This window comes from Actinomadura meyerae (genome assembly GCF_900188445.1).
Classification (GTDB): Bacteria; Actinomycetota; Actinomycetes; order Streptosporangiales; family Streptosporangiaceae; genus Spirillospora; species Spirillospora meyerae.
Genome location: NZ_FZOR01000017.1, coordinates 55,509 through 112,843, shown reverse-complemented (window position 1 = coordinate 112,843; position 57,335 = coordinate 55,509). Strand labels below are relative to the sequence as shown.

49 protein-coding genes (1 of these 49 only partly in view) are annotated in these 57,335 nt (G+C 73.6%); 21 read left to right on the top strand and 28 right to left on the bottom strand.

From position 1 onward, the window contains the following. Nucleotides 1-153 precede the first annotated feature (153 nt). The 3 genes from CHF16_RS19060 to CHF16_RS19050 are packed head-to-tail and all read right to left on the bottom strand — an operon-like array spanning nt 154 to nt 3,271. Nucleotides 154-981 carry a carbohydrate ABC transporter permease gene (locus CHF16_RS19060; protein WP_245868799.1) on the bottom strand — a complete coding sequence of 276 codons (828 nt, stop codon included), beginning with the start codon at nt 979-981 and terminating at the stop codon, nt 154-156. An 8-nt stretch (nt 982-989) separates the two neighbouring features. Then, entirely contained in the window at nt 990-1,982 is a 993-nt protein-coding gene (locus CHF16_RS19055; RefSeq protein ID WP_089327419.1) for a carbohydrate ABC transporter permease, read from the bottom strand. Next, nucleotides 1,979-3,271: an ABC transporter substrate-binding protein gene (locus CHF16_RS19050; protein ID WP_089327418.1), complete on the bottom strand. Its 1,293-nt coding sequence runs from the start codon at nt 3,269-3,271 to the stop codon at nt 1,979-1,981. The genes CHF16_RS19055 and CHF16_RS19050 overlap by 4 nt, the downstream gene beginning before the upstream one ends. 270 nt (nt 3,272-3,541) lie before the next feature. On the opposite strand from CHF16_RS19050, the gene CHF16_RS19045 reads away from it, so the two are divergent. From CHF16_RS19045 to CHF16_RS19035, 3 genes are read left to right on the top strand one after another with little or no spacing between them, the layout of a single operon-like run. Next, entirely contained in the window at nt 3,542-4,588 is a 1,047-nt protein-coding gene (locus CHF16_RS19045; protein WP_089327461.1) for a LacI family DNA-binding transcriptional regulator, read from the top strand. After that, nucleotides 4,585-6,927 carry a beta-xylosidase/alpha-l-arabinosidase gene (locus CHF16_RS19040; protein ID WP_089327417.1) on the top strand — a complete coding sequence of 781 codons (2,343 nt, stop codon included), beginning with the start codon at nt 4,585-4,587 and terminating at the stop codon, nt 6,925-6,927. The genes CHF16_RS19045 and CHF16_RS19040 overlap by 4 nt, the downstream gene beginning before the upstream one ends. Further along, a complete protein-coding gene (locus CHF16_RS19035) occupies nt 6,924-8,459 on the top strand; it encodes a glycoside hydrolase family 43 protein (RefSeq protein ID WP_089327416.1) in 1,536 nt (511 codons plus the stop codon). The genes CHF16_RS19040 and CHF16_RS19035 overlap by 4 nt, the downstream gene beginning before the upstream one ends. A 15-nt stretch (nt 8,460-8,474) precedes the next feature. On the opposite strand, the gene CHF16_RS19030 is transcribed toward CHF16_RS19035, so the two are convergent. Next, nucleotides 8,475-9,680: an ROK family transcriptional regulator gene (locus tag CHF16_RS19030; protein WP_089327415.1), complete on the bottom strand. Its 1,206-nt coding sequence runs from the start codon at nt 9,678-9,680 to the stop codon at nt 8,475-8,477. 89 nt (nt 9,681-9,769) lie between these two features. On the opposite strand from CHF16_RS19030, the gene xylB reads away from it, so the two are divergent. Together xylB and xylA are read left to right on the top strand one after the other, a co-directional pair. Continuing rightward, nucleotides 9,770-11,152, top strand: coding sequence for a xylulokinase (gene xylB / locus CHF16_RS19025; protein WP_089327414.1), 1,383 nt, complete (start codon nt 9,770-9,772; stop codon nt 11,150-11,152). 11 nt (nt 11,153-11,163) lie between these two features. Then, nucleotides 11,164-12,324, top strand: coding sequence for a xylose isomerase (xylA, locus tag CHF16_RS19020; protein ID WP_089327413.1), 1,161 nt, complete (start codon nt 11,164-11,166; stop codon nt 12,322-12,324). Nucleotides 12,325-12,391: 67 nt separating this feature from the next. Here the strand turns inward: xylA and CHF16_RS19015 are convergent, their stop codons facing one another. From CHF16_RS19015 to CHF16_RS19000, 4 genes are read right to left on the bottom strand one after another with little or no spacing between them, the layout of a single operon-like run. Continuing rightward, a complete protein-coding gene (locus CHF16_RS19015; RefSeq protein WP_089327412.1) occupies nt 12,392-13,594 on the bottom strand; it encodes an ABC transporter permease in 1,203 nt (400 codons plus the stop codon). After that, nucleotides 13,591-14,280 carry an ABC transporter ATP-binding protein gene (locus CHF16_RS19010; protein WP_089327411.1) on the bottom strand — a complete coding sequence of 230 codons (690 nt, stop codon included), beginning with the start codon at nt 14,278-14,280 and terminating at the stop codon, nt 13,591-13,593. Before CHF16_RS19010 ends, CHF16_RS19015 begins: the two co-directional genes overlap by 4 nt. Further along, the gene (locus tag CHF16_RS19005; protein WP_089327410.1) at nt 14,277-15,320 is read right to left on the bottom strand and encodes an efflux RND transporter periplasmic adaptor subunit; all 1,044 of its coding nucleotides are present in this window, start codon (nt 15,318-15,320) and stop codon (nt 14,277-14,279) included. The genes CHF16_RS19010 and CHF16_RS19005 overlap by 4 nt, the downstream gene beginning before the upstream one ends. Next, complete coding sequence (locus tag CHF16_RS19000; RefSeq protein ID WP_143228052.1) at nt 15,320-15,865, bottom strand: hypothetical protein; 546 nt, start codon at nt 15,863-15,865, stop codon at nt 15,320-15,322. Before CHF16_RS19000 ends, CHF16_RS19005 begins: the two co-directional genes overlap by 1 nt. Before the next feature lie 167 nt (nt 15,866-16,032). Between CHF16_RS19000 and CHF16_RS18995 the strand changes: the two genes are divergently transcribed. Genes CHF16_RS18995 through CHF16_RS18985 form a run of 3 tightly spaced genes read left to right on the top strand, consistent with a single transcriptional unit; the run spans nt 16,033 to nt 18,492 of the window. Beyond that, a complete protein-coding gene (locus CHF16_RS18995) occupies nt 16,033-16,689 on the top strand; it encodes a response regulator transcription factor (protein ID WP_179271592.1) in 657 nt (218 codons plus the stop codon). Next, the gene (locus tag CHF16_RS18990; RefSeq protein ID WP_089327407.1) at nt 16,686-17,972 is read left to right on the top strand and encodes a sensor histidine kinase; all 1,287 of its coding nucleotides are present in this window, start codon (nt 16,686-16,688) and stop codon (nt 17,970-17,972) included. Before CHF16_RS18995 ends, CHF16_RS18990 begins: the two co-directional genes overlap by 4 nt. 10 nt (nt 17,973-17,982) lie before the next feature. Beyond that, nucleotides 17,983-18,492: a mycothiol transferase gene (locus CHF16_RS18985; RefSeq protein WP_089327406.1), complete on the top strand. Its 510-nt coding sequence runs from the start codon at nt 17,983-17,985 to the stop codon at nt 18,490-18,492. A gap of 42 nt (nt 18,493-18,534) precedes the next feature. Here CHF16_RS18985 and CHF16_RS18980 read toward each other — a convergent pair whose 3' ends face one another. The 6 genes from CHF16_RS18980 to CHF16_RS18955 all read right to left on the bottom strand — a co-directional run bounded on the left by CHF16_RS18980 (nt 18,535) and on the right by CHF16_RS18955 (nt 26,215). Then, a complete protein-coding gene (locus CHF16_RS18980) occupies nt 18,535-20,256 on the bottom strand; it encodes a sensor histidine kinase (protein WP_089327405.1) in 1,722 nt (573 codons plus the stop codon). Nucleotides 20,257-20,304: 48 nt separating this feature from the next. Next, a complete protein-coding gene (locus CHF16_RS18975) occupies nt 20,305-21,588 on the bottom strand; it encodes a glycosyltransferase family 4 protein (protein WP_089327404.1) in 1,284 nt (427 codons plus the stop codon). A 102-nt stretch (nt 21,589-21,690) separates the two neighbouring features. Continuing rightward, a complete protein-coding gene (locus CHF16_RS18970) occupies nt 21,691-22,824 on the bottom strand; it encodes a L,D-transpeptidase (RefSeq protein WP_245868794.1) in 1,134 nt (377 codons plus the stop codon). Between the two features lie 261 nt (nt 22,825-23,085). Beyond that, the gene (locus tag CHF16_RS18965) at nt 23,086-24,255 is read right to left on the bottom strand and encodes a L,D-transpeptidase (protein WP_089327403.1); all 1,170 of its coding nucleotides are present in this window, start codon (nt 24,253-24,255) and stop codon (nt 23,086-23,088) included. A 127-nt stretch (nt 24,256-24,382) separates the two neighbouring features. Continuing rightward, nucleotides 24,383-25,108 (bottom strand): VC0807 family protein, encoded by a 726-nt coding sequence (locus CHF16_RS18960; RefSeq protein WP_245868792.1) that lies wholly within the window; start codon nt 25,106-25,108, stop codon nt 24,383-24,385. Between the two features lie 183 nt (nt 25,109-25,291). Continuing rightward, nucleotides 25,292-26,215, bottom strand: a complete 924-nt coding sequence (locus CHF16_RS18955) for a LysR family transcriptional regulator (protein WP_089327402.1) — start codon at nt 26,213-26,215, stop codon at nt 25,292-25,294. A 144-nt stretch (nt 26,216-26,359) separates the two neighbouring features. Between CHF16_RS18955 and CHF16_RS18950 the strand changes: the two genes are divergently transcribed. Both CHF16_RS18950 and CHF16_RS18945 read left to right on the top strand, forming a co-directional pair. After that, nucleotides 26,360-27,697: a pyridoxal phosphate-dependent aminotransferase gene (locus CHF16_RS18950; protein WP_089327401.1), complete on the top strand. Its 1,338-nt coding sequence runs from the start codon at nt 26,360-26,362 to the stop codon at nt 27,695-27,697. Nucleotides 27,698-28,032: 335 nt separating this feature from the next. Continuing rightward, nucleotides 28,033-28,605: a hypothetical protein gene (locus CHF16_RS18945; RefSeq protein WP_089327400.1), complete on the top strand. Its 573-nt coding sequence runs from the start codon at nt 28,033-28,035 to the stop codon at nt 28,603-28,605. 70 nt (nt 28,606-28,675) lie between these two features. Here CHF16_RS18945 and CHF16_RS18940 read toward each other — a convergent pair whose 3' ends face one another. After that, a complete protein-coding gene (locus CHF16_RS18940) occupies nt 28,676-30,268 on the bottom strand; it encodes a Na+/H+ antiporter (protein WP_179271591.1) in 1,593 nt (530 codons plus the stop codon). Between the two features lie 222 nt (nt 30,269-30,490). Here CHF16_RS18940 and CHF16_RS18935 point away from each other — a divergent pair, with 222 nt between their 5' ends. Further along, a complete protein-coding gene (locus CHF16_RS18935) occupies nt 30,491-31,048 on the top strand; it encodes a CGNR zinc finger domain-containing protein (RefSeq protein ID WP_089327398.1) in 558 nt (185 codons plus the stop codon). A gap of 142 nt (nt 31,049-31,190) precedes the next feature. Here CHF16_RS18935 and folP read toward each other — a convergent pair whose 3' ends face one another. After that, a complete protein-coding gene (folP, locus tag CHF16_RS18930; protein WP_089327397.1) occupies nt 31,191-32,039 on the bottom strand; it encodes a dihydropteroate synthase in 849 nt (282 codons plus the stop codon). Nucleotides 32,040-32,217: 178 nt separating this feature from the next. Here folP and CHF16_RS18925 point away from each other — a divergent pair, with 178 nt between their 5' ends. From CHF16_RS18925 to CHF16_RS18905, 5 genes are all read left to right on the top strand, one after another. Beyond that, on the top strand, nt 32,218-33,252 hold the full coding sequence (locus tag CHF16_RS18925; protein WP_089327458.1) for a GDP-mannose 4,6-dehydratase: 1,035 nt from the start codon (nt 32,218-32,220) through the stop codon (nt 33,250-33,252). Nucleotides 33,253-33,337: 85 nt separating this feature from the next. Continuing rightward, on the top strand, nt 33,338-33,601 hold the full coding sequence (locus CHF16_RS18920; protein ID WP_089327396.1) for a ubiquitin carboxyl-terminal hydrolase 14: 264 nt from the start codon (nt 33,338-33,340) through the stop codon (nt 33,599-33,601). Further along, nucleotides 33,601-35,175 (top strand): MFS transporter, encoded by a 1,575-nt coding sequence (locus CHF16_RS18915; protein WP_089327395.1) that lies wholly within the window; start codon nt 33,601-33,603, stop codon nt 35,173-35,175. The genes CHF16_RS18920 and CHF16_RS18915 overlap by 1 nt, the downstream gene beginning before the upstream one ends. Nucleotides 35,176-35,263: 88 nt before the next feature. After that, nucleotides 35,264-36,139: a LysR family transcriptional regulator gene (locus CHF16_RS18910; protein WP_089327394.1), complete on the top strand. Its 876-nt coding sequence runs from the start codon at nt 35,264-35,266 to the stop codon at nt 36,137-36,139. A gap of 68 nt (nt 36,140-36,207) precedes the next feature. Beyond that, nucleotides 36,208-37,800, top strand: a complete 1,593-nt coding sequence (locus CHF16_RS18905) for a Na+/H+ antiporter (protein ID WP_245868789.1) — start codon at nt 36,208-36,210, stop codon at nt 37,798-37,800. 63 nt (nt 37,801-37,863) lie between these two features. On the opposite strand, the gene CHF16_RS18900 is transcribed toward CHF16_RS18905, so the two are convergent. Then, nucleotides 37,864-38,778, bottom strand: a complete 915-nt coding sequence (locus CHF16_RS18900) for an Lrp/AsnC family transcriptional regulator (RefSeq protein ID WP_089327392.1) — start codon at nt 38,776-38,778, stop codon at nt 37,864-37,866. An 814-nt stretch (nt 38,779-39,592) separates the two neighbouring features. Here CHF16_RS18900 and CHF16_RS18895 point away from each other — a divergent pair. The 4 genes from CHF16_RS18895 (at nt 39,593) to CHF16_RS18880 (ending at nt 44,417) form a co-directional block, all read left to right on the top strand. Then, nucleotides 39,593-41,029 carry a GuaB1 family IMP dehydrogenase-related protein gene (locus CHF16_RS18895; RefSeq protein WP_281259371.1) on the top strand — a complete coding sequence of 479 codons (1,437 nt, stop codon included), beginning with the start codon at nt 39,593-39,595 and terminating at the stop codon, nt 41,027-41,029. Between the two features lie 191 nt (nt 41,030-41,220). Next, the gene (locus CHF16_RS18890) at nt 41,221-42,711 is read left to right on the top strand and encodes an LCP family protein (protein WP_089327390.1); all 1,491 of its coding nucleotides are present in this window, start codon (nt 41,221-41,223) and stop codon (nt 42,709-42,711) included. Between the two features lie 63 nt (nt 42,712-42,774). Further along, entirely contained in the window at nt 42,775-43,833 is a 1,059-nt protein-coding gene (locus CHF16_RS18885) for an enolase C-terminal domain-like protein (RefSeq protein WP_089327389.1), read from the top strand. After that, on the top strand, nt 43,830-44,417 hold the full coding sequence (locus CHF16_RS18880; RefSeq protein WP_089327388.1) for a P-loop nucleotide/nucleoside kinase family protein: 588 nt from the start codon (nt 43,830-43,832) through the stop codon (nt 44,415-44,417). Before CHF16_RS18885 ends, CHF16_RS18880 begins: the two co-directional genes overlap by 4 nt. A gap of 10 nt (nt 44,418-44,427) precedes the next feature. Here the strand turns inward: CHF16_RS18880 and CHF16_RS18875 are convergent, their stop codons facing one another. Both CHF16_RS18875 and CHF16_RS18870 read right to left on the bottom strand, forming a co-directional pair. Beyond that, on the bottom strand, nt 44,428-45,564 hold the full coding sequence (locus CHF16_RS18875) for an RDD family protein (protein ID WP_089327387.1): 1,137 nt from the start codon (nt 45,562-45,564) through the stop codon (nt 44,428-44,430). An 832-nt stretch (nt 45,565-46,396) separates the two neighbouring features. Continuing rightward, a complete protein-coding gene (locus tag CHF16_RS18870; RefSeq protein WP_089327386.1) occupies nt 46,397-49,408 on the bottom strand; it encodes a hypothetical protein in 3,012 nt (1,003 codons plus the stop codon). Between the two features lie 216 nt (nt 49,409-49,624). Between CHF16_RS18870 and CHF16_RS18865 the strand changes: the two genes are divergently transcribed. After that, nucleotides 49,625-49,807 (top strand): hypothetical protein, encoded by a 183-nt coding sequence (locus CHF16_RS18865; protein WP_089327385.1) that lies wholly within the window; start codon nt 49,625-49,627, stop codon nt 49,805-49,807. Nucleotides 49,808-49,860: 53 nt separating this feature from the next. Here the strand turns inward: CHF16_RS18865 and CHF16_RS18860 are convergent, their stop codons facing one another. From CHF16_RS18860 to CHF16_RS18825, 9 genes are all read right to left on the bottom strand, one after another. After that, nucleotides 49,861-50,547, bottom strand: coding sequence for a hypothetical protein (locus CHF16_RS18860; protein ID WP_089327384.1), 687 nt, complete (start codon nt 50,545-50,547; stop codon nt 49,861-49,863). Further along, complete coding sequence (locus CHF16_RS18855; RefSeq protein ID WP_089327383.1) at nt 50,541-50,753, bottom strand: hypothetical protein; 213 nt, start codon at nt 50,751-50,753, stop codon at nt 50,541-50,543. Before CHF16_RS18855 ends, CHF16_RS18860 begins: the two co-directional genes overlap by 7 nt. A gap of 128 nt (nt 50,754-50,881) precedes the next feature. After that, nucleotides 50,882-51,388 carry a DUF6292 family protein gene (locus CHF16_RS18850; RefSeq protein ID WP_143228050.1) on the bottom strand — a complete coding sequence of 169 codons (507 nt, stop codon included), beginning with the start codon at nt 51,386-51,388 and terminating at the stop codon, nt 50,882-50,884. Between the two features lie 70 nt (nt 51,389-51,458). Next, nucleotides 51,459-52,256, bottom strand: a complete 798-nt coding sequence (locus CHF16_RS18845) for a DUF6197 family protein (protein ID WP_089327381.1) — start codon at nt 52,254-52,256, stop codon at nt 51,459-51,461. Between the two features lie 70 nt (nt 52,257-52,326). Continuing rightward, the gene (locus CHF16_RS39545; protein ID WP_143228049.1) at nt 52,327-53,259 is read right to left on the bottom strand and encodes a hypothetical protein; all 933 of its coding nucleotides are present in this window, start codon (nt 53,257-53,259) and stop codon (nt 52,327-52,329) included. A 114-nt stretch (nt 53,260-53,373) separates the two neighbouring features. Then, nucleotides 53,374-53,796, bottom strand: a complete 423-nt coding sequence (locus CHF16_RS18840; protein ID WP_143228048.1) for a hypothetical protein — start codon at nt 53,794-53,796, stop codon at nt 53,374-53,376. Between the two features lie 538 nt (nt 53,797-54,334). Continuing rightward, nucleotides 54,335-54,787: a hypothetical protein gene (locus CHF16_RS18835; protein WP_089327379.1), complete on the bottom strand. Its 453-nt coding sequence runs from the start codon at nt 54,785-54,787 to the stop codon at nt 54,335-54,337. Further along, nucleotides 54,774-55,232, bottom strand: coding sequence for a Panacea domain-containing protein (locus CHF16_RS18830; RefSeq protein ID WP_089327378.1), 459 nt, complete (start codon nt 55,230-55,232; stop codon nt 54,774-54,776). Before CHF16_RS18830 ends, CHF16_RS18835 begins: the two co-directional genes overlap by 14 nt. A 1,639-nt stretch (nt 55,233-56,871) precedes the next feature. Further along, nucleotides 56,872-57,335 carry the 3' portion of a methyltransferase domain-containing protein gene (locus CHF16_RS18825; protein WP_089327377.1) on the bottom strand. It continues 691 nt past the right edge of the window, so only the last 464 of its 1,155 coding nucleotides appear in the window; the start codon falls outside the window, past its right edge — the gene reads right to left on this strand; the stop codon is at nt 56,872-56,874.

Below are 57,335 nucleotides of genomic sequence, written 5' to 3'. Positions count from 1 at the left end.
CCCGTCCACGGGCCGAGGAGAGTCCTGTCCAGGCGGACGCTAGACCCGGGCGGGCGGGCTCCGGAACGGTCCTTTCACCCTTTCATCGAAGGGGCGCGACGGCAGGACCATACGGCCCGGACGGCGCCGTCCGGGCCGTGTCGCGGCGGGGGCTCAGCCCTTGGTGGCGCCGGCGGTGAGCCCTCCGATCAGCTGCCGTTCCGCGAGGGCGTAGAAGGCGATCGCGGGGACCATCGCCAGCACGATGTAGGCGATGACGAGCGCGTAGTTCGTCGAGTACTGCCCCTGGAACTGCTGGATGCCGACGGGGATGGTCTGCCATTTCGGGTCGGCGAGCACCAGCAGCGGCAGGAAGAAGTTGTTCCAGCTCGTCACGATCGCGAGGACGGACACGGTGCCGAGGGCGGGCCGCGCCATCGGCAGCAGGATGCGCCAGAAGAACCCGAGCCGGGAGCAGCCGTCCATGATGGCGGCCTCCTCCAGCTCTCCCGGGATCGTCCGGAAGAACGACCGGAGGATAATGATCGTGATGGGCAGCGCGAACGCGGCCTGCGGCAGGATGATGCCGAGCGGGTTGTCCAGCAGCCCGAACGAGCGCAGCAGGACGAACAGCGGCAGCACCGCCACCGCGGGCGGGAACATCAGCCCCGCGGCGAACAGCGTGAAGAAGAGCTCCCGGCCCCGGAAGGCGTAGCGGGCGAACGCGAACGCCGCCAGCGCCGACACCGCGACGGTGATGACCGTGGTGGCGACGGCGATCAGCACGCTGTTGGCGATCTGCCGCCAGAAGTCGCCGGACGACAGGATGCCGGTGTAGTTCGACAGCTTCCACGGGTGCGGCAGCCCCAGCGGGTCGGCGGTGAGGTCGCCGGTCGTCTTGAAACCGGAGACCACCGCGTACAGCAGGGGGACGACGACGAAGGAGCCGAGCACCCACACCAGCGTGTGCCGGGACAGGCTCCGGACCATGCCCGCTCTCATGCTCGCTCTCATCGGCGGCCCCCCGCGTTGGTGACCGCGCCCTGCAGGTCGCGGCGCAGCGCGTACCGCTGGTACAGCAGGCTGAAGACCATGCAGATGAGGAACATGGCGACGCTGATCGCGCCCGCGTAGCCCATCTGGTAGCGCTTGAAACCGAACTGGAACATGGTGACGGCCATCGTCTCCGTGGAGTGCGTCGGCCCGCCCGTCGTGGTGACCCACACGAGGTCGAACAACTGGAGGGAGCCGATGACGGACAGGAACACGCTGATGCGCAGCGTCGGGCCGAGCAGCGGCAGCGTGACGCTGCGGAACCGCCGCCACGGGCCCGCCCCGTCGATCGAGGCGGCCTCCAGCACCTCCGACGGGATGCCCTGCAGGCCGGCGAGGTAGATCATCATATGGAAGCCGAAGTACTTCCACGTCATGACGGCGAACAGGGTCGGCAGCGCGGTGTCGGGGTCGGAGAACCACTTCCCGGCGAGGCCGCCGAGCAGCGGCAGGTCCTCGACGAGCGTGTCGGCGAGCCCGCTGTCCGGCAGGAAGATGATGCCGAACAGGACGCCCGCGATCACCTCGGACAGGATGTACGGCGCGAAGAAGATCGCCCGGTAGATCGCCCGGCCGCGCATCTTCTGGTTCAGCAGGACGGCCGTGCCGAGCGCGATCGGCAGCTGGACGACGATCGAGAACACGATGATCAGCAGGCCGCGCCACAGGTCGCCGCGGAAGACGGGGTCGTCGGCCAGCTTGCGGTAGTTCTCCAGGCCGGTGAAGTCATCGGGCCAGCCGAAGCCGCCCCAGCGGAAGAAGCTCGTGTAGAACGCGACGAAGATCGGGATCAGGACGAAGAAGAAGAACAGCAGCAGGGCGGGCAGGAGGAACCAGGTGCTGGACGCCCAGCCGCGCAGCCTCTCCCCTGCCGACGCCTTGGGGCCCCGCCTGCGCGGGGCCCCTGCGGCGTGCCGCGGCCGATCGTCGGTCGTGGCGGACAGGGTCATTGGCTCTTGGCCACCTTGGTCACGGACTCGGTGACCTGCTGGGGCGTCTTCTTGCCCCCGATCAGCGCCGCCACGCTGTCGTTGACCTCCTGCCCGACCGCCGGCGGGAACGCCTGGTCGAGGTAGAGCTGGAACCCGGTGGAGGCGTTCAGCGCGTCGGCGACCAGCTTGCGGTTCTTGTCCAGCTCACTCTCGGCGCCCTTCACGACCGGCATGAAGGCGCCCGAGGAGACGAGCTTCTTCTCGTTCTCCATGTTCATCAGGAAGGCCAGGAAGTCGATGGCCTCCTTGGGGGCGTCCTTGCTGAGCGCGTGCCCGTTGCCGCCGCCGAACACCTCGGTCGCCTGGCCCTGGCCGCCCTCGACGCTCGGGAAGGGGAACCAGCCGAGGTCGTCGCCGAGGTCCTTGCCGGAGGCGTCCTTCTGCACGGCGGGCGCCCACTGCCCCATCAGCTCCATGGCGGCCTTGCCGGCGCCCATGGTGGCGGCCTGCCCGCCGGGCGTGTCGTAGCCGGCGTTCTGGAAGCCCTTCTGGAACGGGTCGAGGTCGGCGAGCTCCTTGACCTTCTCGCCGGCCTGGACGAAGGGGGCGCCGCTGAAGTCGTTGGCCTTCTCGGCCTGCTGCAGCGCGGGGAGGCCGCCGATGCGCATCGCGAGGTAGGCCCAGTAGTACATCTCGGGCCACTTGTCCTTGCCCGCGATGGCGATCGGGGTGATACCCGCGCCCTTGAGCTTGCGGACGGCGTCCAGGTACTCGGTCCAGGTCTTCGGGGGCTCCTTGACCCCGGCCTTCGAGAAGAGCGCCTTGTTGTACCAGAAGCCCACGCCGCCCATGTCGTACGGGATGGCGTAGGTCTTGCCGTCGAACTGGTAGGGCTTCTGCGACACCGGCGTCATGGTGCCCAGGATGGAGGCGCCGTCGGAGGTGACGTCCTTGACCAGCCCTGCGTCGATCTGCTGCTTGAGGACCCCGCCGCCCCAGGTGACGAAGATGTCCGGCAGCTTGCCGGAGGCGGTGAGCGCCGTCATCTTCGACTTGAACGCCTCGTTCTCGAGGTTGGTGAGCTTGATCTGGACGTTGGGGTGCGCCGCCTCGTACGCCTTGGCGATCTGCGGGTAGAGCGTCTTGGACGGCTCGGTGGTGGCGATGTCCATCCACTCGACGGTGACCTTGCCGCCCCCCGAGTCGCCGTCGCCGCAGGCGGCGAGGAGGGGCGCGGCGGTGATCGCCACGGTGCCCGCGGAGACCGCGGTCAGGAACGAACGGCGCGACAGGTGCGGAATGCCCATGGTGGCCTCCTGGATCGGGGGTGGGCTTGGCCGGGACCGGCGGGCGGGGGGAACCGTCCGCGTCGAAAGCTTTTCGAAACTCTTCGAGCTTGCCGTTGCCGTGGAACTCTAAGAAAGGGCCACCCCAGGGTCAAGGCTTCGCCGCCCGTTGACCTAAATGAAACCTTGAGAACTCGGACTCGGGGGCTAGGAGCGAGCGAAACATTGCGATACTGTTCGCAATCGTTTCCTCGGGGAGGAGTGAAGCTGCCCGTGCGCACCACCGATGAGATGCCGGACCCCCCGGCCCGGCCCACCCTGGCGCTGATCGCGTCGGAGGCGGGGGTCTCCCCCGCCACGGTCTCCAAGGTCCTGAACGGCCGCACCGACGTGGCCGCCGCGACCCGCGAGCGGGTGGAGGCGCTGCTGCGCACCCACAACTACCCGGGTCCGGGCGGCTCCCGCCGGGCCCGCAGGTCCGGGCTGATCGACCTGGTCCTCGCCGGTCTCGACAGCCCGTGGGCGGTGGAGATCCTGCGCGGCGTCGAGGCCGAGTGCGCCGAGCACGGCACCGGCGTCGTCGTCTCGCTCGTCCGCGACGACGACGCCCGGCCGCCGAGCTGGCAGAACCTGCCCGCGCTGCACCACAGCGACGGGGTCATCCTGGTGACCTCCCGGATGACGCGCCGCCAGCGCGAGCAGCTGGAGCGGGCCGGAGTCGGCCTCGTCCTGGTCGACCCGGTGAACCTGCCGGACACCGACATCGCCAGCGTCGGCGCCACCAACTGGGCCGGCGGCCTCGCCGCCACCGAGCACCTGATCGAGCTCGGCCACCGCCGCATCGCGATGATCGGCGGCCCCGCCGACATGCTGTGCACGCAGGCCCGGGTGGACGGCTACCGGACGGCGCTGGAGCGCGCCGGGATCGAGGTCGACAAGGACCTCGTCCGCTACGGCGACTTCCACCACCAGGGCGGGTTCGCCCGCACCCGCGAGCTGCTGGAGCTGCCCGAGCCGCCGACCGCGCTGTTCGCGGGCAGCGACGAGCAGGCGATGGGCGCCTACCAGGCGGCCCGGCTGGCCGGGCTGCGCATCCCCGAGGACCTCAGCGTCGTCGGCTTCGACGACCTGCCCACCTGCGAGTGGCTCTCGCCGCCGCTGACGACCGTCCGGCAGCCGCTGGAGGAGATGGGCCGCGTCGCGGCCCGCACCCTGCTGCAGCTGCTGGACGGGCGACCGCCGCTGACCCCGCGCGTGGAGCTGGCCACCGACCTGCGTGTCCGCGCCTCCACCGCGCCGCCGCCCCCCACCCCGCCGGCCCCCACGGAGGAACGATGACCGAAGCCGTCCCGGCCGCGAACGCGACCCGCGAGCCCTGGCAGGACCGCGAGTCGCCGGTCGCCGAGCGGGTCGCCGACCTGCTGGCCCGGATGACGCCGGAGGAGAAGGCGGGGCAGCTCGCCGGGTTCTGGGCGATGCCCGCGGAACCGGGCGAGCCGGTGGCCCCGATGGAGGACGACTCGCACGAGACGGCCCCGTCCCTGGACGAGGTCGTCGACCGGGGCCTCGGCCAGCTCACCCGCGTGTTCGGGACCGCTCCCGTCCCGGCCGCCGAGGGCGCCGCCCGGCTCCGCGAGCTGCAGCGCCGGATCGCCGCCGGCAACCGGTTCGGCATCCCGGCGATCGCGCACGAGGAGTGCCTGAACGGGTTCATGACCTGGGGCGCGACCGTGTTCCCGAGCCCGCCCGCATGGGGCGCCTCCTTCGACGCCGAGCTGGTCGGCGAGATGGCCGCCGCGATCGCGGAGAGCATGCGGGCGGGCGGCGTCCACCAGGGCCTCGCGCCGGTGCTGGACGTCGTCCGCGACGCGCGCTGGGGCCGCACGGAGGAGTGCATCGGCGAGGACCCCTACCTCGTCGGCGTCCTCGGCACCGCCTACGTGCAGGCCATGGAGCGGGCCGGGATCGTCACGACGCTGAAGCACTTCGCCGGCTACTCCGCCTCCCGCTCCGGCCGGAACATGGCGCCCGTGCCGGTCGGCCCGCGCGAGCTGGCCGACGTCATCCTCGAACCGTTCGTCATGGCGCTGCGCGACGGCGGCGCCCGCTCGGTCATGCACTCCTACACCGACGTGGACGGGATGCCCGCCGCCGCGGACGAGCGGCTGCTGACCGGGCTGCTGCGCGACGAGCTGGGGTTCACCGGCACCGTCGTCGCCGACTACTTCGGCATCTCGTTCCTGGAGACCCGGCACCGGGTGTCCGGGTCGCGGGGCGAGTCCGGCGCGCTCGCGCTGCGCGCCGGGATCGACGTGGAGCTGCCGACCGTCCGCTGCTACGGCGAGCCGCTGATCGAGCTGGTCCGGGCGGGCACCGTCCCGGAGGAGCTGCTGGACCGGGCGGCGGCCCGGGTGCTGGCGATGAAGGCCGAGCTGGGCCTGCTGGACGGCGTGCCCGGCGACGAGGACGGCGGCGACGGCGGGGACGCGGACGGGGACCTCGACTTCGACCCGCCGGAGCACCGGGCCCTGGCCCGGCGGCTGGCCGAGGAGTCGGTCGTGCTGCTGTCCAACGACGGCGTGCTGCCGCTGAGCACCGGTGACGGGGTCGTCGTGACGGGGCCGCTCGCGGAGGACCCGTTCGCGATGATGGGCTGCTACACGTTCCCGAGCCACGTCGGCCGCCAGCACCCCGAGCTGCCGCTCGGCGTGGAGATCCCGTCGGTGGCGGACGCGCTGCGCGCCGAGCTGCCCGGCGTCCGCGTCGCGGGCTCGAAGGACGTCTTCGTCGCCGACGACGCCGACATCGAGGCCGCGGCCGCCGCGGCCCGGGACGCCGGGGTGTGCGTGATCGTGCTCGGCGACCGGGCGGGGCTGTTCGGCCGCGGCACGTCCGGGGAGGGCTGCGACGTCGAGACGCTCGCGCTGCCGGGACGGCAGGCCGAGCTGGCCGAGGCGGTCCTGGACACCGGCACGCCGACGGTCATCGTGATGCTGTCGGGCCGGCCGTACGCGATCGAGGGCCTCGCCGACCGGGCCGCCGCCGTCGTGCAGGCGTTCTTCCCCGGCGAGGAGGGCGGCCCGGCGGTCGCCGGCGTGCTCGCCGGGCGGGTCGACCCGTCCGGGCGGATGCCGATCAGCGTGCCGCGCCGCGCGTCCGGCCCGCCCACCACCTACCTGCGGGCGCCGATGGACGGCTCCCACGACTGGAGCACGGTCGACCCGGTCCCGCTGTACCCGTTCGGCCACGGCCTGACCTGGACGACGTTCGAGTACTCGGACCTGGAGGTCGGCGAGCGCGCGGCCACGGACGGGGCGGTCACGGTCAGCGCCGTCGTCCGCAACACCGGGGACCGCGCGGGCACGGAGGTCGCCCAGCTGTACCTGTCCGACCCGATCGCGTCGGTGGTGCGGCCGGTGCGCTGGCTCGCCGGGTGGGCCCGGGTCCGGCTGGAGCCGGGCGAGGCGGCCCGCGTCTCGTTCGAGGTGCACGCCGACCGGACCTCCTTCACGGGCGCCGCCCTGCGGCGCGTCGTGGAGCCCGGCACCATCGGGGTCGAGGTCGGCCGGTCCAGCGCGGACCTGCCGCTGCGCGGCTCGTTCACCCTGGAGGGACCCGTCCGGGAGCCGGGCCCCGACCGGGTCCTGACCGTCCCCGTGGAGGTGACCCCGCTATGACCCGGTTCGAAAACCCGGTGCTGCCGGGCTGCCACCCCGACCCGTCGATCTGCCGGGTGGGCGACGACTTCTACCTCGTGACGTCCACGTTCGAGTGGTTCCCCGGGCTGCCGGTGTTCCACAGCCGCGACCTGGTGCACTGGCGGCCCGCCGGCCACGCGCTGGACCGGCCCGACCAGCTGCCGCTGGACGGGGTGCCCGCGTCCGGCGGGCTGTACGCGCCGACCCTGCGGCACCACGACGGCACCTTCTACCTGGTGTGCACCCTCGTGGACGGGACCGAGTGGTCCGGGCACTTCGTGATGACGGCGTCCGACCCGGCGGGCCCGTGGTCGGATGCGCACCGGCTGGACGGCGCGGGCATCGACCCGTCCCTGTTCTTCGACGACGACGGCCGCGCCTGGTGCACCGGCACCCGGCTCACCGGCCGGTACGAGGGGCACACCGAGATCTGGCTGCGCGAGTTCGACCCGGCGTCCCTGGCGCTGACCGGGCCCGAGCACGTGATCTGGGACGGCGCGGTGAAGGGGTCGATCTGGTCGGAGGGCTCCCACCTCTACAAGATCGGCGGGCGGTACTACCTGCTCACCGCGGAGGGCGGCACGGCGCTCGACCACGCCGTCATGATCGCGCGCGCCGACGCCGTGACCGGCCCGTACGAGGGCAGCCCGCGCAATCCGGTGCTGACGCACCGGAACTTCGGCACCGCGCACCCCATCGTCGGCACCGGGCACGCCGACCTGGTGGAGACGCCCGAGGGCGAATGGTGGATGGTCCTGCTGGCGATGCGCCCGCACGGCGGCGACCGGTGCGTCCTCGGGCGCGAGACCTTCCTGGCGCCGCTCGCCTGGGAGGACGGCTGGCCGGTCACCGGCGGGCGGGTCGAGCCGAGCCATCCGGTGCCGTCGCTGCCGCCGCACCCGTGGCCGGCGGTGCCGCGGGCCGGGGCGTTCGACGGCCCGGAGCTCGGCCCGGAGTGGACCATGCTGCGGCCGCCGCGGGAGCGGTGGTGGAGCCTGGCCGAGCGGCCGGGGCACCTGCGGATGCGCGTCCGGCCGGAGAGCCTGGCGGACGTCGCCAACCCGTCGTTCGTCGGCCGCCGCCAGCAGCACCACGACTTCGCCGCCTTCACCGCGCTGGACTTCACCCCGGCGGACGAGGAGTGGGCGGGGCTCGCGCTCGTCCAGAACAACGACTTCCACGTCCTGCTGGTGTCGGCGGCCGAGGGCGTGCTGCTGGTGAAGCGGGAGCAGGGCGTCGAGACGGTGCTGGCCAAGGCGCCGCCCGCCCCCGGACGGGTCGGGCTCGGCTTCGAGGCCCACGGGCGCTGGTACCGGGCGTCCTTCAGTGCGGAGCCGGGCGTCTGGACGCCGCTCGGCGACCCCGTGGACGGCGACATCCTGACGAGCCAGGTCGCGGGCGGTTTCACCGGCGCCCTGGTCGGCCTCTACGCCACCTCCCACGGGCGGGCGAGCGCGAACCACGCCGATTTCGCCTGGTTCGAGTACACCCCGCTCCAGGGATCGCTCTAGGGCGGCGGGGGCGTTCTAGAGCAGCAGCGCCGGGTCGGCGATCACGCGTTCCACCACGAGGCCGGCCGCGCCGAGGACGGCGGCGCCCTCGGCGAGGCCGGACACCTCGACCGGCGGGACGCCCCGCCGCAGCGATCCCGAGCCGCCCGCGAGGACGTCCCGCAGCGGGGGCCGCACCCAGTCGGCCAGCGGGGAGAACACGCCGCCGAGGACGATGGTGTCCGGGTCGATCAGGTTGACGACGGAGGCGAGCGCGCCGCCGAGCGCCCGCCCGGCCCGCGCCACCGCGCCCAGGGCGGCGGGGTCGCCCGCCTCCAGCCGTTCGACGAGCCGGCCGACCGAGCCCCCGGGGCCGCCGGCGGGGCGCGTCGCCGGCAGGCCGGCCGCGCGCAGTATCGCCTCCTGCCCGGCGACCTGCTCCAGGCAGCCGCGCCCGCCGCAGGAGCAGGGCGGGCCGTCCGGTTCGGCGATGAGGTGGCCGAGCTCCCCGGCGAAGCCGTGCGCGCCGCGGAACACGCGCCCGTCCACGACGATGCCGGCGCCGATCCCGATCTCGCCGGAGACGTGCACGTAGTCGCCGAACCGGGCGCCGCCGCCGAACCACAGCTCGCCGAGGGCGGCGAGGTTGGCCTCGTTGTCGTACTCGGCGGGCAGCGGCGCGGCGACACCGGGGGCGCCGGTGACCGGGACGTCGGTCCAGCCGAGGTTCGGGGCGTGCCGGACCACGCCGTTCTCGCGGTCGAGCAGGCCGGGCAGCGCGACCGCGGCGCCGGCGACCGCGAGGCCCTGCCCGGCGGCGGCCGCGACCGCCTCGGCGGCGAGCGCGGACAGCGCCGCGAGGACGTCGCCGGGCTCGCGGCCGCGGTTGTCGGCGCTGACCACGTGCCGGTACCGGACCTGCTTGGCGAGGTCGAGGACGCAGGCGGCGAGGTAGTCGACGTTGACCTCGAGGCCGAGCCCGGCGGCGCCGTCGCCGTGCAGGGAGACGCCCACGCCGGGCCGCCCGCGCTCCCCCTCGTGGACGGGCGCGCCGTCGCGCACCAGCCCGGCTCCCTCCAGCAGGGCGACGAGGTTGGAGACGGTCGTCTTGGTGAAGCCGGTCAGCTCGGCGAGCCGCGCCCTCGTCACGGGCTGGTGCCGGGCCACCCGGTCCAAGACGACGGCGAGGTTCCGCTCGCGCATCGTCGCGTGCCGGACGGGGGCGTTCGCGGACTTTGTCATGAATGAACCCTAAATGCAGCGCGGCTATGGGCACGGCCTCGGCCCTCTGCTACGTTAATTAGTCCAAGCTCTTTACGAAAGGGGGCGGGATGGCCGAGACACTGGTCGCGGGCGTCGACTCCTCCACCCAGTCGACCAAGGCCGTCCTGTGCCGCGCCGGGGACGGGACCGTGGTCGCGCAGGCGTCCGCGCCGCATCCCGACGGCACCGAATGCCACCCGGACCACTGGTGGAGCGCGCTCTCCCAGGTCCGGGAGCTGCTGGAGCGGGCGGACGCGGTCGCCGTCGGCGCCCAGCAGCACGGCATGGTCGCGCTCAACGGCGCCGGCGAGGTGGTGCGGCCCGCGCTGCTGTGGAACGACACGCGCTCGGCACCGCAGGCCCGCGCGCTCGTCGCCGGGCTCGGCGGCCCCGAGACGTGGGCGAAGCGGACCGGCAGCGTGCCGCTCGCCTCCTTCACCGTCACCAAGCTGCGCTGGATGGCCGAGCACGAGCCGGAGAACGCGCGCCGCACCGAGCAGGTCATGCTCCCGCACGACTGGCTGACCATGCGGCTCGGCGCCGCCGAGCCGGTCACCGACCGGGGCGACGCGTCCGGCACCGGCTACTGGTCCCCCGCGACCGGCGCGTACCTGCCCGACCTGCTGCGCGCCGCGCTCGGCCGCGACGCGCGGACGCCGCGCGTCGCCGCCCCCGGCGAGGCGGTCGGCGAGACCGCCTGGGGCGCCGCGCTCGGCGCCGGGACCGGCGACAACATGGCCGCCGCGCTCGGCCTCGGGCTGCGGCCCGGTGACGTGGTGGTCTCGATCGGCACGTCCGGGACGGCGTTCGCGGTCGCGGACGCGCCCGCCGCCGACCCCTCCGGCCTGGTCGCCGGGTTCGCCGACGCGACCGGCCGGTTCCTGCCGCTGGTCTGCACGCTGAACGCCGCCCGGATCCTGACCGCCGCCGCCGCGCTGACCGGCGCCGCGCTCGACGAGCTGTCCGCGCTCGCGCTCGCCGCCGAGCCCGGCGCCGGCGGCCTGACCCTGCTGCCGTACCTGGACGGCGAGCGCACCCCCGACCGCCCGGACGCGACCGGCGTCCTCGCGGGGCTGACCACGTCCAACGCGACGCGGGAGAACCTGGCGCGGGCCGCGGTCGAGGCGCTGCTGTGCTCGCTCGCCGACGCCGTCGACCACCTGGCCGCGCAGGGCGTCCGGCCCCGCCGCACGCTGCTGATCGGCGGCGGCGCCCGGTCCGCCGCCGTCCGCGAGCTGGCCCCGGCGATCCTCGGGACGCCGGTGACGGTGCCCGAGCCGGCCGAGTACGTCGCGCTCGGCGCCGCCCGCCAGGCGGCGTGGGCGCTCGCCGGGACGGCGGAGCCGCCCGACTGGCCGGCGGCGCCAGCCACCGAGCACACCAGCGACCGCACCGAGGCGGAGGTCCGGGAGCGCTACGCGGCGCTGCGCGACTCCGCCCCGGAAATCTGAGGAGGAACCCCATGAGCGACTACACGCCCACGCCCGAGGACCGGTTCTCGTTCGGCATCTGGACGGTCGGCTGGCAGGGCGCCGACGTGTTCGGGCCCGGCACCCGCCCCGCGATGCCGGCCGAGCGCGCCGTCCGCAAGCTCGCCGAGATCGGCGCCTACGGCGTCAACTTCCACGACAACGACGTGTTCGACTTCGACGCCTCGCCCGGCGAGCGGCAGGAGCGGATCGCCGCGTTCCGCAAGGCCCTCGACGAGACCGGCCTCGTGGTCACCACCGCCACCACCAACCTGTTCGGGCACCCGGTCTTCAAGGACGGCGCGTTCACCGCCAACGACCGCGACGTCCGCCGGTTCGCGCTCCGCAAGGTCATGGACAACCTCGACCTCGCCGCCGAGCTCGGCGCGAAGACCTACGTGTGCTGGGGCGGGCGCGAGGGCGCCGAGTCCGGCGCCGCCAAGGACGTCCGGGCCGCGCTGGACCGCTACAAGGAGGCGTTCGACGTCCTCGGCGCCTACGTCGCCGACCAGGGCTACGACCTGCGGTTCGCGATCGAGCCGAAGCCGAACGAGCCGCGCGGCGACATCCTGCTGCCCACCATCGGGCACGCGCTGGCGTTCATCCAGACGCTGGAGCGCCCCGACAACGTCGGCCTGAACCCCGAGGTCGGGCACGAGGAGATGGCCGGGCTCAACTACGCGCACGGCCTCGCCCAGGCGCTGTGGCAGGGCAAGCTGTTCCACATCGACCTGAACGGGCAGCACGGCCCCCGCTACGACCAGGACCTGCGCTTCGGCGCCGGCAACGCGCGCGGCGCGTTCTGGGTCGTCGACCTCATCGAGAACAGCGACTACAGCGGCCCGATCCACTTCGACTTCAAGCCGCCGCGCACCGAGGACGACGAGGGCGTGTGGGAGTCGGCGGCGGCGTGCATGCGCAACTGGCTGATCCTGCGGGAGAAGGTCCGCGCGTTCCGCGCCGACCCCGATGTCCAGGACGCGCTGCGCCAGGCCAAGGTGGAGGAGCTCGCGCAGCCCACCCTCGCCGAGGGCGAGGACTGGCGCTCCGTCCGCGCCGCCACCGCCGACGCCGAGGCCCTCGGCGCCCGCCGCACCGCGTTCGAGCTGCTGGACCAGCTCGCCCTGGAGCACCTCTACGGCGTGCGCTCCTGACGCGCCCGCCCGGAAGCCCGCCCCGCCGCCCCGGGGGCGGGCTTCCGCCGTTCCGCTCCCGCCCCGGTCAGGGGGCCGCCAGCGCCTCGGTGGGTGCGAGGCGGGCCGCCCGGACGGCCGGGTACAGGCCCGCGACCGCGCCGATGAGCAGCGTGGCGAGGACGCCGCCCGCCATCGCCCACGCCGGGACGACGGTCGGCCACCCCTGCGACACCGCGAACACCGCGGTGACGGCGGTGCCGATGGCCACGCCGCCGACCCCGCCGAGCGCGGCGAGGAGCTGCGACTCGGTGAGGAACTGCAGCCGGATCTGCCCGCGGGTCGCGCCGAGGGCGCGGCGCAGCCCGATCTCCGCGCGGCGCTCCAGCACCGAGATCACCATCGTGTTGGCGACCCCGACGCCGCCGACCAGCAGCGCCACGCCGCCGAGCCCGAGCAGCAGCCCGGTGAACGCCTCGTCGGTGGCGGCCCGCGCGGCCAGCGCGTCGGACGGGCGGCTGACCTCGACCTCGGTGGGCGCCTCCGGGTTCGCGGTGGCGGCGAGCAGCCCGCGCACCTTCTCCACCGCGTCCTCCCGGGCCCGGGTGTAAAGGGTCGTGGGGTGGCCGTCGAAGCCGAGCCGGGCGCTGGCGGCCTCCCAGCCGACGAGCGCGGCGGAGTCCAGCTCGGGGGCGAGCTGGTTCGGCCGCAGGACGCCGACGACGGTGAACCACTGCGAGCCGAGCCACACCTGCGCGCCCGGTCCCGCGATGCCGAGCCGGTCGGCCGCCTCCGCGCCGAGCACCACGGCCGGGTACCGGGCCGTGCCGGCGTTGAGCCAGGTGCCCGAGTCCATCGCCAGGCCCACGGTCCCCGGCAGGTCGAGCCGGGCCGCGCGGACGCTGATCCCGCCGCTCTCCCCCTCCGGGATGCGGTCGTTGCGGTAGACGTTGGCGTCCTGCAGCGTCGCCGTCGCGGACGCCGACTCGACGTCCGGCATGCGCCCCACCATCCCGACGGACTGCTCGGGCAGCTGCGCCGCCCCGCCGAAGAAGTCCCGGCCGGGCTCGGCCGTGAGCAGGTTGGTGCCGAGCCGGTCGAGGGTGGCCTGGAGCTGGGCGCGGCTGGAGGTCGAGATGCCGACCACCCCGATCATCGCGGCGATGCCGATCGCGATGCCCAGCGCGGACAGGAACACCCGCAGCGGCCGGGACCGCAGGCCGGCGGCGCCGACGCGCAGCGCGTCCCGCGGGCCGAGCCGGGCGGGCGCGTCGCCGTCGCCCCGGGTCATGTCGCCGCCTCCGCCCGTACCCCGTCGCGGACGATCCGGCCGTCGCGCATCCGCACCTGGCGGGGCAGCAGCGCGGCGATGTCCCGGTCGTGCGTGATCAGTACGACGGTCGTCCCGCCCGCGGACAGCTCGCGCAGCAGGTCCAGCACGCCCGCGCCGGACGCGGAGTCCAGCGCGCCGGTCGGCTCGTCCGCCAGCAGCAGCGCCGGCTCGCCGACGACCGCGCGGGCGATCGCGACCCGCTGCCGCTCCCCGCCCGACAGCTGGTGCGGCCGGTGTCCGAGCCGGTGCCCGAGGCCGACGCGCTCCAGCGCGCGCCGGGCCCGGCGGCGCCGCTGCGCGAGCGGCACGCCCGCGTACAGCAGCCCGTCGGCGACGTTGTCGAGGGCGCTCACCCCCGCCGCGAGGTGGAACTGCTGGAAGACGAACCCGACGCGCCGGGCGCGCAGCGCCGACAGCCGCCGGTCCGGCAGCCGCGAGACGTCGGTGCCCTCGACGAGGACGGTGCCGGCGCTCGGTCGGTCGAGCGTGCCGAGCAGGTGCAGCATCGTCGACTTCCCGGACCCCGACGGCCCGACGATCGCGACCAGCTCCCCCTCCGCGACGGCCAGCGACACCCCGTCCAGGGCGGTCACCCCGCCGGGGTAGGTCTTGGTGACCTCGCGCAGCTCCACGACCGGCGTCATGACGGCACCCCGACCTTCATGCCCTCGGCCACGCCGGACCCGGAGATCTCGACGCGCCCGCCAGTGAACACTCCCGTCTCGACGGGCACCGTGCGGACCCGCCCGCCGTCGACGACCTGGACGGCGTACCCGCCATCGCCGCGGGCGAGCAGCGCGCCGACCGGGACGGCGAGCACGCCGCGGTGCCGGTTCGCGGTGAGGCGGACCTCCACGGGCGCCTGGTCGTAGGAACCGAGCGACTTCTGGGAGCCGAGGGAGACCTCCACCTCGATGGTGGCCGGCTTGTCCCTCTCGCCCTCCCGGGCGACCTTCCCGACCGCGGCGATCCGGCCCTTGACGGTGTCCCCGGACGGCAGCTCGACCTCCACCGCGGCCCCCTCGCGGGCGAGCCGCCGGTACTTGACGTCGAGGTCGACGGTGACGACGCGGGTGGTGCCGGTGTAGGCGAGGACCGGGCCCCCGAGCCGGTCGCCGACGCCCGCCTTGCGCGCCGACACCCGGATCCGGCCGGGGGCGACGACCGCCGACCCCGGCCGGACCGTGCCGGTCTCCGCGACGCCGAGGGCTTCCTGCCAGCGCTTCACGGCCGCGGCCGTCGCGGCGCCGTAGGTCTTGTCGACGGTGAACCCGGTGTAGCCGAGGGCCCGCAGGTTCCGTTCGAACTGCAGGACGTCGGCGCCCTTCGTCCCGGTGGACAGCGTCCGGTAGATCGGCAGCCTGCCGTACAGCAGCGGCACCGGCCTGTCGTCGACCCGGTACACCGGCCGCCCGCGGGAGATCACCGACCCGCTGCCGGGCAGCCAGGTGACGACGCCGCCGCCGGAGGCGGACACCGTGCGGGCGTCCCCGTAGCCGAGCGTGCCGTCGACCTCCTCGGTCTCGACGAGGGTCGTCCGCTCGACCGGCGCCGTCGCGGGCGGCAGGGCGCCGCGGACGGCGGCCGGGCCCTCGCCGCCGCCCAGCCCGGCGGTCGCGAGGCCGGCGCCGCCGACGACGACCACGCCCGCCGCGCCCAGTGCGATGGTGCGCGTCCTGGCCACTACTCGCCGCCCGGTTCGCCGGCCGGCCCGCCGACGGACTTGCCGGGACCCTCGGGCTGGTACTTCGCGCACGCCTTCTGGGCCGCCTTGAACTTCGAGCTCGCCGGGTCCATGTCGGTGCCCTCCTTGCCCTCGACCAGCATCCGGCCGTCGGGCTCGGGGTCGGGGAAGCCGCTGATGCCCTGGTCGCGCATGCATTTGGAGAAGGCGCGCATCTTGGCGACGTGCCCCGGATCGGGCTTCTTCGGCTTCCCGCCGTTGGGCATGAGGCGCGCGCACTTCTTCTGCGCGGCCTGGATCTTCTCGTCGGTCTGCTCGGCGCCGCCGCCGGGCTCCGCGGACGCCCGGATCTCGACCTTGCCGTCCTTCGGGTCGGGCATGTCCACGCCGTTCTCGCGCATGCACTGCGCGAACTCGCGCATCTTCTTGTCGTCGCCGGCGTTGCCGCCGCCGCTCCCCGCGGCGTCCTTCCCCCCGCCGCAGCCCTGCGCCCCGAGGGCCAGGACCGGCACGAGCGCCAGCACCGCGAGCGTCGTTCGTCGCATCGTTCGGGCTCCTTGTCGTCCCCGCCGGACGGACCGCCGGCGGTGCGGGCAAGTCCAGCCCCCGGCGGGTAACCCCGGCGTAACCGGATCGCGTTATGCCGGCGTTACGCCCGCTCCCCCAAGCTGGTCGGGCAGGAGCGGCCGGGGCGGACGAGGGGATGGCGGACGTGCGGGTACTGATCGCCGAGGACGAGCGGATGCTCGCCGATTCGATCGCCGAGGGGCTGCGGGCGGAGGCGCTCGCCGTGGACGTGGTCTACGACGGGGACGCCGCGCTCGAACGCCTCGGCGTGCACGACTACGACGTGCTCGTCCTGGACCGGGACCTGCCCGTCGTGCACGGCGACGACGTGTGCCGCGCGGTGGTGGAGTCGGGCGCGCTCGTCCGGGTGCTGATGCTGACGGCGGCCGTGGCCGTCCCGGCGCGGGTCGACGGGCTGCGCCTCGGCGCGGACGACTACCTGACCAAGCCGTTCGCGTTCGAGGAGCTGGTGGCGCGGATCCAGGCGCTCGGCCGGCGGGCCCGCCCGGCCGCGCCGCCCGCGCTGGAGCGCGCCGGGATCCGGCTCGACCCGGCCCGCCGCGAGGTGTACCGCGACGGCCGTTACGTCCACCTGGCGCGCAAGGAGTTCGGGGTGCTCGCCGAGCTGCTGCGCGCGCAGGGCGCGGTCGTGTCCGCCGAGCGGCTGCTGGAGAAGGTCTGGGACGAGCACGCCGACCCGTTCACCAACACCGTCCGGGTGACGCTGATGAAGCTGCGCCGCAGGCTCGGCGATCCACCGGTCATCGAGACCGTCCCGGGAGCGGGGTACCGGATCCCATGACCCGCGTCGGCGAGCGGCTGCGGCCGACGATCCGGATGCGGCTCACCCTGCTCTACACCGGGCTGTTCCTGTGCGCCGGGATCGTCCTGCTGGGGCTGACCTACCTGCTCCTGAAGAGCAGCCTGCCGCAGCAGGCCGAACCGCTGGACGTCAACCAGGTCGTCGCGGGCGGGTCCGAAGAGCACTCGTTCACTCCCCCGCCCGGCGAGCGGCCCGGGGAGGTCACCGTCCGGCGGGTGGAGGGGGTGCTGACCAAGGAGCGGGAGAACTACCGGCGCGAGACGCTGAACGCGCTGCTCACCCAGGGCGGGGTCGCGCTCGGGGTGGTCGCCGCGGCCGGGCTCGGGTTCGGCTGGCTGCTCGCCGACCGGGCGCTGCGCCCCGTCCACACGATCACCGAGACGGCGCGCCGGGTGGCGCGCAGCCACGACCTCACCGAGCGCATCTCCTACGAGGGGCCGCGCGACGACGTCAAGGAGCTGGCCGACACCTTCGACACCATGCTCGGGCGGCTGGCGCGGGCGTTCGACGGGCAGCGGCGCTTCGTCGCGAACGCGTCCCACGAGCTGCGGACGCCGCTCGCCATCAACCGGACCCTCATCGACGTGGCGGTCCGCCGCCCCGACGCCACCGACGACGTCAAGCGGCTCGGCGAGTCCCTGCTGGTGGTGAACGGCCGGCACGAGCGCCTCATCGACGGCCTCCTCACGCTCGCCGGGTCGGAGAACATCGCGGTCGACGCCGCGCCGCTCGACCTCGCCGAGGTGGCCGGGCACGTGCTGCGACAGGCGGCCCCGGAGGCGCGGGCGCGCGACCTCACCACCGACCGCAGGCTCGGCCCCGCGCCCACGTCCGGCGATCCCGTGCTCGTCGAGCGGCTGGTGCAGAACCTGGTCGAGAACGCGGTCCGGCACAACCGCGACGGCGGCGAGCTGTCGGTCGCCACCCGCGGCCGGGACGGCTGGGCGGAGCTGACCGTCACCAACACCGGGCCCGTGGTGCCCGGCTACGAGATCGAGACGATCTTCGAGCCGTTCCGGCGGCTCGGCAACGACCGGGTGCGCTCCGACCGCGGCTCCGGCCTCGGCCTGTCGATCGTCCGGGCGACCGCCACCGCCCACGGCGGCACCGTCACCGCCGAGCCGCGCCACGGCGGCGGCCTCACCGTCACCGTCCGGCTGCCGTCCCGCGTGCCCTCCCACGTGCCCACCCACGTGCCCACCCACGTGCCCACCCACGGGGACGCGGCGCACGGGACGCACGAACCGGCACAATCCGGGTAGCGTCTGCCCAATGACCAGTGTGCGACTGCTCACCGACGCGTTCGGCAGGATCAGGGAGGTCGTCCACGGGGCGGCGGGCGGGCTCACCCCCGCGCAGCTCGCCTACCGGCCGGCCGAAGAGGCCAACTCGATCGCCTGGCTCGTCTGGCACCTCACCCGCATCCAGGACGACCACGTCGCCGGCGCCGCCGGCACCGGCCAGGTGTGGACCGGCGGCGGCTGGGCCGAGCGGTTCGGGCTGCCGTTCGACGTCCTCGACACCGGGTACGGGCACACCTCCGAGGAGGTCGCCGCGGTCCGGGTCGGGTCGGCGGACCTGCTCACCGACTACCACGACGCGGTCCACGACCGGACCGCCGAGTACGTGTCCGGGCTGACCGACGGCGACCTGGAGCGGGTCGTGGACCGCTCCTGGGACCCGCCGGTCACCCTCGCCGTGCGGCTCGTCAGCGTGATCTCCGACGACCTGCAGCACGCCGGCCAGGCCGCCTACGTCCGCGGCCTGCTCGAAAGCGCCTGACCGCAGCCGCCCGGACGCGGTGCGCCCGCCCGGACGCGGCGGCTACCGGTCGTCCCCGAGCGGGACGCGCCAGACGAGGACGGTGCCGCCGCCCGGCCGGTCCCGGGTGGTGAAGGACCCGCCGCGACCCTCGGCGCGCTCGCGCATGTTGCGCAGGCCGCTGCGGCGGCCGCCCTCCGGGATGCCGACGCCGTCGTCCTCGACCCGCAGGGTGAGGTCGTCGCCCACGTCGACGACCACGGCCGCCTCGGTGGCGCGGGCGTGCCGGGCCACGTTCGACAGCGCCTCCCGGACGACCGCGAGGAGGTCCTCGCCGACCGCGTCGCCGACGGCGGTCTCCAGCAGGCCGGCGAGCCGCACCGACGGCGCGAACCCCAGCCGCTCGGCGGCGGCGTCGACCACCGTGTGCATCCGGCTGCGCAGCGACTCCTCGTCGGGCGGCGCCTGCAGCGCGAAGATGGTGGAGCGGATCTGCCGGATGGTGTCGTCGAGGTCGTCCACCGCCCGCCGCACCCGCGTCGCCACCTCCGGCCGCTCGGTGATCTTCACGGCGGACATCAGCGTCATCGCGGTCGCGAACAGCCGCTGGATGACGGTGTCGTGCAGGTCCTTGGCGATGCGGTCGCGGTCCTCCAGCAGGGTCAGCCGCTCGGTGTCGCGGCGCCGGTCGGCCAGTTCCAGCGCCACCGCGGCCTGCCCGGCGAACGCCTCCAGCAGCCGCCGGGTCGCGTCGGTGAACGGCGCGCCGCCCGGCGGGTCGATCACCATGATCGTCCCGCGCGCGGCGGCGCCGGTGCCGAGCGGCACCACCACCATCGGCCCGACCGGCGCCTCCCCCGCGACGGCCTCCCCGCCCGCCGCGGAGCCGTCGGCCAGCCGCAGCGCCGCCCCCTCGGCGAACACCTTGCCCGACACCGAGCTCTCCAGCGGGAGCCGCGTCCCCAGCAGGTGGCGGGCGCCGTCGCCGTCGACCGCCTCCACCACGGCCTCGCCGCGCGCCTCGTCCACCAGCGCCACGCCGCTCAGCCGCGCCCCGGCGATCTCCCGGGCGCGCCGCGCGACGAGGTCGATGACCTCGCCGGTGCCGGTGCCCGACAGCAGCGCCGTGGAGATCTCCGCCGACGCCTCCAGCCACCGCTCGCGGCGCCGCGTCTCCTCGTACAGCCGGGCGTTCTCGATCGCCACGCCCGCCGCCGTGGCCAGCGCGGTCACCACGACCTCGTCCTCGGCGTCGAACTCGCCGCCGCCCGCCTTCTCGGTGAGGTAGAGGTTGCCGAACACCTCGTCCCGGACGCGGATCGGCACCCCCAGGAACGTCCTCATCGGCGGATGCCCCGGCGGGAACCCGTAGGAGTCCGGATGCTCGCTCAGATCGGGCAGTCGGATCGGGTGCGGTTCGCGGATGAGCAGCCCGAGGATGCCGCGGCCGTGCGGCCAGTGCCCGATCGCCTCGGTCTCCGCCTCGGTCACCCCGGTCGTGACGAACCGGGCGAGCCGCTCGCCGTCGTCGCCGATGACGCCGAGGGCGCCGTAGCGCGCGTCCACCAGGGCGGTGGCGGCCTCGGTGATCCGGTGCAGCACGGTCTGCAGGTCGAGCTCGCTGCCGATCGAGACGACCGCCTCCAGCAGCGCGTGCACCCGGTCGCGGGTGGCCCGCGCGGCCTCCAGCCGGGCCTGCAGCTCGGCGAGCAGGTCGTCCAGTTTCAGCTCCGGCAGGACGAGCCGTGCGCGTTCCTCCCGGGAGCGGGCCTCCTCCTCACTCACACCGCCAGTATTCCCGCCGGGTCCGGAACGCCGGATCCAGGGCCGCGGTTACGGCCCGGGGCGCCCGTCCGCGGCCTCGGCGATGAGGCGGGACCAGCGTGCGCCGATGTGCTCCAGGTCATGGCGGCGCACCGACCGCAGCGCCCGCTCGCCGAGGCGGTCGCGCAGCGCCGGATCGCTGATCAGCTTGCGCAGCGCCGCGGTGAGGGCGTCGACGTCGCCGTTGGCGACGAGCAGCCCGTCCGCGCCGTCGGCGATCAGCTCGGCGGGCCCGTGCGGGCAGTCGAACGCCACGACCGGCAGGCCCATCCCCATGGCCTCGATGACGACCATCGGCATGCCCTCGCGGCGCGACGACAGGGCGTACACCGACGCGCGCCGCATCTCGGCGGGCAGGTCGGGGGTGCGCGGGAGCAGCTCCACCCGGCCGGTGAGGCCGAGTTCCCCGATCAGCGCGTGCAGCTTGTCGCGCCGGGCGCCGGACCCGAAGATGCGCAGCGTCCAGTCGGGATGCTCGGCGGCGAGCGGCACGAAGGCGCGCATCAGCAGGTCGAAGCCCTTGGTGCGGACGAGCCGCCCGGCGGAGAGCACGACCTTGTGCTCGCGCCGGGACGGCGGGTGCGGCAGCGGCGGCGCGGCGTTCGGGATCCGCGCGATGCGGACGCCGGACCCGGCGAGCGCGCGCGCATAGTCGGCGCGGGCGGCCTCGGTGAGGGTCGCGAGGACGGTCAGCCGCCGGTACCCGCGCAGGACCTGGCGGCGGAGCGCGGGCTGGTAGGAGCCGAGGTTCATGTGGTCCTGGCCGATCACGGCGACGCCGCGCGGGGCCAGCTCGGCGGCCAGCAGGATGAGGGAGGGCCGGGTCCCGATGAGGACGTCGGCCGGGGTGCCGTACAGGGCGCGGACGAGCCGCGCGTCCGTCCACAGGGTCATGTGGCGGAAGGACGCCTCGTCGGCCGGGATGAGCAGGCTCGGCAGGCGGCCGAGGAGCCGCGCGGGCCGGCTCCTCGGCGCGAACCGGTCGTCGGCGTAGGTGACCGCCACGCCGTCGGGCAGCGGGTAGAACGCCTTCTCGCCGCCCTTCAGCGCGCTGACGATCTCGACATCGTGGTCGCGGGCCAGGTGCCCGCACAGGTTGAGCACCGTGCGGATCGTGCCGCCGGTGCCGTGCGCGTTCTGCAGCAGGACCCGGACGCGGAGCCGGTCACCCCGCCGCGGCGGGCGCCGCCACCGCAGCGGGCGCAGCGTGAGGAGCGCCGCGCGGCGCAGGGCCCGGTGCGCCCTGCGCCGGACGCGGCGGCGGAGTCGCAGTGGTCGCGCCGGCTCGTTCACCTCGTCCCCGTTCGCTGAGGTCCGTTTCCGGCCCTCTGCCCGTTCGGGGACGGATCAACGCCAACCGGCGGTCAACGCCCTTCCCGGGCTCGCCCGGGAAGGTCAGCCGGTGGTGACGGTGCGGTCGAGGGCGCTGCCCTTGACCCACCGGTTCCACGACATCTCGTAGTAGCTCCAGCCGTTGTTCCAGTCCAGGCTCCGCTTGCTGCCGGTGATGATCACCGGGTCGCCGCGGTAGGAGAAGTTGTAGAACCAGCGGGCGTCCTTGGGCGGGGAGTTGACGCAGCCGTGGCTGACGTTCTGCCGGCCCTGCGCCCACACCGTGGAGGCCATCGAGTGGACGTACTCGCCGCTGTTGGAGATCCGCACCGCGAACGGGATGACCTCCTTGTAGCCGCCGTTCTTCTTGTCCTTCGGGTCGACGCCCATCCACTCCGACGTCATGATCGCCGGATTCTCCTTGCCCATCGTCAGATGGACGCCGCTGGTGGTGAGGAAGGTGTCGACGCCGTTGACCACGCGGCCGCCGCGGCCGGCGCTGATGGGCCAGGTCCGGACCGTCTTGCCGTTCTTCTTGACGACGGCCTTCTTCTTCTTGGTGCTGATGTGCGTGATGTGCGAGTCGCCGATGCGGAAGGTGCGCGTGAAGTCGGAGACGCCGTAGGTCCGCTTGCCGGACTTCACGCCGGCCAGCCGGGCCTTGAAGGCCACCTTCTGGTTGGGCTGCCAGTAGGTGCCGTTCTTCGTCCGGAAGATGACCGTGGTGTCGTTCACCCAGAACCACGCGCCGGTGGCGGGCTTGGCGGACTTGACCTCCAGGGCCTTCTCCACGGCCTTCTTGTCGGTGACCGCCCGGTTGAAGACGACCTGGATCGGCATGCCGACCCCGACCTTCTCGTTCTTGCCCGGCGTGACGTCGACGATCTCCAGCTCGTTCGCCGCCTTGACCGTGGCGAACGTGGCGTTGACCGTGGCCGACTTGCCCTCCGGGCTCTTGGCGACCGCGGTGACCTGGTACTTGGCGCCGGGACGCAGCGTCCGCGACTTCCACTTGGTCTTGTCGGCGGCCATCTCGCCGGCCACCGGCTTGCCCTTGAGGGTGACGGTGACCTGCTCCAGCGTGCCGCCGACCGCCGTGACGAGGACGCCCGCCTCCGGCTTGGCCTTGGTGTTGCCGTTGCCCGGATCGATCGTCACCTGGGGGACGCTCGCGTCCCCCTTCTCCCCGACGGTCACGCCGGAGTCCTTCTCACCCCCGCTGCACGCGGTCGTGAACACGAGCACGACCCCCGCGATTCCCGCGCCCGCCCGAACACCTGCGGAAATCCTCCGCTGCACTGCGACCTCCAGTGGCCCCGCCGTCTACCACCAGCGACATTAGCGACAAAAGACGAGGATCATGCCACGACTTGGGGTTTTGGCGGGTGTCCGAGATCAAAGCGTTGCACGCGGGGGCCTCCGGCGCCGGGCGGCGTGCAGGTGGCGTCCAGCCGGCCCTCAGCCGAGGGCGCTGCCCTCGCGCCACTCGTCGAAGGACATCTGCCAGAAGCTCCAGCCGTTGTCGTACTCGACCGGGCGGTCGCTGCCGGTCAGCTTGATGACGTCGCCGCGCTGCATGATGTCGTAGAACCACTTGGCGTTGGCGGGGCTGACGTTCAGGCAGCCGTGGCTGACGTTCGCCGACCCCTGCGACCCGACCGACCAGGGCGCGGAGTGGACGTACTCGCCGCTGTTGGAGAAGCGGACCGCGTAGTTGACGACCGTCTTGTAGTAGCCGGGGTCGCCCTCCTTGCGGCCGGGCGAGATCATGGTGACGGGGTTGCCCTTCTCCATCAGCAGGTGGACGCCGCTGGTGGTGGTGAACTCCCGGGTCTGCCCGTTGCCGGCGCTGAACGGGATCGTGCGCAGCTTCTCGCCGTCCCGCGTCACGGTCATGCGGTGCTCGCCGATATCGCCGGTGGTGACCTGCTTGGGCCCGATGGTGATGGTGGCCTGGGAGTCCTCGGCGCCGTACACGCCGCCTCCCGCGTTCACCCCGGCCAGCGCGGCGTGGAAGCGGACGGTCTGGTGCGGCTGCCAGTAGGTCTTCGTCCGGTAGACGGCCTGGTCGGGCGCCAGCCACCGCCACGCGCCCTCGACGGGCTTCTCGGGGGTCACCCGCAGCGTCCGCTCGACGGCGGCCTTGTCGGTGACCGCGCGGTCGAACCGGACGATGATCGGCATGCCGACGCCGACCTTCTCCCCCTTGAGGTTCGGCGTGACGTCCGCGATGGACAGCGTCTTCGCCGGCTTCAGCGTGGTGAACGAACTGGTCACCGTGCGGGCCTTGCCGCCCTCGCCGGCCTTCGCGGTCACGGTGTAGGACGTGCCGGGCGTCAGGGTGCGGGTGGAGTGCCAGGTCTTGCGGCCCTTGCCGAACGCCCCGGTGATCGCGGCGCCCTCGCCCTGGACGGTGACGTCGCTCAGCCGGGTGCCGTCGGCCTTCACCTCGATGGTGCCGTCCGGCTTGACCTGGGCGGTGCCGTTGGCGGGGGTGATGGTCACGGCCGCGTCGGACCCGCCCGAGGCGAGCGCCCCCTCGCCGCCGATCGCGCAGCCGCTCACGAGCACCGCCACCGCGCCCGCGCCCCCGGCCAGCCCCAGGCGCGCCCGACCCTTGATCGCCACAGATCCCCCAAATGCTCTCTATTCACCACGTGCGCGGTGAATCCACCTGCATAAGGAGACGCCCCGAACCTTGCGAAGGTTCGGGGCGTGCGGCGGGGTTCGGCGCGCGCGGCGGGGGTTCCGCCGTTCAGGCGGCCGTTCCGGACGGGGCGGGCTCGCGGTTGATGCGCCGCACGAGGCGCCGGAAGCCCCACACCGAGACGGCGATGCCGATGGCGCCCAGCCCGGCGACGATGCCGGTGCGGATCCACAGGTACATGCTGATCGACTGGTTGAAGAGCATCCACAGGCTGACGCCGACGTTCGCCAGCAGGACCGCCGACCACAGCAGCGAGATCCGCAGGAAGAACCGGTGCACCCTGTCGTGCTTGTAGAAGGCGTCGGGGATCGGCGCCATGTCCTTGGCGAGCTTCATCGCGAGCGGCTTGCCGAGGGGCACCGAGGCCAGGAACGCCATGCTCACGCACAGCGTCCCGAGGGTCGGCTGCAAGAAGTAGATCACCGCGCTGTGGGTCGCGGCGGCCAGGCCCGCGCGGACGGTCACGCCGACCGCGGCCAGCAGCAGCATCCCCGACACCGGGTGGCCCCGCACGTAGCGGTAGATGATCCCGCCGTAGACCCAGGCCACGGCGGCGACCAGGGCGCCGTTCAGGCCGAGCAGCATGAGCGCGGCGTAGAACACCGCCACCGGCGCGATGACGCCCTCAACGAAGCGCGGAAGCGCGTGCATGAGCAGCGCGGTCACCCGCGGCAGCTCGAACACGTGGTGGCCGGGCTCGCCCGGCGCGATCGCCGTTCGTTTCATCGAGTACTGTGCTCCCCGGTCGGCGTGCATGGACTCGGATGTGCTCACGATTCGCCCTACCGTACGTGATGATCCGCACGTCCCTGTCCGTTTTCGAACGATCCGGTCCGCGCGGCTGGTTCCCTCCTTAGTTCGGCTGCCGTGGCCCCGAGGTGCGGGCCGCGGCCGGATGCGGTCAGGGTCGAACCGCCGCCCCCGTCTTGTTTCCGGGTTTCGGCGTCCCTCACCTCGCTACTCGGGCGGAGTGGGCTGGACGTCCCTGGCGGCGGCGTAAATCGCCCGCAGGGTCACCGCGACCGAGGGCCGGCGCACACTCGCCGTCCGGGTGACGGCGTAGACCTCGCGGGCGAGCGTGCACTCGGGGATCCGCCGGACCGCCACGCCCTGGTCCCCGGCGGCGAGCGCCAGCGCGGGCACCGCCGTGATGCCGATGCCCCGCGCCACCAGGCTGAGGATCGTGTGCAGGCCCTCGAACTCCCACGGCACCGGGCGGGCGCCGCCGACGGTGTCCAGCAGCCGCTCGACGGCCTGCCGGGACGGCTCGCCCGGCGGCGCGGCCATCCAGGGCTCCTCGCGGAGCCGCTCCAGGTCGACCGGGCGCTCCGGATCCGACATCGGGTGCGCCTCCGGCACGACCAGGACGAGCGGGTCCCGCCGCAGATGGAAGAACTCCAGCGCGGCGGGCGCCTGGTCGGGGACCTTGCCCGTCCAGTCGTCGATGAGGGCGATGTCGACCTCGCCGCTCTGCACCTGGCGGATGCCCGCGCCGGGCACGGTCTGCCGCAGCACGAACGTGAGCCCGGGGTGCTCGCCGAGGCTGCGCGCCAGCGCGGGCGCGAAGGCGACGGCGGCGGTCGGGAACGCGGTGACCACGATCCGCCCGGAGGGGGCGTCGGCCTGCGCCGACAGCTCCGCCTCGGCCGCCTCGACCATGCCGAGGATCTCCTCGGCGCGCTCGGCCAGCCGGCGCCCGGCGTCGGTCAGCTCGGCGCTGCGGGCCGTCCGGTCCAGCAGCGGGACGCGGGCCTCCCGCTCCAGCGCGGCCAGCTGCTGGGAGACCGCGGACGGGGTGTAGCCGAGGGCCGCCGCGGTCGCGGCGATGCTGCCGCGGCGGGCGAACTCGGCGAGCAGCCGCAGGCGGCGCAGTTCGAGCATCAGCTCAGCTTACGGTAACCATCGGCGAGACTCGCTTGTAATGATGCTTGCGGCGGGCAAGAGTGAGTCGAGCCCGGCCGGGCCGTACACACGGGGATCCAACGGTTGCCCACCGTCATTCACGCATGCCCTTTGGAGCGCTTGATGCCTGCCCAGAACCAGTCCGCACCCGTCCGGCCGCTGTCGTTCGCACCCCGCCCGGTCCCGCTCTCGGCGACGCTCGCGGTGAACGAGGCGATCGCCCGCAAGCGCAGGAAGGGCGAGCCGGTGCTCCCCCTCGGCTTCGGGGAGGCCGGGATACCGATACATCCCGCCCTGGTCCGCGAGCTGGAGTCCGCCGCGGACCGGGGCGCCTACGGCCCGGTCGCCGGGTCGGCGGCGCTGCGCGCCGCCGCGGCCGGCTACTGGGCCCGGCGGGGGCTGCCCACCGACCCGTCCGCGGTCGTCGCCGGGCCCGGCAGCAAGCCGCTGCTGTTCGCCCTGCTGACCTCGCTGGGCGGCGACGTCGTGGTGGCCGCGCCGAGCTGGGTGAGCTACGCCGCGCAGGCGTCGCTGGCCGGCGCCGAGCCGATCCGCGTGGCGACCCCGCCCGGCGAGGGCGGCGTGCCGAGCCCGGCGCTGCTGGCCGACGCCGTGGTGCGGGCCCGCGCGCGGGGCCGCGCCGTCCGCGCCGTCGTGGTGACGCTGCCCGACAACCCGACCGGGACGCTGGCGTCGGAGGAGACGGTCCGGCGGCTGTGCGCGGTGGCGCGCGAGCACGACCTGGTGATCGTCTCCGACGAGATCTACCGCGACCTGGTGCACGACCCCGCGCGGACGGTGCCGAGCCCCGCGCTGTACGCGCCCGAGCGGACCGTGGTGACGACCGCGCTCAGCAAGAGCCTCGCGGCGGGCGGCTGGCGCCTCGGCGTCGCGCGGCTGCCGGACGGGCCGTTCGGCCACGCGCTGCGCGACAGCCTGCTGGGCGTCGCGAGCGAGCTCTGGTCGAGCGCCCCCGCCCCCATGCAGCACGCCGCCGCCTACGCCTTCGCCGAGCCGCCCGAGCTGGTGGAGCACGTCGACCGCAGCCGGCGGCTGCACGCCGCGGTCGCGGGCGCGGTCGCCGACCGGTTCACCGCCGCGGGGGCGCTCGTGCGGCGCCCGGAGGCCGCCTTCTACGTCTACCCCGACTTCGGGCCGCTCCGGGACGTCCTGCGGGAGAACCACGGCATCCGCACGGCCGCCGACCTCACGCACCTGCTGCTGGACCGCTACGGGGTCGGCGTGCTGCCCGGCAGCTCGTTCGGCGACGCGCCCGCGGCGCTGCGCACGCGGGTGGCGCCGAGCCTGCTCTACGGGGACGACGACGAGCGGCGCCGCGCCGCGCTGGCCTCCCCGGCGCCCGCGTCCCTGCCGTGGATCGCGAGCGCCCTGGACCGGCTCGGCGAGGTGCTCGCGGATCTGGCCGTGAGCGTCACCGCCGGGGAGCCCGCTCTGACCTGACACGGCTCATGACACAGCCCGCCTGACACAGCTCGACCGACACTGCGGGGAAGGGGACCGCGGGCCGCCTCAAGGGCGGTCCGCGGTCCGCCGCGTGAGGGGCCGGAAACGGACCGTCACCGCGCGATATGCGCGTCCGGGAACGGCCGCGCAAAGCTTCCCCGCCCGGCCCGACCGGCACGGATAAGGGTGGTGTAAGGTCCAACGACGCACGGGGCGAACGTCACTAATCGACCAGCGGCGGGGCGATCAGACGCCCGGCCGGCCTCGCCCGTGGTAAACCCAGGACGAGCGCGAAGTCACGTACGTGATGAAAGAAGGCGAGGGGGCCCGTCATGAGGCATGCACGGGACGGGGCTGCCGCGGCGATGAGCGCCGCCTCCAGGATTCTGGTCGCGCGGGGCAAGAACGAGCCGCAGGAGATGGAGAACCCCGACGTCGCGTGGGGCCAGCGGGCCCGTGACGGGGTCTGGGTGCCGACCAGGGACGGCCAGCGCATCCACCTCGGCATCGACGCGACGGCCGCCGACACGGTCGCGCAGGTGCTGCGGCCCAGCCTGCGGGTGTTCATCGGCGTGGACGTCGACACCGACATCGTCGCGCAGACCACCGCCGGCGGTGTGCGGCTGCTCACCGTGATCCACGGCCCCGACGCGCCCTCGGAGTTCCGGTTCACCGTCTCCCTGGCCGACGGGCTGGCCCTGGAGTCGATGCCGTCCGGCGGCTACGACGTCGTCCACCTGCGCTACGGCGCCACCGTGGGCCGCCTCTACAACCCCTGGGCCAGCGACTCGATGTTCCGCCAGGTCAAGGCCGACTACACGCTCGAGGGCACGGCCGTGACGATGCGCGTCCAGCACACCGACGCCTACTACCCGGTCGTCGCCGACCCGCACTACGAGCGCTGACCTCCGGCCCCCGCCGGCGGTGCGGGGGGCACGGGCGGCCGATCACGGATAGCCGGTCGAGGGTGGGCGGTCAGGGGCGCGGCCGGGACGTCGGGTCCTCGAAGTCGAGCTCCCGGCCGATCTCGCGGAGCGTCCCCGCGCCGATCCGGCCGTCGCGGTACAGGGCGCGCAGCTTGCGGCGCTGCGCCCGGACCAGCTCGCCGCGCACCCGCCGCCCGGCGGGCGGGCCCTCGCCTCCCTCCCCTCCCCCGGCGCCCGCCTCCCCGTCCCGGCGGTCCAGGAGGTAGTGGACGCGCTCCAGCCGCAGTTCGAGCATCTGCCGGAACGCCTCCGCGGTCTGCTCGTCCACCGCGTCGTCCTCGGCCAGCTCCGCGAGCCGGGCCAGCGCCGCCTCCAGCCCGGCCTTGCGGGCGAGCATCGCCTCTTCCCGCCGGCGGTCCGGCTGCACCAGGCCGAGGCGGCGCAGCAGGACCGGCAGCAGCGGCGCCTGCCCGACCAGCGTGACGAGGACCACCAGGGCGGCGACGAGCACCAGCGGCCCGCGCTCGTCCCCCATCGCGGCGGGCAGCGACAGCGCGATCGCCAGCGAGATGGCGCCGCGCATGCCGGCGAGGCCGATGACGAGCCGCTCGCGCACGCCGAGGCCCGCCTGGCTGCGCGGCCCGCCGGGCAGCAGCCGGGCGAGCGGGCCGTTGCCGAGCTGCCACAGCACCCGCACCCCGATGACGACGGCGGAGACGGCGAGCGTCGCCGCCGCCACCATGCCCCAGGTCCAGCCGCCGGGCCCGCGGACGATCTCGCGGATCTCCAGGCCGAGCAGCACGAACAGCGCCGACTCCAGCAGGAACGTCAGGATGCGCCAGAACGTCGTGCCGACCATCCGCGACCCCGGCTGCAGGACGCCGTCCCCGCGGGTGCCGATGTAGAACCCCGCGGTGACGGTGGCGAGCACCCCGGAGACGCCGGCGTGGTCGGCGGGGATGAACGCGATGTAGGGGGTGACGAGCGACACGATGATCTGGCTGACCGGGTCGCTGATCCAGCGGCGCACCCAGCGGACGGCGAAGCCCACGCCGAACCCGTAGGCCACGCCGCCGAGGACGATCTGGATCACCCGCGCCAGGCCGTGCCCGGCGGTGAAGCCGCCGTCCAGGGCCTCCACCGCGAGCATGAAGATCGTGAGCGCGGCGCCGTCGTTGATCAGGCTCTCGCCCTCCAGGATCGTGACCATCCGGGGCGGGGCGCCGAGCCGCTGCAGCACCGCGGTCGCGGCCACCGGGTCGGTCGGCGAGACGGCCGCGCCGAACGCCAGCGCGACGGCCCAGCCGGCGCCCGGCACGAGCGCCTGGACGGTCGCGGCCACCGCGACCGTCGTGACGGTGGTGAGCCCGAACGCCAGCGTGAAGATCGGCACGGCGTCGGCGCGGGCCTCGCGCGGCGCGGTGAAGAAGGCCGTGTGGTACAGCAGCGGCGGCAGGAACCCGAGCAGGACGAGTTCGGGCGGGACGACCACGCCGGGCAGCGCGGGCACGAACCCGGCGGCCAGGCCGAGCAGCACCAGCAGGATCGCGTCGGGCAGCCGCAGGCGCTCCGACAGCGCGCGGGCGAGGAGCACCACGACCGCGACGGCCAGGAAGACGATGAAGAGCCGGTCCTCAGCCACGGTCCTGATCTTTCACCGGATCGCGGCCGGCTACGCCTGCGGCGGCGCCGCCGGGTGGAACGTTCCGGCCGGATCGGGCCACCGGGCGCGCCCGCCCGGTGGGCCGGGGCGGCCCCCTGCGGCCGCCTTCGTCGTCATAAGGTGGGGGCCACGGGCCGCGTTCCGGCCCCGGCGAGGGCGCCGGGAGCACGACCGCCCCGGTCCCCCGAGACTGGAGTCATCGTGATCTTCACTCATGACACCGAGCACGCACTCGCCGTCGTCGTCGACCTGATCAACACCGGTGCGGCCACGTCCGGCGCCGAGGAGCTCGGCGGGCTGGCCGGCCTGCGCGCGTTCGTCGACCGCAACTCCTTCAGCGACGTCGACGAGCTGACCGAGGCCGACCTGGTCCGCGTCCTGGACCTGCGCGCGCGGTTCCACGAGGTGTTCCGCGCCGACGGCGTCCCGGCGGCGGTCCGGCTGATCAACGAGATCGTCGGCGAGGTCCGCACCACCCCGCACCTGACCGATCACGACGGCTACGACTGGCACGTGCACTTCTTCGCCCCCGGCGCGCCGCTCGGCGAGCACCTGGCCGCCGACTGCGGCATGGCGCTGGCGTACGTCGTGGCGGCGGGCGAGCTGGACCGGCTGCGCACCTGCGAGGCGCCGGACTGCTCGCGCGTGCTGGTCGACCTGTCCCGCAACCGCTGCCGCCGCTACTGCGACAGCCGCACGTGCGGCAACCGCATGCACGTGGCGGCCTACCGGGCCCGCCAGCGCGAAGCGGCGCACTGAGCGGCGCCCGGAGCGGCGCACTGAGCGGCTCCCGGAGTGCAGCGGAGGGCGCTGATCGGTGCGCTCCGGGGGGTGTGGGGGGTCGTCCCCCCACGGGGAAACACAGCGGCGCACTGAGCGGCGCCCGGAGCGACCAGATCGGCTAGGCCGGCGGGTCCTGTAGGGCGGCGACGGCGGTCAGGGCGCGGCGGGCGGCGGGGACGTCGTGGACGCGGAAGACGCGGGCGCCGAGCAGCGCGGACACGCCGAGCACGGCCATGGTCCCGACGCCGCGCCGGTCGACGGGGCGGCCGAGCGTCTCGCCGATGAAGTCCTTGTTGGACACCGCGACCAGCACCGGCCATCCGGTGGCGGTGAGCTCGCCGAGCCGCCGGGTGATCTCCAGTGACTGGCGGGTGTTCTTGCCGAAGTCGTGGGCGGGGTCGATGAGGATCGCGTCGCGCCGCACGCCGAGCGCGGCGGCGCGCTCGGCCTCGGCGGTCACGTGCGCGACGACGTCGGCCACGACGTCGTCGTAGCCGACCCGGTGCGGGCGGGTGCGGGGCTCCAGGCCGCCGGCGTGCGCGCAGACCAGGCCGATGCCGTGCGCGGCGGCGACCTCGGCCAGCCGCGGGTCGGGCCCGCCCCAGGTGTCGTTGAGCAGGTCGGCGCCGGCGCGGGCGACCGCCTCGCCGACCTCGGCGCGCCAGGTGTCGACGCTGATCACGACGCGGGGGTGCCGGTCGCGGACGGCGGCGACGAGGTCGACCACGCGGCGCAGCTCCTCGGCGACGCCGACGTCCTCGCCGGGCCCGGCCTTCACGCCGCCGATGTCGACGATGTCGGCGCCCTCGGCGACGGCCCGGTCGACGGCCTCCAGCGCCGCGCCGAAGCCGTAGGTGGCGCCCCGGTCGAAGAACGAGTCGGGCGTGCGGTTCACCACCGCCATGATCGCGCGGGGTCCGACCTCGCGCCCGTTCAGCCGCAGCGGCGGCGCGTCCGGAGAGCTCATGATGGATCTCACCGTGGCATACGGGCGGCCCGGCGGGCGAACCAGAAGTGAATTCGGTTCAAACGGTGCCCTCCCTCGTCATCGCCCCGCCGTGGTCGGTAATCTCATAAATCACGCTCGTTACGGGTTCCGCCCGTGGTGGGCCCACGTCGGACCTATTTCAGCCATGGAGGATCCGCTGTCCAGGCGAGCACTCATCACCGGCATCACCGGACAGGACGGCTCGTATCTGGCCGAGCATCTGCTTGAGCTGGGATACGAGGTCTGGGGCCTGGTGCGGGGGCAGGCGAACCCCCATGTGTCGCGGCTGCGCAAGCACATCGGCGACGTGCAGATCACCACCGGCGACCTGCTGGATCAGGGCAGCCTGATCTCGGCGGTGGAGCGGGTGCAGCCCGACGAGGTGTACAACCTGGGCGCGATCTCCTACGTGCCGATGTCGTGGCAGCAGGCCGAGCTCACCGCCGAGGTCACCGGGATGGGCGTGCTGCGCATGCTGGAGGCCATCCGGGTGGTGTCGGGCATCAGCCCGTCCCGCACGCCGGGCGGCGAGCAGATCCGCTTCTACCAGGCCTCGTCCTCGGAGATGTTCGGGATGGTGCGGGAGACGCCGCAGAACGAGCGGACCCCGTTCCACCCGCGCAGCCCCTACGGCGTCGCGAAGAGCTACGGGCACTACATCACCCAGAACTACCGCGAGTCCTACGGGATGTTCGCGGTCAGCGGCATCCTGTTCAACCACGAGTCGCCGCGCCGCGGCGCCGAGTTCGTCACGCGGAAGGTCTCGCTGGGCGCGGCGCGCATCAAGCTGGGGCTGGCCGAGGAGCTGCGCCTCGGCAACCTGGACGCGCGGCGCGACTGGGGCTACGCGGGCGACTACGCCCGCGCGATGCGGCTGATGCTCGCGCAGGACGCCCCGGAGGACTTCGTCATCGGAACGGGCCAGACCCAGTCGGTGCGGGAGCTGGTGGAGTTCGCGTTCGCCACGGCGGGCCTGAACTGGGAGGACCACGTCGTCCTGGACGCCAAGTACACCCGTCCCGCCGAGGTGGACCTGCTGTGCGCGGACCCGAAGAAGGCCCGCGAGCAGCTCGGCTGGGAGCCGGAGGTCACGTTCGAGGGCCTGGTGACGATGATGGTCGAGTCGGACCTGCGGCTGCTGTCGCGGTCGGCGCGGCCGGAGGACGAGCCGTTCAGCCCCGACCACTGGTGAGCACCCGCCCCCTGGTGAGCACCCGCCCGCCGGTGAGCACCCGGCCGCCGGTGAGCATCTGACGCACGCGTGGCACGATGCAGGTATGGCCACTTGTGAGCATGTGCAGACCCTTCCGGCGGAGGATCCGGCGCCGAACACCCCGCAGGGGTGCCAGGAGTGCCTGGAGGAGGGCACGCGCTGGGTGCATCTCCGGTTGTGCCTCGCCTGCGGGCACGTGGGCTGCTGCGACTCCTCCCCGATGCGGCACGCGACCGGGCACTTCCACAAGGAGGGGCATCCGATCGCCCGGTCGTTCGAGCCGGGCGAGGACTGGCGCTGGTGCTTCGCCGATGAACTGATCGTCTGATGCCGGACGTCCCGCTGCGCAGCGGGCCGGGCCGGTGGATCCTGCTGGCGACCGTGCTGGGGTCGGGCATCGCGCTGCTGGACTCCACGGTCGTGAACGTGGCGCTGCCCGCGCTGGCGCGCGGCCTGCACGCCGACGTCGCCGGGCTGCAGTGGACGGTGAACGCCTACACGCTGACCCTCGCGGGCTTCATCCTGCTCGGCGGGTCGCTGGGCGACCGGTTCGGGCGGCGCCGGGTGTTCCTCATCGGCGTGGTGTGGTTCGCGGTCGCCTCCGTGCTGTGCGGGCTGGCGCCGAACATCGAGGCGCTGATCCTGTCGCGGGCGCTGCAGGGCGTCGGCGGGGCGCTGCTCACTCCGGGCTCGCTGGCGCTCATCCAGGCGTCGTTCGCGGCCGACGACCGGCCCCGCGCGGTCGGCGCCTGGTCGGGGCTCGGCGGCGTCGCGAGCGCGATCGGGCCGTTCGCGGGCGGCTGGCTGGTCGAGGCGGCCGGGTGGCGGTGGGTGTTCCTGCTGAACGTGCCGCTGGCCGCCGTGGTGGTGCTGGTGGCGCTGCGGCACGTCCCCGAGAGCGTCGACCCGGAGGCGCACGGGCGCTTCGACGTGCTCGGCGCCGTGCTGGCGGCGCTCGCGCTGGCCGGGACGACCTACGCGCTCACCGAGGCGCCGGGCGGGAACGCCCCGCCGCCGGTGATCGGCACCGCGGCGGTCCTCGGCCTGGCGGCGGCCGCCGCGTTCGTGCTGGTCGAGCGGATGCGCGGCCGGGGGCGGCGCCTGCCGGGCGCGCGCCGGGGACGGGCGGCGCCGCAGCCGATGCTGCCGCTCGGCGTGTTCTCCTCGCGGGAGTTCTCCGCCGTCAACGTCGTCACGTTCCTGATGTACGGCGGGATGGGCGTGCTGTTCTTCCTGGTCGTCGTGAACCTCCAGGTCGTGTCGGGGTTCTCGCCGATCGCGGCGGGCACGGCGCTGCTGCCGGTGACGCTGCTGATGCTGCTGCTGTCGGCGCGGGCGGGCGCGCTCGCCCAGAAGGTCGGCCCGCGGCTGCCGATGACCGCGGGGCTGGTGGTCGCCGCGCTCGGGACGCTGCTGGTCGGGCGGCTCGGCGAGGACGCCTCCTACGTCCGGAACGTGCTGCCCGCCGTGCTGGTGTTCGGGCTGGGGCTGTCGGCGGTGGTGGCGCCGCTCACCGCCACCGTCCTCGCGACCGCCGACGTCCGGCACGCGGGCGTGGCGAGCGGCGTGAACAACGCGGTGGCGCGCGCCGCCGGGCTGCTGACGGTCGCGGCGATCCCGCCGCTGGCCGGGCTGACCGGCGACGCCTTCGACGACCCGGGCGACTTCTCCCACGGGTACGGGATCGCGATGGCGGCGAGCGCCGCGCTGCTGGCCGCCGGAGCGGTGCTGACATTCCTCACCATCCGCGGCGACGTGCTGCGCACCCCGTCCGGGGCGGCGGTGGAGCCGGCGTGCCGGAGCCACTGCGCGGTCGGCGCGCCGCCGTTGCAGCCGGAGCCGGACACCGTCCCGTCCACCGGGGGCGCCGGCGGCGCCCCGCCGGGCCCGCGGAGCGGCTGAACGGCGCACAGGGCGGCGGCCGGGGCGATTCCCCGGCCGATTCCGGCATGTCCGGGACCGGAGCTGTTCGTTGGCATACGGTCGGCACATGAATCTGCGGCAGCTGCGCTATGTCGTGGCGACCGCCGACCACGGCACGATGACGTCGGCGGCCCAGGCTCTCTACGTGGCCCAGCCCGCGCTGTCGCGGGCGGTCCGCGAACTGGAACGCGAGCTCGGCGTGGAGCTGTTCGCCCGCTCCGGCCGCGGCGTGGTCCTCACCCCCGAGGGCGAGCAGGTCGTCCACCAGGCCCGCATCGCGCTCGGCGCCGTCGAGGCGATCGAGGGGCTGTCGGTCGCCCGGGGCAACGGGCGCGGCGCGGAGCTGCGCATCGCGGTCACCGCGTCGCTGGAACCGGAGCTGACCGGCCGGCTGGTGCCCGCCTTCGCCCGCCGCCAGGCCGCCGTCCGGGTCCGGGTGGTGCGCTGCGCCGACCGCGACGCGGTCGCCGGGGCGCTGCGCGCGGGACGCGCCGACCTCGGGCTCACCGACCTGCCCGTCCCCGGCGACCTGTCCGCGCACCCGTTCGAGCAGCGCGAGGTGGTGCTGGTCTCGCCGCTCGCGCTGCGGGTCCGCGAGCCGGTGCCGCCGGCCGCGCTGGACGGCATGCGGCTCGTCCTGCCCGCCCCCGGCGGCCCCCGCCGCGCGGAGATCGACGCGGTGCTGCGCCGGGTCGGCGCGACCCCGGTCGCCGCGGTCGAGTCCGACGAGCGGGGCGCGTGGCTCGGCTGGGTCCGCGCCGGGATGGGCTCGCTGCTCTGGTACCGCAACCAGCTCGAGGACACCGAGGGGGTGGCGGTCCGCTCGTTCATGCCGCCGATCACCCGCATGATCGGGCTCGTCCACGCGCACCGGCGGCTGCCGCCGGCCGCCCGCGACTTCCTGGCCTTCGCCAAGGACGCGGGCCGCGACGCCCACCGCTGACCGGTGCCCGGCGGGACCCGCCGGAGCCCCGGCGGTGCGGGACCGCCGGACATGCCATGATCTGGCGGGTGGAGACGACGCACGCACTCTGGCTGCTGGCCGTTCCGGTCGGCGCCCTGATGGTGGCCGCCGGGGCGCGGCGCACCGGGCTGCCCGCCCCGCTGATCCTGGTGATCGCGGGACTGGGCGTCTCGTTCGTTCCCGGGGTCCCCGAGTTCGAGCTCGACCCGGAGTTCGTGCTGTACGTGTTCCTGCCGCCGCTGCTGTTCTCGGCGGCCTGGCAGAGCTCCTTCAGCAACCTGCGCGACAACGTCTGGTCGATCGGGCTGCTGTCGGTGGGCCTGGTGCTGTTCACCGTGTTCGCCGTGGGCTACGCGGCGCACCTGCTCATCCCGGGGCTGCCGCTGACGGCGGCGTTCGTGCTCGGCGCGATCGTGGCGCCGCCGGACGCGGTCGCGGCGGTGAGCGTCGCGCAGCGCCTCGGCCTGCCCCGCCGGACGACGACGGTGCTGGTCGGGGAGAGCCTGTTCAACGACGCGACGGCGCTGACGGCGTTCCGGGTGGCGCTGATCGCCGCGACGGGCGCCGGGTTCACGCTGATGGAGGGCATCGGCCGGTTCCTGTTCGCCGCGGCCGTGGGCGCGGCGGTCGGGCTGCTGCTCGGCCCGCCGCTGCACTGGCTGCGGACCCGGCTGGACGACCCGCTGGTGGAGAACGGCATCGTGCTCGTGGCGCCGTTCGCCGCCTACCTGCTGGCCGAGACCGCGCACGCCTCGGGGGTGATCGCGGTGGTGGTCAGCGGCCTGTACCTCGGCCACCGGGCCACCGAGTCGGCGGCGGTGACCCGGCTGATCGGGCACTCGTTCTGGAAGATCATGGTCTTCCTGCTGGAGTCGGTGGTCTTCCTGCTCATCGGGCTGCAGTTGCCGCCCATCCTGAACGAGCTGTCGGAGCGGAGCTGGCAGCAGCTGACCTGGTGGGCTGTCGCGGTGTTCGCGGTCACCGTGGCGGCGCGCTTCGCGTGGGTGTTCCCGGCGTCCCGGATCCCCCGGCTGCTGTCGCGGCGGGAGCGCGAGAGCGAGGACCTGGGCTGGCGCGGCCTGACGGTGGTGTCGTGGGCGGGGATGCGCGGGGTGGTGTCGCTCGCGGCGGCGTTCGCGATCCCGTTCACCGCGGGCGGCGAACCGTTCCCCGGCCGCGACCTGATCCTGTTCCTGACGTTCACGACCGTCCTCGGGACGCTGCTGGTGCAGGGGCTGACGTTCCCCGCGCTGATCCGGCTGCTCGGCATCGGCGGCGACCGCGAGCGCTACACGGACACCGTCGCGGAGGCGGGGGCGCAGCACGCGGCGGCGCGGGCGTCGCTGGAGCGGCTGGAGGAGCTGAACGCGGCGGAGGATCTGGACGCGGCGGTGGTGGAGCGGCTCCGGCAGATCGCCGAGCACCGGCAGATGGGGGCCTGGGAGCGGCTCGGCGGCGGGACGGGCCCGGCGGGCGAGGAGCTGCCGACGGCGACGTTCCGGCGGCTGCGGCGGGAGATGCTGGCGGCCGAGCGGGAGGTGTTCGTCCGGATGCGGGACGAGCGGCGCATCGACGACGCGGTGCTGACCCGCGTCATGCACGAGCTCGACCTGGAGGAGGTCGCGCTCGAGCGCGGCTGAGGGGCCGGTGCGCGGGTCCGTCCCGGCCGCGGCGGGCACCGCGGCCGGGACGCCGGGATCCGGTCAGGACGACCCGTTGAGGGGCTGCTCGGGCAGCTCGACGGCGTAGGACTCCTTCACCACGTCCAGGTGGTGCCAGGACTCCCGCACCGTCGCGCCGGGCACCGAGCGGACGGCGTCGAGCACGGCCACCAGCTCGCGGCGGGACGCCGCCTCGGCCTGGCCGACGATGTCGTACCGGCCGAACCCGGTCGCCAGGTAGCGGACGCCGTCCTGGGCGGCGACCGCGTCCGCGACCTTCCGCAGCCCGCCGCTGACCACCAGCCCGAACCCGCCGAGCTCGGCGGCGCCGAGGGCGAGCGGGTCGGCCAGCCCGGTGACCTGGATGACGCCGGTGCGCATGAGCCGGACCACCCGGGCCCGGGTGGCGGCCTGGGACAGCCCGATGACGTGCGCGAGCCGGGTGTAGGGGGCCCGCCCGTCCCGCTGCAGCTCGTGCAGGAGCCGCCAGTCGATGTCGTCCAGGGTGACCTCGCCGAGCTCGCGCACCACCGAGTGCTTGTCGCGCACGGTGGACACGGACCGGAACACCTCCGCCGCGCGCACCCCGGGGACGGACCGGATCTGGTCCACCTCGGTGGCGAGCGCGGCGTCGTCGCGCGTCCGCACCTGGGCGACCACGTCGTAGGGGCCGGCGGTCAGCGCGGCGAAGCAGACGGCGGGCCGCTCGGCGACGGCCTCGGCCACCTCCCTGGCGGAGCCGTCCACGGTGACCGAGACGTGCCCGATCGCCTCCGCGCCGACCACGGCCGCGTGCACGATGCCCACGACGCGGACGACCTGCGTTTCGAGAAGGTGCTGTACCCGTGCCCGCACGGCCGTGCGGGAAAGCCCGACGCGATCGGCGAGCGCCTGGAACGTCGCCCTGCCATCCCGCTGGAGCTCGCGGACGAGCACGGCGTCGACCGCATCCAGCACGGCTCTCCTCCTCGACGTGTAATGAATCGGTTTGTCGGCAACTGCAAGATCATTCCATTTCAGGACGGTAGGACGTCAAATATTGATCTTGCCCGTGTTCGCCATGCCCGGCGGCCGTCGAAGCGTCGGCGACCCGTTCGGCGGGGCGACGTTTCCGGCGCCGTGAAAACCGGTACGGCAGCGCAACGCTGCCGCGCGGCGCACGGCGGGCCCGGCTCGGGGGCGGGCGCGCGGGGTGGTGCCGGTCACTCCCGGCCCCGGCCCCCCGCGCGGCGGTCCGGACGGCGGCCGGCACGGCGGTCCGGACGGCGGCCGGCGCGGCGGGATCCCCGGCGGGGCGGGCGCCGCGCGGCGGGAGCGGGAGGGCGCGCGGGCGCCGCGCACGGGCCGGACGGGACGGCTCGGGCCACGGGCGGGCACGGCCGGCCGGGCCCGAGTGCGTGACCTGCATGCGCTTCTCCCGGGGGTTCTGCCGTCACGCCGTATTACGGCGGGTCCGCCGCCGTCCGCGTGAGACACATGTAAAAAAAGTGCATCGTGGGCGCAGTTACGTCAAGAGGTAACTTTACAGAGAGCCAAGCCCCACGTTGCACCGTTTTCCACCGGGTCAGGCGTTTCACTTTCGTCCTGCCTGGAAGAGCGCGGGAAGGCCGCCGCGGCGCGGCCGGTCGCACTCCGGGGACACACAGTCATCACCCCTGGGTAGAGGCCCGTGCGGGGCCGCGGGCCCGGCGTGGCGGCACCATCGCCGGGTATGGCGGAGAATGTACGGTGGCCCAGCCACCCGGATCCGCGATTGGTGTGTAAGACAGCCGTGCACCTGCTGAACGGTGAGCGATCCGCTCACGACCTGACCTACAACGACGTCTTCATGGTCCCGCGCCGCTCCGCGGTCGGGTCCCGCCTGGAGGTCGACCTGTCGACCTCCGACGGCAGCGGCACGACGATCCCGCTCGTGGTGGCGAACATGACGGCGGTGTCCGGCCGCCGCATGGCCGAGACCGTCGCCCGGCGCGGCGGGATCGCGGTGCTCCCGCAGGACATCCCGGCCGACGTGGTCGCCGAGGTGATCGGCTGGGTCAAGGGGCGCGACCTGGTCGTGGACACCCCGATCCGGCTCGACCCGGGCAGCACCGCCGGGGACGCGCTCGCGCTGCTGCACAAGCGGGCGCACAACGCCGTGATCGTGGTCGAGGACGACCGGCCCGTCGGCGTGGTCACCGAGGCCGACTGCCAGGGCGTCGACCGGTTCGCGCAGCTGCGCGACATCATGTCCCGCGACCTGGTGACGCTGCCGGCCGGCGCGGACCCGCGCGAGGCGTTCGACCGGCTGCACGAGCGCGGGCACCGGCTCGCCCCGGTCGTCGACTCCGCCGGCCGGCTCACCGGCGTCCTCACCCGCACCGGCGCGCTGCGCGCGACCCTGTACCGGCCCGCCGTGGACGCCTCGGGCCGGCTCCGCATCGCCGCCGCGGTCGGGGTGAACGGCGACGTCGCGGGCAAGGCGAAGGCGCTGCTGGAGGCGGGCGCCGACCTGATCGTCGTCGACACCGCGCACGGGCACCAGGAGAAGATGCTGAGCGCGCTGGCCGCCGTCCGCGGCCTCGACCCGGGCGTCCCGGTGGTGGCGGGCAACGTGGTGACCGCCGAGGGCACCCGCGACCTGATCGAGGCGGGCGCCGACATCGTCAAGGTCGGCGTGGGCCCCGGCGCGATGTGCACGACCCGGATGATGACGGGGGTCGGCCGCCCGCAGTTCTCCGCGGTGCTGGAGTGCGCCGCCGAGGCCCGCCGCCTCGGCCGGCACGTGTGGGCGGACGGCGGCGTCCGGCATCCGCGCGACGTGGCCCTGGCCCTCGCCGCCGGCGCCGCGAACGTGATGGTCGGGTCCTGGTTCGCCGGGACCTACGAGTCCCCCGGCGACCTCCAGCGCACCGCCGACGGCCGGCTCTACAAGGAGAGCTTCGGGATGGCGTCCGCGCGGGCGGTGCGGCTGCGCACCGCCGAGGACTCCCCCTTCGACCGCGCCCGCAAGGCCCTGTTCGAGGAGGGGATCTCCACCTCCCGGATGTTCCTGGACCCGCGCCGCCCCGGCGTGGAGGACCTCATCGACCAGATCGTGGCGGGGCTGCGCAGCTCATGCACCTACGCGGGCGCGCGCACGCTGGAGGAGTTCCACGAGCGGGCCGTCGTCGGGATCCAGAACACCTCCGGCTTCGCCGAGGGGATGCCGCTGTCCACGAGCTGGTAAAGCCGCCGCGGAGGCCCGATGATCTCCCCGGGCTCCCCAAAACGGGCCCGGATTCCCTATCCTGATCATCAGCAGCACCAGAGGCAACACCAGCTCGCATTCGGTCGACTCCCACGCAACCTTTGCCCGGTTCCGCGCGTCCATCATGTGAGCCGGGGCTTAAATCACCGTAGGTGGGAATCGGAGCGTACATGGGTCGGTCGGCGAGTCGGCACGCTCGGGACGGGGGCGGGGACGGTCCCTCACGCGGAGCGCGGGGTCTCCCCCGCGCGCTCGCGCTGACACTCGCGTCCGCCCTGGTCTGGGGCGTCGCCCACATCGTCACCGGCCGCCGGATCGCCGGCTCCCTGCTGCTCGCCCTGTACGTGGTGATCGCCGCCGCCGTGGCGGTGGCCGCCACCGTCTACCGGCCCGACCTGCTGCACCTGGCCGTCCAGCCGGACGTGGTGCAGCGGCTGGCGTTCGCGCTCGTCGCGTTCGGCGTGGTGTGGGTCCTCGTGGTGATCCGCTCCTACCAGATCCTGCGGCCGCGGGGCATGCCGATCAGCGCGCGGACGCTCGGCGCCGCGGCGACGGCGGTGATGTGCTTCGCCGTCGGCGTCCCGGTGGCCTGGTCGGCGCACAGCACCTACGTCTACCGGGACGCGCTGACCAGCATCTTCCGCACCGGCAGCGAGAACGGCAGGCAGGTCGATACCGAGGACCCGTTCAACGGGCAGGCCCGCGTCAACATCCTGCTGCTCGGCGGCGACGCCGCCGCCAACCGCACCGGGGTGCGCACCGACAGCATGACGCTCGCGAGCGTCGACACCGAGACCGGCGACACGGTGCTGCTGAGCCTGCCCCGCAACCTGGAGCGCTTCCAGATGCCGCCCGGCCCGGCCCGGGACCGCTTCCCCTACGGCTTCACCGGCGACGGCCCGCTGAACCCGGGGCTGCTGAACGAGGTGTACGAGTACGCCGAGCAGCACCCGGACGTGGTGCCCGGCGTCCCGAAGGACCAGCGCGGCCCCGAGCTGCTGAAGGCCACGATCGCGGGCATCCTCGGGCTGCGCGTCGACTACTACATCCTGGTCGACATGTTCGGCTTCGCCGACATCATCGACGCCATGGGCGGCGTCCGCCTCAAGATCACCGAGGCGATCCCGTACGGGCAGCAGGGCGCCGTCCTGGAGCCCGGCTACCGCAGGCTGGGCGGCAAGGAGGCCCTCTGGTACGGGCGCTCCCGCACCAACAGCAGCGACTACGTCCGGATGGGCCGGCAGAAGTGCCTGATGCGCGCGATCGCCGAGCAGGCCGACCCGCAGACCGTCCTGACCAGCTTCGACAAGCTCGCCGCGGCCGCCAAGCGCACCCTCGCGACCGACATCCCGCAGGAGCTGCTGCCCGCGCTGGTGAAGCTGTCCGACAAGGTCAAGGACGGCGCCGGGATCCGCAGCCTGCAGTTCGTGCCGCCGCTGATCTACACCGGGAACCCCGACTTCAAGCTGATCCGCAAGCTGGCGTCCGAGGCCGTCAACAGCGACCCGCGCGCGGTGAGCGCGCCCACGGGCGACGGCGCGAGCGGGTCGCCGAGCGCGTCCCCGAGCGGGCCGGAGAGCCCGTCCCCGGAGTCGCCCGACGGGTCGGAGTCCCCGAAGCCCGACACCAAGCCGGTGTCGCTGGAGGACAGCTGCCCGTGACCGCCCGCGCCCGCGCGGGTGGATCATAGAGGGAGACGACCTCGGCGAAAGGGCGGGTGAGGGGTGCCTCTGATCCAGGGCTGCGACGCCTTCCAGGTGGCGATGCCGCGCGGGCGAAGGCCGGAGAGCGTGCTGGTCCGCCTCGCCGGCGGCGACGCGGTCGGCTGGGGCGAGATGGCCGTCCCGGGCGGCGCCGCGGGCGCGGACGCCGCGTGGGCGGACATCGAGACCCGCATGGCCCCGGCCCTCATCGGCCTCGACTGGGACCGGCCCGAGGACGTGTCCGCCGCCGCCGACCTCGGCGCCAGCGAGGCCGCCGCGGCCGTGGACACCGCCTGCTGGGACCTGTGGTGCCGGGCGCGGGGCCTGCCGCTCGCGCACGCGCTCGGCGGCACCCGCACCTCCATCGTGACGGGCGCGCGGATCTCGCCCGAGCCGGCGCTCGACACGGTCTCGGCCCGCGTCAACCGGGCGGTCGGCGCGGGCCACACCCGCGTCACGCTCGACATCCGCCCCGGCTGGGACATCGAGCCCGTCCGGGTGATCCGGCAGGCGTACCCGGCGCTGGCCCTCGTCGCCGACGCCGGGCACGCCTACACCGAGTCGCCCGAGCACCTGGCGGTGCTGGAGGCGCTGGACGCCTACGGCCTGGCGGCGCTGGAGCGCCCGTTCCCGGTCGGCGACCTGGCCGCGCACGCCCGGCTCCAGCTGCGGCTGGGCACCGCGGTCGCGCCGGCGGTCGGCGACCTCGACACCCTGGACGCCGCGCTGACGGCGGACGCGGGCCGGGCCCTGCACCTGCGGCTGGACCGGCTCGGCGGGCTGACCGCGGCGCGCAGCGCCCACGACCTGGCGTACGCGGCGGGCTGGGACGTGTGGTGCAGCGGGACCGGCGCGTTCGGGATCGGGCAGGCCGCCGCGGTGGCGCTGGCGGCGCTGCCGGGGTGCACGCTGCCGAGCGACGTGTCCGACCCGGCGGGCGGGCCGGTGTTCGTGACGCCGCCCGTCCGCTCGTCCGGCGGGGTCGTCGGCGTCCCGCTCACCCAGCCGGGCCTCGGCCACGAGATCGACGAGGCGCGGATCGAGCGGCTGGCGACGCGCCGCATGCGGCTGACGGCATGACGCCCGCGGCCGGCGGGGCGGCGCCCGCCCCGGTCTGGGTGGTGGCGGGGGCGCCGGGCGCCGGCAAGACGACCGTGGCGGAGCTGCTGCTGCGGCGGCTGCGGCCGGTGCCCGCGCTGCTGGACAAGGACACCATGTACGGGCCGTTCGTGGCGGCGGTCCTGGCGGAGGCGTCCCGCGACCCCGGCGAGCGGGAGGGCCCCTGGTACGACGAGCACGTCAAGCGGCACGAGTACGCGGGGATGACCGCCACGGCCCGGGAGATCCGCTCGCACGGCTGCCCGGTACTGCTGAGCGGGCCGTTCACCGGGCAGATCCGGGACCCGTCCCGGTGGGCGGGGTGGGTCGCGGAGCTGGGCGGGCCGCCCGTCCGGCTGGTGTGGATCCGGTCGGACGAGCGGACGCTCCGCCACCGGCTGGAGGCGCGGGGCTCGTCCCGCGACACCGCCAAGCTGGCCGCGTTCGAGGCGTTCACCGCCCGGATGCGCCCGGAGGAGCCGCCGCCGGTGCCGCACACCGCCGTCGACAACCGCCTCACCGCACCGATGCCCCTGGAGGCGCAACTGGACGGGCTGCTCGCCTGAACGCCCCGCGTCAGTGCGGCCGGGCGGCGGGCGGCGGTGCGCCGGGATCGGCCGGAGGCCCCCACGAGCCCTGCTGCCACCCGGACGCCTGCGGGTCGTACTGGGCCTGCGGGTACGGGTCGTAGTGCGGCTGCGGGGCGGGCAGGGCGGGGTGCTGCGGCGCCGGCGGGAGCGTCTCGGGGGTGTCGCGCCCGGCCCGGCGGTCCCGGTAGGCGCTCTTGAGGCGCCCGCCGATGCGCCGGCCGGCGTCCTGTGCCTGCCTGGCCCGCTCCCCGGTCACCGCGCCGCGCACGCGGTCCGCGGACTGGCGGCCGAGGTCTTGGAGCTGGCGGGCGCGCTCGGACTCCACGGCGCGGCGCACCTGCTCGGCCTGCGCGAGGCGGGCGGCGTTGTCGCGGACCGCCTGCCCCGCGGCCTGCCCGGCGGCCTGGGTGCCGTCCCAGGCGGCGACGGCGCCCGCCCGCGCGGCCTCGGCGGCACGCCGGTACGCGTCCGCGCGGACCAGGGCGGTGCCCGCCAGCAGGTCGGCGAGGGTGCGGCGGCGGGCGCCGACGAGGGCGGGCGCGCTGTTGGCCAGGAACACCGCCACGGCGGCCAGCCAGGTGACGAGCGCGAAGAAGAACAGGCCGTGCAGCAGCAGGATCCACGCGGTGCAGTACAGGCCGGTGCCGCCGGCGGTGGTCACCAGGGAGCGGCCCAGCGCGCGGGACTTGGCGGTCTTGGCGCCGTCCACGCGCAGGTCCAGAATGCCCTTGCCGATGGTCCGGCCCGCCAGGGCCTGACCGGCGAACTGGTGGAGGAACTCGATCAGGACGAGCAGGAGGAGCGCCTGCTCGACGGCTCCGACGACGTCCCGCCACAGGCTCACACCGAAGTCCTCCGCGGCCTTCTGGACGTCGCCGCCCGACAGCAGGAGACCGCCGGTCGCCGACAGCACGTCACCCCATAACCCCTCCCCGAGGAGCCCGTTCAGCCGTCCCCACGTCATCATGCCGAGCAGGACGGCGGCGCCCACCAGGAGAGCGGTGTCGATCGCCCATGCCGCGAGGCGCCGCCCGCGGGGCGCGGCGGCCGACGCCGGCTCCTCCGGAGGGCCGGGCGGGCCGGGCAGGGCGGCGGGCGGGTGGGCGGGGGGAGGACCGTACACGGGAGTCCCTCGGGTGCGCGCTGTTCCTTGATCGAACTCGGTCCGTCAGGAGTGTAGGGCGCACGGACCCCCGCCGCCACCGAACGGCCTCAGCCGGACGCGGGCCTCACGAGGACGCGGGCATCAGTAGGACTTCGGCAGGCCGAGGGTGTGCTGGGCGACGAAGTTGAGGATCATCTACCGCCAGGTACGAGCCATCCACTGACGGAGCAGCACCTTCCCACCCGTCTCTGACCTGCGGTTCTCAAGGCTCGCCTGACCTGTTTACGTTGCGACCACGCTAGGACCCGTACCGAGCACGCCACCGCCCGCATGATCATCTCCCGTTCGTCTCCCACCGAGGGGGCGGGGTGGGCGCGCAAGAGGGACGGACGCAACCCCGCGCGGCCGTCCTCTCCCCGGCGCACAGAGCCGGTCTGTGGTGTTTGAACCCTGGCCGTGGCAGGGATTCGGCTGGTGTAGCGTCGGATCCGACACGTTCCTGGGGGGATACGCGTCACGGCAACGAGAGGGCCTGCTGTATCGGGGGGTGCGGCAGGCCCTCTCGCATGTCTGGCCCCTGGCAGTGCTCAGGGGCTGGCGTGTCCGCCTGGAAGGTGTCGAGCGTCAGGGCCGGGTCGATCTGGCGATCACTGCGGACTGCGGCTCGGTGCGCGCCTGCTGGAGGGGCGCACCAACGCGCATGGCCAGTTCGCTCCCAGGCGTCTTCCTTCGAAAGTTCGCCCTGGACCGGGCACGCATGAGCTGAGCGGCTCCGCCGCCCGCTCTGCCGTCCCGTTAGCGAGCGGGTACGGAACGCCCCTTGCTGCAAGACGGGAACGCGGCTGGTGGATCACTCCAGGTCCTCCCACCCCCAAGGTTCGGCGGGGCGCCCATCCGGTTCCCGCCCGAACATGCCCATGGGCGGCATCCGGTCGGCCAACGTGGCGACCTGCTCATCGGCCCCGATCTCCCTCAACTGCACGCGCAGCCGGGCAATGGCTTCCGGCTGGTCGAGAGGGATGTGCGCGGCGGCCCGGTCGGCCAGCGCGACCACCTGCTCACCAGCCCCGGCTCCCCGCAACCCGTGCAGCAGGCTTGCAACGGCGTCCGGATCGTCAAGGGAGACGTTTGCGGCCGGGTCGCGAGCCACCAGCGCAGCGATCTGCTTACCGGCCCTGACCTTCCGCAACCCGTACAGCAGCAATGCAACGGCGTCCGGATCGTCAAGGGAGACGTTTGCGGCCGGGTCGCGAGCCACCAGCGCAGCGATCTGCTTACCGGCCCTGACCTTCCGCAAGCCGTGCAGCAGCATGGCAACGTCGTATGGGTTGTCGAGGGAGGCGTGCGCGGCGGCCCGGTCGGCCAGCGCGACCACCTGCTCACCAGCCCCGACATCCCACAACCCGCGCAGCAGGTTCGCGACGGCGCCCGGGTTGTCGACGGCAACGTGCGCGGCGGCCCGGTCGGCCAGCGCGACCACCTGCTCACCAGCCCCGACATCCCACAACCCGCGCAGCAGGTTCGCGACGGCGCCCAGGTTGTGGAGGGAGGCCTGTGCGGCGGGGTCGCGAGCCACCAGCGCAGCGACCTGCTCATCGGCCCCGACCTCCCGCAACCCGCGCAGCAGCTTGGCGACGGCTTCCGGGTCGTCGAGGGAGGCGTGCGCGGCGGCCCGGTCGGCCAGCGCGACCACCTGCTCATCGGCCCCGACCCCCCGCAACCCATACAGCAGCCGGGCGACGACGCCCGGGTTGTAGAGGGAGACGTGCGCAGCAGGGTTGCGAGTCACCAACGCGGCGACCTGTTCATCGGCCCCGACATTTCGCAACTCGAGCAGCAGCTTGGCGACGGCTTCCGGGTTGTCGACGGCAACGTGCGCGGCGGCCCGGTCGGCCAGCGCGACCACCTGCTCACCAGCCCCTACAACCCGCAACCAGCGCAGCAGGGTGGCGACGGCATACGCCTCATCAAGGGAAGCGTGGGCGGCGGGGTCGCGAGCCACCAGCGCGGCGACCTGCTCATCGGCCCCGACCTCCCGCAACTCGCCCAGCAGAGTGGCAACGGCGTATGAGTTGTCGAAGGGAGCATGGGCGGCGGGGTCGCGAGCCACCAGCGCGGCGACCTGCTCATCGGCCCCGACCTCCCGCAACCCGCGCAGCAGAGTGGCAACGGCGTATGAGTTGTCGAGGGAGACGTGCGCAACGGCCCGGTCGGCCAGCGCGACCACCTGCTCATCGGCCCCGACCTTCCGCAACCGGTCCAGCAGGCGGGCGACGGCGTACGCCTGGTTGAGGGAGGCGTGCGCGGCGGCGTGCGCGGCGGCGTGCGCCGCCGGGCGGAAGTCGCCGGGGTGCAGGACGTGCAGGTGGCCGACGAGCGTGCGTGCCGCCAATGGGTCGCCGTGGGTCGTGGCGTTCTTGTGGAGTTGGGCGGCGTCGCGGTACAAGCCCCGGTCCCAGGCGGCGTCGCCCAGCTGGCCCAGGTCGGCGGGGTGGGCGTGGGCGGCCGCAGCGACCCAGAATCCGACGGGTGGAATTTGGTGGTTACGGGTGGCGCGGCCATGCTGATCGAGGTAGTCGGCCAGCCGGTACACCGGGCCGCCACCAGGTGCGGCGGCGGTGGAGCGGGGCCGTTCCCTGTCGTTGCGGCGCGGGATGATGCGGGTGACGGGCCCGCGGGCGCCTTTGCACGGCCGGGAGGTGTAGGCCAGGGCCTGTTCCAGCCAGTCCTCGTCCAGCTGCTCGTACTGGGTGTCGGTCAGATACGCCGTGGCGGCCTGTTCCAGCAGCGGCAACGGCAGGGCGTTGCGGTGCCCCAGCCGGCGGGCGTCCATCGCCGCCCACATCAGAGCCTTGGCCTCCGGCGGCGCGGTGGCCAGCCGGTCCAGCAGCGTCGGCCCGCCGGCCAGGTACTGGGTGATCTGCCCGTCCTCGGCACGGTCGGCCGCCTGCTCCAGCCGCGCATCGGCTCGGGCGGCCTGCCGGAGGGCGTCCAGGTCGGCGCCGGTGAACGATTCGGGCACCTCGATGACCGTGCCGTCCAGCAACTGCCGCACCTGCGACTCGAGGCAGCGGGTCAGGTCGGTGTGATGCTCGGGCCACAAGGTGCCCAGCACCAGCACAGGCGCCTGGCCCGGGTCGGTCAGCAGGGTGCGCAGCTTGGCCGCGACCCGTTCGCCGGCCTCACCGCCGCCCAGGTATTCCTGGGTCTCGTTCAGCCACACCACCGTCCGCGGCCCCACGCGGTCCAGCTCCTGCACCGCCGCTTCGGCCCGGCTCGGGTCGAACGGGTGCCACAACCGCCACCCCTCCTGCCGGTCCCGCAACCGGTGCAGGGCCTCCCAGCAGGCCCGAGTCTTGCCCGCCGACGACGCGGCCACCAGCACCGCCATCGCGCTGTGCCCGGCGGCTGCCCGCTCGACCACCTGGGCGAGCCGATCGTCATGCGCCCGCCGCACATACGGCGGCAACAGCGGCGCCGGCACGCCCACCCGCTCCGAGGCGATCGGCCGGTGCACCTCCAGCACGAACGGGTCGGTCACTTCATCCAGCGGCCGGCCGACACCGGCCCTGCCTCCCCCAGCACCCGGCGGAGCAGCTGCTTCACCGCGCGCCTTGCCGGCTCTGTCGGCGGTGAGTAACCGTGACCACACGGCCTGGGGGTACGGCTTCTCCCTGGCCCATTGGGCCAGCACGGAACCGACCTGCGTCAGCTGGTCCAGGTCGCGCGGCAAGGACTTGCCGGTCGACCACGAGTTCAGCGTGGTCAGCGGCACATCAGCCTGCGTGGCCAACCGGTCCTGCGACACCGGCTCACCATGGTGAATCGCTTGATCCCACAACCGGGCGAGCTCGTCCAGCACCTTAGAAGACGTATTCGGGCCGATCTGTGGACGAAACGGACTGCCCACCCTCGCCCTCCCGCACCAACCGGGATCCGACCCGGATCAACCCGGACCCCTACGTTTCCTGCAGCGTAACCACCGCACACTCATCCGGATCCGCATTCCATGGGATCGACCTGATCCGGACCCGCAAATGGGTGTTCAACAGCCTCGACAACTTGAGGGAGCACCCCGATGAGCACGGTCCAGATCCTGTCCCTGCTGCTCGCCCTGTCCACCGCACTCAACATCGCGGTCACCACCGGCCTGCTCACCCGCAGCACCGGCGCTGGCACCGCCAACGCAATCCTGACCGGCGCCGGCACGGCAGCCACCTTCCTCGGCCTGTACCTCGCCGCCGTCGCCGCCTACCACTGAGCACCATCGACAACGGGGACGGTTTGGGGCGCGGACGGGCATACCAGCCGAGGTCAGGCAAGCCTCGCCTCGGGCGGGAGACGGTAGTCGGTGGGCAGCAGCGCGGCGGCGTCGGCGGGCGGCAGCCGCCGCCACACCCGGCCGATGCCGGGCTCGGACACTTGGACGACCTTCAACGGCGGCGCGGTCAGCCGGCCGCCGTGGACGGCGATGCGGCGGTGCCGGCGGCCGTCGTGGACGGTGTCGGTCTCCTGCACGGTGACGGCGTAGCCGGCGGGGTCGATGAACACCGCATACCAGGCGCGGGCCTCCCGCTCCTCGGTTCGGCTGGTGTCGAGCGGCACCCAGCCGTCGCAGCCGCAGGCCGGGTCCGGGCAGGTGCGGCCCCGCTGCCCCTCCGACAGGCGCGGCCGGGCGGGTGAACGGTCCTGCCGCCCGGCGATCATCGGGCACGCGCGGGAGGTGTAGGCGGCGCACGCCGTGCACACCGGCGACTCGTCGAACTGCCCTGCGGCGAGTTCGTCGGGGCCGCCGAACAGCACCACGGGACGACCGGCGGGCCGGTCGCAGACCTGGCAGCGGGTTTTGAGCCACGACCGCTCCAGCACCGTCTGGTGGCGGGCACGGAAGTCGACACCTCCGCCGACGAGCCGCACGTTCACCACCGGGATCACCAGCCCGCCGACGGTGGGGCGGTGCGCACACGACGCCGGGACCACGGGCCGGTCCTGGTTCACCACGGGTCGACCTCCGGACGGGTGTACATGGCCGCCCCCTCACCGCCGTGGTCATCACCGTAGTCGCCGATGTCGTCGCCGGTGTCGTCGTTCTGGGCCATCGGGGGTTCATCGAGGTGATCGACCAGGGCCCGGCTCTCCGACCAGCAGAGGGCCAGGACCGTGCCGATCAGCACGGCCGCCGGGACAACGTAGACGAGGATGGTCAAGTCACCAGCTCCATTCATTTCCTGTCGTCGCTGTCGGCGCGGGTTCCGTCGCCGAGCAGCTCGGCGACGCAACCGGTGCCGTGCCCGGTGAACCGCCCACCGGCGGTTCACCGGGCGTGGCCGGGGCGTCAGCCACGGTCTTCCTCGATCGCGGGCCGCGGCAGCCGCGTCCCGCACGTCTTGCAGCAGGCGCCCTCGTCGTCGGCGGGGTCGGGAACGGCTCTGCGCAGCTCCTCCAGCACGTCACCGGGCCGGTAGTACGGCTGCGTGATGGTCCAGGCGAGCCCGCCGGGCCGCCAGCGGTGCAGCCGGTCGGCGACCACTCGCGGGGCCGGGACCGGCCCGGCGTCCAGGTAGTACGCCGGGCCGTACTGGGTTCCGGTCGAGGGGTGCAGGCGCGTGTGGCGCCAGCCCGTTCCCGGCGTCCAGGTGATCTGGCGGCGCGTGTCGTCCAGGACGATCGCCGCTGCGGGCATGTCTGGGTCGTCCCACGAAGCAACGGGCGCGAGGTGCGGTTTCAGCGCCAGGATCGTCGCGCTCAGGTAGTCGGCCAGGGCCTCCTCGATCACCGGGGCTCCTCCAGCTCGGCGCATCCACGTGCTGTCGTCGCGGACGAACCGCTCGTTCACGTTCACTGGGGGCCCTTCCGGGTGTTGTTGGTGGGCAGCGGCTCGGCCGCGGCCACCGGGGTCAGCGGGATCTCGTTCAGGGGGTGCGGTCCTGGCCGGTGGAGGCGGCGGCGCGGTCCAACAGTCCGGCCAGCTGCCGCTGCTCGCAGCCGGTGGCGGACTGCATCTCGGTGAACCCGCCCGGTGCGGTCAGCCACCGCGCCGCCGCGTCCGCGACCACGCCGGGGGCCGGGGCGACGCCGACGCCGAGCCACACCCGGTCGTGCGTGACGCTCCCGCCCAGGGTGTTCTCGTGCCAGCCGGCCGCCCAGCCCCGCTCGTCCCACTCGACCACCGCGCGGAACCCTTCCGGGCTGCGGCGGTCGTCGATGAACAGCCGGGCAATCGGCGGCGTGCAGCCCTGCTCCCAGGTCGGGTCCAGGTCGATCCTTGCGTCGGCGAATGCGCACCGGACCGCGCGGGCGTAGCCGGTGACGGAGGCGTGCAGGTCGACCGGGTCGAGTTCGCCGTTCTCGGCCGCGTCGCGGACCCGCTTGGCCAGGTGCTCGACCGTCTGGCCGGGTTCGTCGTTCCAGTCGGTCAGCTCGTCCAGCGCCAGGTTCGGTGTGGCGGTGTGCGGCCCGGTGCCCAGGATGTGCCGGCCGAGGATCAGCACCGCTTGGGCGTGCGCCCCGGTCGGGTTGTAGGCGTTCGGTGAGTGCATGTCGACACCGGCGGCCAGGGCGAGCGCGGCGGGCGGGGAGACCGGGCTGTCCTGCGGCGGCAGGGGCGGGACGGGCTCGTAGTCCTGGTGCTGGGCCAGGCCCTGGGCGTTGAGGATGTCGGCGGCGCGGGTGAGGATCTGCCGGGCCGACGGCGCCGGGTTGGGGGGCATGATCTCTCCTTTTCGAGCAACGCAGCGTTCCACATCGGGCGCGCTGCGTCCGTTAGGGGTCGGGTATTCGTCACGGCCCGGTGTGGGCGTGAGGCGGGTACTGGGGTGGCCCGGCGGCGGTATCGGGCGGGCAGACGAAACAGGAGCCGTCGGGGTCCAGGACGGCGCCGCAGCCCCAGCAGTGGCCCGGCGGCGGAACCGCCCGCAGATGACTTCTTCTCGCCGAAGGCTCGGTGCACGCGGCGGGGTTGCCTTCCACATCAGCCCCGTGACCAGAGTGAGTTGGGAAATGGCTTGGTGATTGGTGAGGTACATGTGTCGGTGGGCGGGTGCGGCACCCGGCGTTTGTGCGGGCAGCACCCGCGGTTTGTGGGGCAGCACCCGGCGTTTCTTCGGCGGGCGGGTCCGGCCGTGCCGATCCGGTGCGGGCGGCACCCGGCGTTTCGCGGTTATCCACAGGCTCGGCGCCTGATTCGGTGCGGGCGGCACCCGCCGTTCCCCGTGGTTTCCCGGGTGCCGCACCCGCCTTTTTCGGGCGCGGCCTGCGCTCGGGCGGCATGTCCGCCCCCTCCGGCACCACCAGCTCCCGTTCGTCGGGGTCCAGGTGCGCCACCCGCTCCAGCAGCCCTTCCGGCAGCGCCAGCCGGTACTCGGCGGGCCGCCCCTCCCCTCCCCCACGGCCGGGGTGACGGTGGGGGACGACCAGGTCGAGCAAGCCCAGCTCGGCCAGCCGCTTCAAGCAGGCACGCACCGTCCGCTCGTCGATGTCGCAGACCCTGGCCAGCCTGCCGACCGAGGGGCGGATGCTGGTGCCGTCGGGGTAGTCGCCGTAGGTGACGACCGTGAGCGCCAGGTGCTGCACCACCTTGGACGACACCCATTTCTTCGGATCCTTCTTGGGACTGTCGTAAAAGCCCAGGCGCACCCGGCGGACGACCCTTACCCACTCCCAGAACAGGGCGGGCTCGGCCGCGGTGAGGCGCTCACGCGGGCGTGCGGGCATGCGGAAGCTCCGTATCAAGGCATGGGTGATGGAGGCGGCCGGCCCCGAGGCAGCAGGGGGCGGCAGCCTTAGAGGTGAGAGGACGCCGCGTTCAGCGGCAGAGACCCGGCCGGGCTACGAGCCGGCGGTGCCGGTCTCGGGCAGCGCGTCGAGCAGCGTGTCGCCAAGGGTCTCGTCGACCCGCTTGGTCGCAGCCTCCAGCCGCGGCTTGTGGATCGTCTCGGTGATCAGCTTGCGTTCGGCGGTGATGCAGGGCCCCTGCTGGACCCCGCACTCGGCGCAGGGCATCGTGTAGGCGGTGGCGCGGATCGTTTCCTGGCGCCGCTGCCAGGCGTCGATGAGCTTCTTCATCAGCTCGGGGTCGGGGCGCTCAGGAAGCTTGGCGCCGGGCAGCCTCAGCCACCATGCGAACAACTGTTCGATGATGCTGTTGCGGCTCGTCTCCATCTGCCTGGTGGGGTACTCCCCGATGTCCCAAGGCAGGTCATCGATGGCGACGGAGCGGTACTTGCGCCCCGAACGGAGCTGACGAGCCACGCGCCGCAGTCTCCCAGGTACATGGGCACCTTTCAACATTGGGACTCTCACCTCACTAAGCCTAGAGGTACACGGGTACCTTTCGCTGTCACGCAAACCATAGGTACATGGGTACCTTTGAAGCAAGCCAGGACGTCAACGTTCCGTGGTCCGTGCTGGTGGTCGGGTTCGTGCCCGTCAGCGTCCGACGCGTCCCCCGCCGCGACGCCGGTCTGTGCTGTGTCCGGTCAGTTGCTCGACTGCTCCTCGGCCGGGTGCGAAGAGGTTCTTCGATGCCGCTGGCCGCCGCGTTCGCGCCGGGCGGGCGTTACGGGTGTGGCCGCTGCCGCGTTACCGTTCGCGGCGACGACGCACCTGCCCTGTGGCCGGGTTGTCCCCCCAGCGTGGATGGGCTCGACGCTGCCACGGCCACTGTCTGGTGCTGCATGGGCAGCCGTATACGGCCAGTGCCGGCTCGTTGACCTTGGTGTCCTAGCTGGACGCGACTGCCTGGTGAAGAAACTGGAGGCGGGGCCGCCAGGTTCGCGGCCCCGCCTCTTCAGGTGTGCTTGAGCTTGCTTGGCCAGACCTGGTGTTCGGGGTCCCACCAGATGACGTGGAAGACGTGACCGTGAAGGAAGCCGTAGAGGCGGGGTTCGCCCTGCAGACGCAGGCACCAGATCTTGGTCATGTCGCCCAGGCCGCACTCTTCCAGGCGGTCGAGTGCCTCCTTGCTCGGGATGTCAGGGACGTTGTAGTCCTTGCCCGGATAGCCGCCAGTGTGGAAAAGCTCGTTGACGGTCATGCCCTCAAAGGCTGCAAGCCGTTCCATGAGCCAGCACAAGGTTGCGCCGTCGACCTTGTCGAAGCCCCAGGGGCCGCCGTGGTCGACGTGCTTGAACCGCCAGCAGATGCGTTCGTCAGAGGTCTCCACGCCCGGCAGCACGGGGCGCTGCGGCGTCTGCTTGCTTTTGATCTTGGGGCGGGAGACCTGCTTCTTAGGCTTCGCCACCGGCGGAGGCCAAGGCGTCGAAGCACTCCATGATCTCGTCGTCGCGGAGTTCTTCGCTGCTGCGTTCCATGTCCCTCGCGCCCGCGCGGGCGCGGGCGTTGACCCAGGGCGTCTCGCGGTGAGTCATGGTGGACAGCTGGTGGGCGCTGTAGCCACCAAGAGCCTCCAGGACCAGGTCGATCGACTCCCGCTCCCCGACATCCAGCGCTTCGGAGTGGCCGGGGATATCGCCGCGGTCGAGCTGGAACCGGCCGCGGTGGCAGGCGTAGAGGTCGGGTGCGACAGGGCCGTTGGCCCATGCCTGGAAACGCTCAGGGAACAGCGGACGCTCTTCCCAGGCGAGGTGGTAGCCGTAGGAGTAGTAGCAGAGCTTCTGCAGCTTCATGGTCGTCATCGGCCCGGCCTTGGCCAGGATGTACGCGGCAACGTCCCTGATCGTCGCCATGCCACGTTCACCCCTTTCCCCGTCACGGGGAGTATGTACCCGTTTGCGCCGCTGTCCAGGCATGTCCGGCCCTCACCGTTCTATAACGCTTGTCCGACAGGCCGTATGCCACCCCCGGTTTTACCCCCTCACTGTGCCGCCGCGCTGACCGACGGGCCCGTTGAGGGGATCTGTTCATAGAGTTCATGCCCAGAGATGACAGCCCAGCACTGTCGTACAGCCATCAACGCCGCCGGGTCCGGCAATGGCCAGGCCCGGCCAGTCCTTCAGGCGTTCCGAGCCGACGCGGGCTCGACGCCAGGGCCGCAAAACCCGTGGTCGGCGGGGTGAGCGAGGCCCGGGGGCAGCGGCAGTGGGCTGGTGATGGGCGAGAAGGGCTGCGAGGGCTGCCGGTCTCTTACGGACGCATCGGCCGGAATTCTGTGTCGCCTGACACAGACGAGATCTTGGCGTTATGTGCGAGGTGAAGCACCATGGCGCACGCTCGGCCCTTACGATGCTGGACACTGGGCGTAGCTATGAGAATCCCAACCGCCTGGGAAGTGGCCCCGGCTGCGCCGAGCGGGGCTGGCGCCACAGGACGTCGGATCTCTGCCGCGTTCAACGAGGTGGGGCCTGGTGCCTGCTGAATTTGATGGTTCGCTCGGCACCAGGCCCCACGACCCGCTACGCGGGTCGTCTACCGGCGGGGCTAGCGCCAGATCAGCAGGATGATCCAGGCCACGAAGCGCGAGAGCTCCAGAGTGACGCAGATCTTCCAGTACCGACCGGCGTAGTCCACGACGGCATCCTCTTTGTCGGGCTCGTCCTCCACAGAGGTTCGCCCTCTCCCCGGCCGCTTGCGGGCGGGCCAGGTCGGCCCGCACCAGGCGTGGACCGCCTGGAGCTAGCTGCCAGGCGGGATGCCGCGATGCGGGTCGATGCGGAGATTAGCGCGGACTGAGGTGCTGCGGAGATCCTTCTGGCCAGGTGCACGTGCGGATGCACAACGATTTCTCCAAGCAAGGCGTTTCCGCAGGTCACAGAGTTATGACAAATTCGACATGTAATATCACGCACAGTCACGCGGAGGGTTTTGCCTGCAAGAACAACGGTTTGCCGGACTCGGCTACCACCCGGTCACCGCCCCCACTTCGAAGCGGCTCCCGGCACGGTGTACGACCCCACTTTGCTCACCACCGCGACTGCAGAACCTGCGACAGCTTGCGGGAGGCCCACCTTGTCCTGCACCCCGGCCACAAGGTCAGCAACCGCAAGATCAGGCCCGGCGCCACCATGGAGTACCACAACCCTCGTCCAGGCCCACCGTGTCCACAGCGTCGGCCCTGAATGCCGATGCGGCCACTCCAGCCAGCGGCTACAGCCCGTAGACGCCTACGGCGAGATCCCGCTGACCTGCATCCGCCCCGCAAGCGTCACCGTCCTCCAAGCCCCGGAACAGCTCTGCACCCCTCACGGGCGGAACACAGCAACACCCCACAGGCAAACGACCTGCGGGGCGTCTCCAGCGAGTGGTGCACGCTGCCGCCAACCCACGACACGCCCCCACCGGCTGCTACCGCTCACCCCTGACCGCGCGTAGGCGCGCTGCGCCGGCCCCCGGCCCGCGCGCCAGCAGCGGCGCGCCCGAGCATTCATCTCAAACGCGATGGTCGGGGTCGTCGAGCCATACCGCCTGACCGGACGGTGACACGGTCATCCCGAACCGCTCCCGGCCGGGACGCCCCCATTCCACCCAGCGGTCATAGGCTGCGGCGACCTCCTCCCACAGGCTGCGGGGGCCGCCCTGCAGCACCCGGTGCTCACCCGCACCACCCTTGACGCACCGCGCCCACGAGGTGCCGGCCACGTCCGCCAGCTCCAGCTCGAAGCCGGCGCCGGCGCCGTGGCGGGGAATGGCCATCACGTCCGGCAGCGTCCCCGCGATCGCAGCGTCCGCGCCGTACCCGTCGAACGCCACCCGCCACGGGTCCAGACTCGTCGTCGACTCCCGCGCGGCGCCCGCACCGAAGCCGGCACCGACCCCGGTGCGCTGGGCGCGGAGCATCATGTAGTCCGCCCTACCGGCCAGCCTGCCAACCGCGCAGCCGTCAGCGGTAACCG

What these genes read in the sequence shown, in the direction of transcription:
- CHF16_RS19015 (WP_089327412.1), bottom strand. Translation starts at nt 13,594, where the DNA reads ATGACCCGGGGCGACGGCGACGCGCCCGCCCGGCTCGGCCCGCGGGAC.
- CHF16_RS19035 (WP_089327416.1), top strand. Translation starts at nt 6,924, where the DNA reads ATGACCCGGTTCGAAAACCCGGTGCTGCCGGGCTGCCACCCCGACCCG.
- CHF16_RS18950 (WP_089327401.1), top strand. Translation starts at nt 26,360, where the DNA reads ATGCCTGCCCAGAACCAGTCCGCACCCGTCCGGCCGCTGTCGTTCGCA.
- CHF16_RS19045 (WP_089327461.1), top strand. Translation starts at nt 3,542, where the DNA reads ATGCCGGACCCCCCGGCCCGGCCCACCCTGGCGCTGATCGCGTCGGAG.
- CHF16_RS18830 (WP_089327378.1), bottom strand. Translation starts at nt 55,232, where the DNA reads ATGGCGACGATCAGGGACGTTGCCGCGTACATCCTGGCCAAGGCCGGG.
- CHF16_RS18915 (WP_089327395.1), top strand. Translation starts at nt 33,601, where the DNA reads ATGCCGGACGTCCCGCTGCGCAGCGGGCCGGGCCGGTGGATCCTGCTG.
- CHF16_RS39545 (WP_143228049.1), bottom strand. Translation starts at nt 53,259, where the DNA reads ATGCCCGCACGCCCGCGTGAGCGCCTCACCGCGGCCGAGCCCGCCCTG.
- xylB (WP_089327414.1), top strand. Translation starts at nt 9,770, where the DNA reads ATGGCCGAGACACTGGTCGCGGGCGTCGACTCCTCCACCCAGTCGACC.
- CHF16_RS18890 (WP_089327390.1), top strand. Translation starts at nt 41,221, where the DNA reads ATGGGTCGGTCGGCGAGTCGGCACGCTCGGGACGGGGGCGGGGACGGT.
- xylA (WP_089327413.1), top strand. Translation starts at nt 11,164, where the DNA reads ATGAGCGACTACACGCCCACGCCCGAGGACCGGTTCTCGTTCGGCATC.
- CHF16_RS19000 (WP_143228052.1), bottom strand. Translation starts at nt 15,865, where the DNA reads ATGCGACGAACGACGCTCGCGGTGCTGGCGCTCGTGCCGGTCCTGGCC.
- CHF16_RS18865 (WP_089327385.1), top strand. Translation starts at nt 49,625, where the DNA reads ATGAGCACGGTCCAGATCCTGTCCCTGCTGCTCGCCCTGTCCACCGCA.
- CHF16_RS18910 (WP_089327394.1), top strand. Translation starts at nt 35,264, where the DNA reads ATGAATCTGCGGCAGCTGCGCTATGTCGTGGCGACCGCCGACCACGGC.
- CHF16_RS18955 (WP_089327402.1), bottom strand. Translation starts at nt 26,215, where the DNA reads ATGCTCGAACTGCGCCGCCTGCGGCTGCTCGCCGAGTTCGCCCGCCGC.
- CHF16_RS19050 (WP_089327418.1), bottom strand. Translation starts at nt 3,271, where the DNA reads ATGGGCATTCCGCACCTGTCGCGCCGTTCGTTCCTGACCGCGGTCTCC.
- folP (WP_089327397.1), bottom strand. Translation starts at nt 32,039, where the DNA reads ATGAGCTCTCCGGACGCGCCGCCGCTGCGGCTGAACGGGCGCGAGGTC.
- CHF16_RS18990 (WP_089327407.1), top strand. Translation starts at nt 16,686, where the DNA reads ATGACCCGCGTCGGCGAGCGGCTGCGGCCGACGATCCGGATGCGGCTC.
- CHF16_RS19010 (WP_089327411.1), bottom strand. Translation starts at nt 14,280, where the DNA reads ATGACGCCGGTCGTGGAGCTGCGCGAGGTCACCAAGACCTACCCCGGC.
- CHF16_RS18845 (WP_089327381.1), bottom strand. Translation starts at nt 52,256, where the DNA reads ATGCCCCCCAACCCGGCGCCGTCGGCCCGGCAGATCCTCACCCGCGCC.
- CHF16_RS18920 (WP_089327396.1), top strand. Translation starts at nt 33,338, where the DNA reads ATGGCCACTTGTGAGCATGTGCAGACCCTTCCGGCGGAGGATCCGGCG.
- CHF16_RS19055 (WP_089327419.1), bottom strand. Translation starts at nt 1,982, where the DNA reads ATGACCCTGTCCGCCACGACCGACGATCGGCCGCGGCACGCCGCAGGG.
- CHF16_RS19030 (WP_089327415.1), bottom strand. Translation starts at nt 9,680, where the DNA reads ATGACAAAGTCCGCGAACGCCCCCGTCCGGCACGCGACGATGCGCGAG.
- CHF16_RS18880 (WP_089327388.1), top strand. Translation starts at nt 43,830, where the DNA reads ATGACGCCCGCGGCCGGCGGGGCGGCGCCCGCCCCGGTCTGGGTGGTG.
- CHF16_RS18945 (WP_089327400.1), top strand. Translation starts at nt 28,033, where the DNA reads ATGAGGCATGCACGGGACGGGGCTGCCGCGGCGATGAGCGCCGCCTCC.
- CHF16_RS19040 (WP_089327417.1), top strand. Translation starts at nt 4,585, where the DNA reads ATGACCGAAGCCGTCCCGGCCGCGAACGCGACCCGCGAGCCCTGGCAG.
- CHF16_RS18985 (WP_089327406.1), top strand. Translation starts at nt 17,983, where the DNA reads ATGACCAGTGTGCGACTGCTCACCGACGCGTTCGGCAGGATCAGGGAG.
- CHF16_RS19060 (WP_245868799.1), bottom strand. Translation starts at nt 981, where the DNA reads ATGAGAGCGGGCATGGTCCGGAGCCTGTCCCGGCACACGCTGGTGTGG.